The organism is Mucilaginibacter sp. CAU 1740 (genome assembly GCF_039839285.1).
In the GTDB taxonomy this organism is placed as follows: domain Bacteria; phylum Bacteroidota; class Bacteroidia; order Sphingobacteriales; family Sphingobacteriaceae; genus Mucilaginibacter.
Genome location: NZ_JBDOQS010000019.1, coordinates 1 through 57671, shown reverse-complemented (window position 1 = coordinate 57671; position 57671 = coordinate 1). Strand labels below are relative to the sequence as shown.

59 protein-coding genes (1 of these 59 running past the window's edge) are annotated in these 57671 nt (G+C 43.6%); 18 read left to right on the top strand and 41 right to left on the bottom strand.

Features of this window, described 5'->3' with window-relative positions:
* On the top strand, positions 1–1017 hold the 3' portion of the coding sequence (locus tag AAFN85_RS29940) for a DEAD/DEAH box helicase (RefSeq protein ID WP_347531647.1). The gene continues 393 nt to the left of window position 1, outside the view; the window shows 1017 of its 1410 coding nt (coding positions 394–1410); its start codon lies beyond the left edge, outside the window; its stop codon occupies positions 1015–1017.
* Positions 1018–1140: 123 nt separating this feature from the next.
* On the opposite strand, the gene AAFN85_RS29935 is transcribed toward AAFN85_RS29940, so the two are convergent.
* Together AAFN85_RS29935 and AAFN85_RS29930 are read right to left on the bottom strand one after the other, a co-directional pair.
* The gene (locus AAFN85_RS29935; RefSeq protein WP_347531646.1) at positions 1141–1872 is read right to left on the bottom strand and encodes a LytTR family DNA-binding domain-containing protein; all 732 of its coding nucleotides are present in this window, start codon (positions 1870–1872) and stop codon (positions 1141–1143) included.
* Complete coding sequence (locus tag AAFN85_RS29930; RefSeq protein ID WP_347531645.1) at positions 1869–2999, bottom strand: histidine kinase; 1131 nt, start codon at positions 2997–2999, stop codon at positions 1869–1871. Before AAFN85_RS29930 ends, AAFN85_RS29935 begins: the two co-directional genes overlap by 4 nt.
* 222 nt (positions 3000–3221) lie before the next feature.
* Here AAFN85_RS29930 and AAFN85_RS29925 point away from each other — a divergent pair, with 222 nt between their 5' ends.
* Positions 3222–3533: a hypothetical protein gene (locus AAFN85_RS29925; RefSeq protein WP_347531644.1), complete on the top strand. Its 312-nt coding sequence runs from the start codon at positions 3222–3224 to the stop codon at positions 3531–3533.
* A 68-nt stretch (positions 3534–3601) separates the two neighbouring features.
* Here the strand turns inward: AAFN85_RS29925 and AAFN85_RS29920 are convergent, their stop codons facing one another.
* The 4 genes from AAFN85_RS29920 to AAFN85_RS29905 form a co-directional block, all read right to left on the bottom strand.
* Positions 3602–4600, bottom strand: coding sequence for an ABC transporter ATP-binding protein (locus tag AAFN85_RS29920; RefSeq protein WP_347531643.1), 999 nt, complete (start codon positions 4598–4600; stop codon positions 3602–3604).
* Between the two features lie 270 nt (positions 4601–4870).
* Positions 4871–5692 (bottom strand): outer membrane beta-barrel protein, encoded by an 822-nt coding sequence (locus AAFN85_RS29915; protein WP_347531642.1) that lies wholly within the window; start codon positions 5690–5692, stop codon positions 4871–4873.
* A 30-nt stretch (positions 5693–5722) separates the two neighbouring features.
* Positions 5723–6529, bottom strand: a complete 807-nt coding sequence (locus AAFN85_RS29910) for a hypothetical protein (RefSeq protein ID WP_347531641.1) — start codon at positions 6527–6529, stop codon at positions 5723–5725.
* Positions 6513–7082 carry a sigma-70 family RNA polymerase sigma factor gene (locus AAFN85_RS29905; RefSeq protein ID WP_347531690.1) on the bottom strand — a complete coding sequence of 190 codons (570 nt, stop codon included), beginning with the start codon at positions 7080–7082 and terminating at the stop codon, positions 6513–6515. The genes AAFN85_RS29910 and AAFN85_RS29905 overlap by 17 nt, the downstream gene beginning before the upstream one ends.
* Positions 7083–7196: 114 nt before the next feature.
* Between AAFN85_RS29905 and AAFN85_RS29900 the strand changes: the two genes are divergently transcribed.
* Positions 7197–7358 (top strand): hypothetical protein, encoded by a 162-nt coding sequence (locus AAFN85_RS29900; RefSeq protein WP_347531640.1) that lies wholly within the window; start codon positions 7197–7199, stop codon positions 7356–7358.
* A 76-nt stretch (positions 7359–7434) separates the two neighbouring features.
* The gene (locus AAFN85_RS29895; RefSeq protein ID WP_347531639.1) at positions 7435–7734 is read left to right on the top strand and encodes a hypothetical protein; all 300 of its coding nucleotides are present in this window, start codon (positions 7435–7437) and stop codon (positions 7732–7734) included.
* 3 nt (positions 7735–7737) lie between these two features.
* On the opposite strand, the gene AAFN85_RS29890 is transcribed toward AAFN85_RS29895, so the two are convergent.
* The 8 genes from AAFN85_RS29890 to hemC all read right to left on the bottom strand — a co-directional run bounded on the left by AAFN85_RS29890 (position 7738) and on the right by hemC (position 16260).
* Complete coding sequence (locus tag AAFN85_RS29890) at positions 7738–8271, bottom strand: CopD family protein (RefSeq protein WP_347531638.1); 534 nt, start codon at positions 8269–8271, stop codon at positions 7738–7740.
* Positions 8272–8467: 196 nt separating this feature from the next.
* Positions 8468–9493, bottom strand: coding sequence for a uroporphyrinogen decarboxylase (gene hemE, locus AAFN85_RS29885; RefSeq protein WP_347531637.1), 1026 nt, complete (start codon positions 9491–9493; stop codon positions 8468–8470).
* Positions 9494–9674: 181 nt separating this feature from the next.
* Positions 9675–10205 (bottom strand): hypothetical protein, encoded by a 531-nt coding sequence (locus tag AAFN85_RS29880; RefSeq protein WP_347531636.1) that lies wholly within the window; start codon positions 10203–10205, stop codon positions 9675–9677.
* Complete coding sequence (locus AAFN85_RS29875) at positions 10205–10912, bottom strand: response regulator transcription factor (RefSeq protein ID WP_119411289.1); 708 nt, start codon at positions 10910–10912, stop codon at positions 10205–10207. Before AAFN85_RS29875 ends, AAFN85_RS29880 begins: the two co-directional genes overlap by 1 nt.
* A gap of 17 nt (positions 10913–10929) precedes the next feature.
* Positions 10930–11805, bottom strand: coding sequence for a HAMP domain-containing sensor histidine kinase (locus AAFN85_RS29870; RefSeq protein WP_347531635.1), 876 nt, complete (start codon positions 11803–11805; stop codon positions 10930–10932).
* A 100-nt stretch (positions 11806–11905) separates the two neighbouring features.
* On the bottom strand, positions 11906–13273 hold the full coding sequence (hemL, locus tag AAFN85_RS29865) for a glutamate-1-semialdehyde 2,1-aminomutase (RefSeq protein ID WP_347531634.1): 1368 nt from the start codon (positions 13271–13273) through the stop codon (positions 11906–11908).
* 285 nt (positions 13274–13558) lie between these two features.
* Positions 13559–14530, bottom strand: a complete 972-nt coding sequence (gene hemB, locus AAFN85_RS29860) for a porphobilinogen synthase (RefSeq protein WP_347531633.1) — start codon at positions 14528–14530, stop codon at positions 13559–13561.
* A gap of 155 nt (positions 14531–14685) precedes the next feature.
* Entirely contained in the window at positions 14686–16260 is a 1575-nt protein-coding gene (gene hemC, locus AAFN85_RS29855) for a hydroxymethylbilane synthase (protein WP_347531632.1), read from the bottom strand.
* Between the two features lie 275 nt (positions 16261–16535).
* On the opposite strand from hemC, the gene AAFN85_RS29850 reads away from it, so the two are divergent.
* Genes AAFN85_RS29850 through AAFN85_RS29840 form a run of 3 tightly spaced genes read left to right on the top strand, consistent with a single transcriptional unit; the run spans position 16536 to position 18665 of the window.
* A complete protein-coding gene (locus AAFN85_RS29850; protein ID WP_347531631.1) occupies positions 16536–17630 on the top strand; it encodes an acyltransferase in 1095 nt (364 codons plus the stop codon).
* A 9-nt stretch (positions 17631–17639) separates the two neighbouring features.
* On the top strand, positions 17640–18257 hold the full coding sequence (locus AAFN85_RS29845; RefSeq protein ID WP_347531630.1) for a hypothetical protein: 618 nt from the start codon (positions 17640–17642) through the stop codon (positions 18255–18257).
* A 15-nt stretch (positions 18258–18272) separates the two neighbouring features.
* Positions 18273–18665: a hypothetical protein gene (locus AAFN85_RS29840; protein WP_347531629.1), complete on the top strand. Its 393-nt coding sequence runs from the start codon at positions 18273–18275 to the stop codon at positions 18663–18665.
* A 104-nt stretch (positions 18666–18769) separates the two neighbouring features.
* Here AAFN85_RS29840 and AAFN85_RS29835 read toward each other — a convergent pair whose 3' ends face one another.
* Positions 18770–20641: a M1 family metallopeptidase gene (locus AAFN85_RS29835; RefSeq protein WP_347531628.1), complete on the bottom strand. Its 1872-nt coding sequence runs from the start codon at positions 20639–20641 to the stop codon at positions 18770–18772.
* A 473-nt stretch (positions 20642–21114) separates the two neighbouring features.
* Here AAFN85_RS29835 and AAFN85_RS29830 point away from each other — a divergent pair, with 473 nt between their 5' ends.
* Entirely contained in the window at positions 21115–21996 is an 882-nt protein-coding gene (locus AAFN85_RS29830; RefSeq protein WP_347531627.1) for a DMT family transporter, read from the top strand.
* A gap of 75 nt (positions 21997–22071) precedes the next feature.
* On the opposite strand, the gene AAFN85_RS29825 is transcribed toward AAFN85_RS29830, so the two are convergent.
* Positions 22072–22917 (bottom strand): hypothetical protein, encoded by an 846-nt coding sequence (locus tag AAFN85_RS29825; protein ID WP_347531626.1) that lies wholly within the window; start codon positions 22915–22917, stop codon positions 22072–22074.
* Entirely contained in the window at positions 22884–24056 is a 1173-nt protein-coding gene (locus AAFN85_RS29820) for a M64 family metallopeptidase (RefSeq protein WP_347531625.1), read from the bottom strand. The genes AAFN85_RS29825 and AAFN85_RS29820 overlap by 34 nt, the downstream gene beginning before the upstream one ends.
* A 213-nt stretch (positions 24057–24269) precedes the next feature.
* On the opposite strand from AAFN85_RS29820, the gene AAFN85_RS29815 reads away from it, so the two are divergent.
* A complete protein-coding gene (locus AAFN85_RS29815; RefSeq protein WP_347531624.1) occupies positions 24270–24776 on the top strand; it encodes a hypothetical protein in 507 nt (168 codons plus the stop codon).
* Between the two features lie 17 nt (positions 24777–24793).
* On the opposite strand, the gene hemA is transcribed toward AAFN85_RS29815, so the two are convergent.
* Positions 24794–26020: a glutamyl-tRNA reductase gene (hemA, locus tag AAFN85_RS29810; protein WP_347531623.1), complete on the bottom strand. Its 1227-nt coding sequence runs from the start codon at positions 26018–26020 to the stop codon at positions 24794–24796.
* A gap of 168 nt (positions 26021–26188) precedes the next feature.
* Here hemA and AAFN85_RS29805 point away from each other — a divergent pair, with 168 nt between their 5' ends.
* Both AAFN85_RS29805 and AAFN85_RS29800 read left to right on the top strand, forming a co-directional pair.
* A complete protein-coding gene (locus tag AAFN85_RS29805; RefSeq protein WP_347531622.1) occupies positions 26189–26578 on the top strand; it encodes a MauE/DoxX family redox-associated membrane protein in 390 nt (129 codons plus the stop codon).
* 195 nt (positions 26579–26773) lie between these two features.
* Positions 26774–28300, top strand: coding sequence for a bifunctional GNAT family N-acetyltransferase/carbon-nitrogen hydrolase family protein (locus AAFN85_RS29800; protein WP_347531621.1), 1527 nt, complete (start codon positions 26774–26776; stop codon positions 28298–28300).
* Between the two features lie 131 nt (positions 28301–28431).
* Here AAFN85_RS29800 and AAFN85_RS29795 read toward each other — a convergent pair whose 3' ends face one another.
* The 9 genes from AAFN85_RS29795 to AAFN85_RS29755 form a co-directional block, all read right to left on the bottom strand.
* Positions 28432–29232, bottom strand: a complete 801-nt coding sequence (locus tag AAFN85_RS29795; protein ID WP_347531620.1) for an SDR family oxidoreductase — start codon at positions 29230–29232, stop codon at positions 28432–28434.
* Between the two features lie 54 nt (positions 29233–29286).
* Complete coding sequence (locus tag AAFN85_RS29790; RefSeq protein ID WP_347531619.1) at positions 29287–29958, bottom strand: type 1 glutamine amidotransferase domain-containing protein; 672 nt, start codon at positions 29956–29958, stop codon at positions 29287–29289.
* A 97-nt stretch (positions 29959–30055) separates the two neighbouring features.
* Positions 30056–31189, bottom strand: a complete 1134-nt coding sequence (locus tag AAFN85_RS29785; RefSeq protein ID WP_347531618.1) for an L-dopachrome tautomerase-related protein — start codon at positions 31187–31189, stop codon at positions 30056–30058.
* 23 nt (positions 31190–31212) lie between these two features.
* Positions 31213–31935 carry a 3-ketoacyl-ACP reductase gene (locus AAFN85_RS29780; protein ID WP_347531617.1) on the bottom strand — a complete coding sequence of 241 codons (723 nt, stop codon included), beginning with the start codon at positions 31933–31935 and terminating at the stop codon, positions 31213–31215.
* Positions 31936–31971: 36 nt separating this feature from the next.
* Positions 31972–33018: an alpha/beta hydrolase gene (locus AAFN85_RS29775; RefSeq protein WP_347531616.1), complete on the bottom strand. Its 1047-nt coding sequence runs from the start codon at positions 33016–33018 to the stop codon at positions 31972–31974.
* Positions 33019–33060: 42 nt separating this feature from the next.
* The gene (locus AAFN85_RS29770) at positions 33061–33585 is read right to left on the bottom strand and encodes a hypothetical protein (RefSeq protein WP_347531615.1); all 525 of its coding nucleotides are present in this window, start codon (positions 33583–33585) and stop codon (positions 33061–33063) included.
* Between the two features lie 16 nt (positions 33586–33601).
* Positions 33602–34474, bottom strand: coding sequence for an enoyl-CoA hydratase/isomerase family protein (locus tag AAFN85_RS29765; RefSeq protein WP_347531614.1), 873 nt, complete (start codon positions 34472–34474; stop codon positions 33602–33604).
* A gap of 11 nt (positions 34475–34485) precedes the next feature.
* Positions 34486–35139: an isochorismatase family cysteine hydrolase gene (locus AAFN85_RS29760; protein ID WP_347531613.1), complete on the bottom strand. Its 654-nt coding sequence runs from the start codon at positions 35137–35139 to the stop codon at positions 34486–34488.
* A 56-nt stretch (positions 35140–35195) separates the two neighbouring features.
* Positions 35196–35804, bottom strand: coding sequence for a TetR/AcrR family transcriptional regulator (locus AAFN85_RS29755; RefSeq protein WP_347531612.1), 609 nt, complete (start codon positions 35802–35804; stop codon positions 35196–35198).
* 132 nt (positions 35805–35936) lie between these two features.
* Between AAFN85_RS29755 and AAFN85_RS29750 the strand changes: the two genes are divergently transcribed.
* The 5 genes from AAFN85_RS29750 to AAFN85_RS29730 all read left to right on the top strand — a co-directional run bounded on the left by AAFN85_RS29750 (position 35937) and on the right by AAFN85_RS29730 (position 38960).
* Positions 35937–36767, top strand: coding sequence for an alpha/beta fold hydrolase (locus AAFN85_RS29750; RefSeq protein WP_347531611.1), 831 nt, complete (start codon positions 35937–35939; stop codon positions 36765–36767).
* A 79-nt stretch (positions 36768–36846) separates the two neighbouring features.
* Positions 36847–37845, top strand: coding sequence for an MBL fold metallo-hydrolase (locus tag AAFN85_RS29745; RefSeq protein ID WP_347531610.1), 999 nt, complete (start codon positions 36847–36849; stop codon positions 37843–37845).
* 16 nt (positions 37846–37861) lie between these two features.
* Positions 37862–38473 carry an RDD family protein gene (locus tag AAFN85_RS29740; protein WP_347531609.1) on the top strand — a complete coding sequence of 204 codons (612 nt, stop codon included), beginning with the start codon at positions 37862–37864 and terminating at the stop codon, positions 38471–38473.
* A gap of 41 nt (positions 38474–38514) precedes the next feature.
* Complete coding sequence (locus tag AAFN85_RS29735) at positions 38515–38706, top strand: DUF2683 family protein (RefSeq protein ID WP_347531608.1); 192 nt, start codon at positions 38515–38517, stop codon at positions 38704–38706.
* Entirely contained in the window at positions 38703–38960 is a 258-nt protein-coding gene (locus AAFN85_RS29730) for a Txe/YoeB family addiction module toxin (protein ID WP_347531607.1), read from the top strand. Before AAFN85_RS29735 ends, AAFN85_RS29730 begins: the two co-directional genes overlap by 4 nt.
* Positions 38961–38972: 12 nt before the next feature.
* Here AAFN85_RS29730 and AAFN85_RS29725 read toward each other — a convergent pair whose 3' ends face one another.
* Complete coding sequence (locus tag AAFN85_RS29725; RefSeq protein ID WP_347531606.1) at positions 38973–39806, bottom strand: hypothetical protein; 834 nt, start codon at positions 39804–39806, stop codon at positions 38973–38975.
* Positions 39807–39951: 145 nt separating this feature from the next.
* Between AAFN85_RS29725 and ispG the strand changes: the two genes are divergently transcribed.
* The gene (gene ispG / locus AAFN85_RS29720; RefSeq protein ID WP_347531605.1) at positions 39952–42009 is read left to right on the top strand and encodes a (E)-4-hydroxy-3-methylbut-2-enyl-diphosphate synthase; all 2058 of its coding nucleotides are present in this window, start codon (positions 39952–39954) and stop codon (positions 42007–42009) included.
* 285 nt (positions 42010–42294) lie between these two features.
* Here ispG and ilvA read toward each other — a convergent pair whose 3' ends face one another.
* The 13 genes from ilvA to ilvD all read right to left on the bottom strand — a co-directional run bounded on the left by ilvA (position 42295) and on the right by ilvD (position 56212).
* A complete protein-coding gene (ilvA, locus tag AAFN85_RS29715; protein WP_347531604.1) occupies positions 42295–43545 on the bottom strand; it encodes a threonine ammonia-lyase IlvA in 1251 nt (416 codons plus the stop codon).
* Between the two features lie 2 nt (positions 43546–43547).
* Entirely contained in the window at positions 43548–44714 is a 1167-nt protein-coding gene (locus AAFN85_RS29710) for a 2-isopropylmalate synthase (protein WP_119410858.1), read from the bottom strand.
* A gap of 149 nt (positions 44715–44863) precedes the next feature.
* Positions 44864–45619, bottom strand: coding sequence for a methyltransferase domain-containing protein (locus tag AAFN85_RS29705; RefSeq protein WP_347531603.1), 756 nt, complete (start codon positions 45617–45619; stop codon positions 44864–44866).
* A gap of 136 nt (positions 45620–45755) precedes the next feature.
* A complete protein-coding gene (locus AAFN85_RS29700; RefSeq protein WP_347531602.1) occupies positions 45756–46169 on the bottom strand; it encodes a hypothetical protein in 414 nt (137 codons plus the stop codon).
* A 15-nt stretch (positions 46170–46184) separates the two neighbouring features.
* Positions 46185–47255 (bottom strand): 3-isopropylmalate dehydrogenase, encoded by a 1071-nt coding sequence (gene leuB / locus AAFN85_RS29695; protein ID WP_347531689.1) that lies wholly within the window; start codon positions 47253–47255, stop codon positions 46185–46187.
* Positions 47256–47313: 58 nt separating this feature from the next.
* Positions 47314–48114 carry a methyltransferase domain-containing protein gene (locus tag AAFN85_RS29690; RefSeq protein ID WP_347531601.1) on the bottom strand — a complete coding sequence of 267 codons (801 nt, stop codon included), beginning with the start codon at positions 48112–48114 and terminating at the stop codon, positions 47314–47316.
* A 70-nt stretch (positions 48115–48184) separates the two neighbouring features.
* On the bottom strand, positions 48185–48775 hold the full coding sequence (gene leuD, locus AAFN85_RS29685) for a 3-isopropylmalate dehydratase small subunit (RefSeq protein WP_347531600.1): 591 nt from the start codon (positions 48773–48775) through the stop codon (positions 48185–48187).
* A gap of 38 nt (positions 48776–48813) precedes the next feature.
* Positions 48814–49095 (bottom strand): antibiotic biosynthesis monooxygenase, encoded by a 282-nt coding sequence (locus tag AAFN85_RS29680; RefSeq protein ID WP_347531599.1) that lies wholly within the window; start codon positions 49093–49095, stop codon positions 48814–48816.
* A gap of 117 nt (positions 49096–49212) precedes the next feature.
* Positions 49213–50631: a 3-isopropylmalate dehydratase large subunit gene (gene leuC, locus AAFN85_RS29675; RefSeq protein ID WP_347531598.1), complete on the bottom strand. Its 1419-nt coding sequence runs from the start codon at positions 50629–50631 to the stop codon at positions 49213–49215.
* 117 nt (positions 50632–50748) lie between these two features.
* Complete coding sequence (gene ilvC, locus AAFN85_RS29670; RefSeq protein WP_347531597.1) at positions 50749–51807, bottom strand: ketol-acid reductoisomerase; 1059 nt, start codon at positions 51805–51807, stop codon at positions 50749–50751.
* Positions 51808–51995: 188 nt separating this feature from the next.
* Entirely contained in the window at positions 51996–52598 is a 603-nt protein-coding gene (gene ilvN / locus AAFN85_RS29665) for an acetolactate synthase small subunit (protein WP_119410850.1), read from the bottom strand.
* Positions 52599–52622: 24 nt separating this feature from the next.
* Positions 52623–54359, bottom strand: a complete 1737-nt coding sequence (gene ilvB / locus AAFN85_RS29660) for a biosynthetic-type acetolactate synthase large subunit (protein ID WP_347531596.1) — start codon at positions 54357–54359, stop codon at positions 52623–52625.
* A 146-nt stretch (positions 54360–54505) separates the two neighbouring features.
* Positions 54506–56212, bottom strand: a complete 1707-nt coding sequence (gene ilvD, locus AAFN85_RS29655; RefSeq protein WP_347531595.1) for a dihydroxy-acid dehydratase — start codon at positions 56210–56212, stop codon at positions 54506–54508.
* A 397-nt stretch (positions 56213–56609) separates the two neighbouring features.
* Here ilvD and AAFN85_RS29650 point away from each other — a divergent pair, with 397 nt between their 5' ends.
* Positions 56610–57488, top strand: a complete 879-nt coding sequence (locus tag AAFN85_RS29650) for a Fic family protein (RefSeq protein ID WP_347531594.1) — start codon at positions 56610–56612, stop codon at positions 57486–57488.
* Positions 57489–57671 lie beyond the last annotated feature (183 nt).

Genomic DNA, 57671 nt, shown 5'->3' with positions numbered 1-57671 from the left:
TCGATGCTCTCTGGTGAGGCATCCGAAAATAATGATTTCGCTGTATTTGGCTCGGGTATTTTGCTGAACGATTTTTTCCTGGTGGCGGGTAAAAGCAAAATTATTTTTGTGGGCGATCCGTGCCAATTGCCGCCAGTTGGGCAATCTTTTAGTCCGGCCTTGGATATTGAATGGATCTCGGCGCAGCAAAAAGTACCTGTCACCGTTCAATTATCAAAAATTGAGCGTACCAAGGGCGATAACGACATCCTTTTATTGGCCGCCGCCATCCGCGCGCTAAGCGAAAGCCGGGAGCGTGTTAGATTTCCTAAACTGCCTGCTGGAAATTTGAATAACGTAAAACTCCACCAGTCCGACGACGAAATGTTCAGATTGTATGCGACTAATTATAAAGCATTGGGCCCAACCCAATGCCTCGCGATAGCACGCAGCAACAAAACAGTACAGCAAATAAACCGGGATATGCGCCGCGAACTTTTTGGTTCGGGGTATGTACCCTTACAGGTAGGCGATGTTTTACTGGTAACGCAAAATAACTATTCCGTGCCGCTAACCAATGGCGATTTTGTGGTGGTTGATCAGTTGGAAGAAGTTACCGAAAAAGTAGGCATTAAATTTCAAAAGGTACAGGTAACAGCTATAGCCTCAGGAAAAGAGTTTAAATTATTCTTATCACTCAACGCGCTCGAAAGTTTGAAGGGAAGCCATGATCATGATGAATCTAAAGCATTGCTGGTAAGTTTCAATAACCGGATGAAAACTGAAGGGTTTGCTTCGGGTAGTGAAGAATATCTTACCGCCATGCGCGAAGACCCTTATCTCAACTGCCTAAAAGCATCTTACGGCTACGCCGTTACCTGCCACAAAGCCCAGGGTGGTGAATGGAACAAAGTTTACCTGTTTTTAGATAAAAGCATGTTTGGTGCGCCGTATTATGAACTTTGCAAATGGTGGTATACTGCGGTTACCCGTGCAAAAGATGAATTGAATTTGGTGAATGAGTGGTGGGTGGTGTAGAAGCACAGCAATTGCTGAATATAAAATCGTCATTTCGAGGTACGAAGCAATCGCGAACTATGCAGGGCGGACATGCTACCGTGCGATTGCTTCGTACCTCGAAATGACGATTTTTATGATATCTCACATCTGCAACCGCTCCGCTTTCAACTTCTTTTGCACATCCTGCTTATAATTTCTGCCAATAGGTAATTCATGCCCCGCAATATCAATGCTATAGGCATAGAAAGAATCTATTTTGTTCAGCGCAACTATAAAGGAACGATGGATGCGCACAAACCGGTTTTCAGGCAGCATCTCTTCCAGTAAACTTATTTTTTGCCGGGTGATGTAAACCTGGTTATTAAGGGCAACTACTTTAATATAATCGCGAAGGCTCTCTATCCATAAAATATCATTGATGTTTACTTTCACCGTTTTGCGGTCAACTTTCAGGTAAATAAAGGTATGGGTATCGCCAACAGGTTCTTCGTGGCTTATCAGCGGTTTATTTTTCTGTTCGTTAAGCTGGTAAATTTTATCAACCGCTCGTAAAAAGCGCTCGAACGAAATAGGTTTCAGCAAGTAATCAACCGCGTTCAGTTCAAAGGCATCTAATGCATATTCGCTGTAGGCAGTGGTGAAAATCACTTTGGGTGGATTTTTAAGATTTTTAAGCAGATCCGTACCCTTAATGCCTGGCATCTGAATATCCAGAAACATCAAATCGATAGGTTTTTGTTGCAATAGCTGAAATGCCTGGATCCCATCGGTGCAGGTAGCGGTAACCTCCATCTCGCTAAAACGCGAGAGGTAGTTTTTCAGTACCTCAATGGCATGCGGTTCATCATCAACTATCATTGTGCGGATCTTCATGCGTGGGCCGGTTGTTGGTTTAGGGAAGGTTGCGTTTGTCTGTTTATTTTCAGATCGAGATCAAGTACTACCAAAAAAGTATCCTCTTCATCCATGATCTTAAGTCGGGATGTATTTGGATAAAGCAAATTTAAACGGGTACTTACGTTTTTTAGGCCGATATGTCCCGGCGCATCGGCGCCTGCATTAACAGGGCGCTCTGGTTTGCTATTGGCTACTTTTAATTTAAAATGATTTAAGGTGATGCTAATATCAATATTTATCCAGGTGTCGCCTATCTTTTCGCTCGCCCCATGTTTAAAAGCGTTTTCAATAAAAGGGAGGATCAGTAGCGGAGCGATAGTTTTATCTTTCAGATCGCCGGTGATGGTGAAGTTGATATCGATGCGATCTTCATAACGCAGTTTTTCAAGCTTTACGTATTGCTGCATCATAAAGATCTCCTTCTCTAACGGCACCTCATTATCCGAGCACTCATAAAGCATATACCTCAAAATATCCGACAAGCCCATAATTGCCTGCGGAGATTTAGGCGAATTATTAAGACTAAGCGAATAAAGATTATTCAACGTGTTGAATAAAAAATGCGGATGCACCTGTGCTTTTAAAGCATTTAGCTCGGCTTCCAAAGCTGCCTGCTTGCGCTCGTACCACATTTTAAACAGTTTAATAGCCAGCACAAAACCGGTAACCAGATTATTGCCCTTAAAGGCGTTAACCATGCTTTGCCCATCCATCAACTGCTCAAAAAACGGGCGATGAGTTGAGGCGATGTATTCAGCATCGGTAATGTGCATAACTCTGATCAGGTAGGGGAATACAAACCAGATTCCAACAGTACGGCTGATAAATATAACCGCGAATACCAGCGGTATCAGCATCAGCATAAACATTACATATCGTTTTTGAAAAACATACTTAGGTACAAGCCAGTAAGCAATGGCATAGTAATACGCTATCTGGATAGGCATGTACAACAAATTGTTGCGTAACGATACCCAAAAATTGGTTTGCAGCGAGTAAAGACTGGTAATGAACAACGAAACAATGATCCAGAATATCAGGTGCTGCCAAAAACGTGGCAACCTGATGTTACTGAGCGGAAAACCGAAATCCTGTTTCATCATGCTAATTTACTGTAAAGCAATAATTAAAGCATTCAAGTGCGACGAAATACAACTGTTTAATGACGAACTGCATCAAAAACATCGTTTAAGGTATCGTTTGCGTGACGAACGTTTTTAATAGCATCTGTTTTGCAGTTTATCGATAGATAGCTGCGATATAGCGATACTATTTTATTGATAATTATAGCAGGGCTAACTTGGTTTCACAATAAAGATAAAGCCATGAAAAAAATTATCACAACCATCGTTATCCTCGTTGCCCTGATTACGGGTAGCCAGGCTCAAAATAAATTAAATGCAAACCAGGGTTTTTGGGTTATTGAAAGCAACGTAAACCTGCCCAAAGTACAAACCGTGAAATTTTACGATGCCAACAACAGGTTGATGTATGAAGAAACTGTTTATACCAAACTTAACACTAAAAAGAAGAAAACGCTAGTGGCACTAAACCAGATATTGGATAAGCTAAGTGAACGGACAGCCTACATTGAGAGCCGCAACCTGGTAACGCTTAGCCTTAACCTGAAGCATTAAGACCTTTTTTTAAATATACGTTTAAGGACCAGTTGCTGGCGCGAGGTGCGGCACTGGTCCAAATTTTTTTAGTACTCCAACCACTTATCAACCCGCACGGCCACATGCTCGCCCTCGGTATGTTTGCCGGGTTCTTCGCTTAATACGCGCATCTCGGTTTCGCCTTGCCTTAATATCAATTCCTCATAAAAACCTTTAAATAATACCTGTTTCACCGTCCAGTTTTTTGTTGGGGCGATGAGTTTTATTTTCACATGCTCCGGGTAGATCACCACATATTGCGCACCGGTATTGATGCCCGAAAAGTGGGCTTCGGCAGCATTGAAGATATTGCAGTTGGTTAAAAGCTTTGCTGTATAAAGATTTTGAGGGTGTTTATACATTGCCTTCGGGTTGCCTGTTTCTACTATTTCGCCTTTGTTTAAAACGATAAGTTCGTCGGCCATTGAAAGTACTTCGGCAGGATCATGAGATACCATGATCACCGTTATGCCGGTTTCTTTTACTATTTGCCTGATGTCATGCTGTAACCCTTCCCTGAATGAAGTATCTACCTGGTTAAATGGTTCATCTAAAAACAATACCTCGGGTTGGGTTACAATAGCCCTCGCAATGGCTACGCGTTGTTTTTCGCCGCCGCTTAGATCGGCCACGCGTTTATCGGCCATGCTGAACATGTTGAGTTGTTTCAGTACGCGTTCAGTTTTCTCTTGTTTGGCTTTCAGATCCGTAGCCGGGAGCATGGCTGCTATATTATCCCAAACTTTGGCAAACAGGTTCAGGTCGTCGGTATGCTGGGTTACCATTTTCATGGCATCATGACCGGGGATCAGTTTTTCTTCCGGCCCCCAAATGCGTTCGCCTTTAAAGTAAACAGTACCTTCATCAGGCGAGATTAGGCCGTAAAGCAGTTTTAACAAGGTGCTTTTGCCGCTGCCGCTTTCACCAATAATGGCTGTTATTTTACCCGACTCAATACTTAGATCCGTTTTTTTTAAGCCTGATTGCTGTTTACCGGGATATATTTTACTTACGGCAACCGCCTGGAAAAATGGTGTATCTGACATTGGGGGTAAAGATACACGTTTGAACCATGATTATTAGGATTTGAGGATTACCATGAGAAGAGTACCTGCTCAATCCATAGCTCAGAATCATTGTTTCTCTATTTAGAAGCTGTTTAAAAACATATTAAAGTCGTCATTGCGAGGTACGAAGCAATCCCCAAGAGGCAGAGCGACCAATCCGATCCGCCCTGTACAGTCGGGGATTGCTTCGTACCTCGCAATGACGCTCGGGGATGTAGCAGTTATTTTGAATCGTTTTTAAAAGAAATCTTAGAAGCCGAAGGTGAGTCCAAACGAAAAGTTTCTTAACCCTTTTTGTGCCGGGCTATCCTCAAACATATCGTTAAAGTAATATTTAGCATATAAACCCATGATGCCGTAACCCATGCGCACAAATACACCTTTACGTAGTTTGGCAAAATGATAATCGTCGTTGAATTTTTGTTTACCATTCTCATCGCTGATCTGTTTTACGCGGCCATTCAATAATATCCCAACTTCCGGACCGGCAACTAACCTGAAGTAGTTACCACGATCATCTTCATGGCTACGGTAATAAAACGATAGCGGGATCCGCAAATAGCTTGATGAAAAACGGTTTTTGCTGTAATGGATGCTGTCCTGTACATAGGTAAGTACCGGCGCGTTGCGTTGGATAGTAATATCATCACGCAGACGGATATGCGTCCAGTCGAAGCCTCCCGATACATAGATCTTGAAGGCACTATTAAAGCGATAGCCAAATTGTACTACATCAAAACCAAAATTGCTGGTTTTCCACTGGCGGTAGCTCAGGAATTTGTTGTTTTGAGATAGCGTGAAGCTGCCGTTATCAATCAGCGTAGCAAAACCAAGGTCGATCCTCGAAAACGTGATGCCGAAAGAAAAACCTGGCGCTTTATGTGCGTGGTAGGCTGTATCCGGGCCATTAACATTAACCTGTGCCACATCGTCGCCAAAGCCAAGTTTTACTTTGACGTGCTTTTTATGAGTAGTAGTGGTGTCGATTTGAGTTGAATCGGCAGGGCTGCTTTGGGCGTATGTAAAACCCGCTGCAAGGCATATCATGAGGGTAAAAATGAGGCGTTTCATATCTGTTGCAATATATCTTTTCTACAAATCTTATTTATCTTTTTCTTTCTTCACTTTGATGAAGCCGAGGTTTACGCCGGTAATGGTGGCATCGTCCTCATCGGTGTTGGTAAACTCAATTACCTTGTCTTTACGTTTATCCACAGCGGCTATCATCACATTAAATACATCACCAAGGCTGCGGATGCGATGATGTTTTTTTACCGGTTTAGTTGATACTGCCGGAACAGACGGAGTTTCCACTTGCGCTATTAGCGTTTGTTGCGGTTTTTCATTATTAAGTATAACGGGCTTTGGATTGATAGAGACTGCTGTATCCCGTCCACTGGTTTTTATAACATCATGATCAACAACAGGAGTTTGGGCAAGCAGGGGCTGATCTGCAGGGGTATCCGCAGGTTTTTTGTTTTCAATAACAGGTTGTTGTACAGGCTGTGCCAAATTGCTTTTTGTTTTGGGCTTGTTTGTTTGCGCTAACGTATTAACAGGTGCTATAACTGGATTAGCCATTGTTTTGTTTGGAACTGTGGTTGGAGGTGCCACAGCTTCGGCCTTAACAACGGTAGGTTGCTTTACAGGGTTAGTTGTTTTAGCTATCCGGTTTGAATGTTGGGCATCATCATTCTTAACATGATGTTTAGGAATAAACAGGATCCCGGCGGTAACAAGCAATATCACGCCGGCTGCCGCGCTAAGCAGGGGCAATAATATGCGTTTACGCCTGTGGCCATTTAGTTCGGAGCTGATGCCCTGCCACACCGCGGCCGACGGTTGTATTTCCAGGTCATCAAGCTGTTGCTTAAACAGCATGTCCAGTTCCTTATCCTGCATATCCATAACTTTTGCCCTCCATTTTAGCAATTTGTTCTTTCAGTATTGTGCGCGCCCTTGATAGCTGCGATTTGGAGGCACCCTCGGTAATGCCCACAATTTCGGCTATCTCTTTATGCGAATAGCCCTCCAGCGCGTAAAGGTTAAACACAATGCGGTATCCCGGTGCCAGTTGCTGGATCATGCCCATCAGCACCTTGGCATCCAAATTGGCCGATGCTATCGGGTTTACCGAAGGCTCATGCCCGGCTTCGTCAATATCAACAACCTGCATCATTTTATGGTGTTTGCGGTAATACTCGATAGAGCTATGAACCATAATGCGCCTAACCCAGCCCTCAAATGATCCCTCGCCCCGGTAATCAGCCATCTTTTGAAAAACCCTGATAAAACCATTCTGCAACATATCTTCGGCCTCCATGCGGTCGGTAGCGTAGCGCATGCATACCCCCAGCATTTTCCCGGCAAACTGTTTGTAAAGCAACTCCTGTGCTTTACGCTCGCCTGCCCGGCAGCGATCAATCAGTTGGTGAATGGTATAGTTAGGTTCCAAAAACATCATTTATAGGTAAGATGTTGGGTTGATGTAAATGGTTGCATGGGGATTGAAATATTTTTGATAAATAGTTTATCGGGTGAAATGTAATGCAAAATAGTAATCTCGCTTTAAAGTATGGCACAAGTAGGAGGCACCTACGGAGCCGGGCTGGGCATTTTGCCATTCTATAAACATGGTACTCCTACGGAGTTTATTATCGAATTTATACAACTCCGTAGGAGTAACATGTTTATAGCAGAAAATCAGAATGCGTTTGGCTCCGTAGGTGCCTCCTGATAAAGGCGATTTTTAGGACAATGATTTGTTATAAGCTTTCGTTTAAAGTAGTTTTGAGTAAAAGCCAAAATAAATTATGGAATTAATCCTCAAATCTGATAATGAAGAAAGCATCGCAAAAATAATTGCGTTGGCCAAAGAACTTAATGTTATTGTAGAGGAAAAATATGTCGTAGCTAAGACTCAAGGCATAAACCGTGAAGCGGTCAAAGACCGAATCTTAAATTTCAAGGCTACTTCGGAATCTTCGTTTGGGGATGCTCTGCAATGGCAAAGAGAAGAACGTGGAAATGATATCTCGACGATTTTAGAAAATCAAAAGAAACTGTTGGAACTGGCGGGGAAAATAGAGCTTGATGATGAAGCTTTCGAATAGAGTTTACTTCTTCTCCCTAAACCGTTTATAGATTTTAACCGCTATCATCAATATAACCCCTAACGATACAATCCCTACAACACCAAACACCCAACTCAAAGCATCTTTCTTCACCGCAAGGAAAACTATCGCAAATAAGAAAACTGTAGCCAGCTCATTCCAAAGACGTAATTGGTTGGATGTCCATTTGAAAACGCCATTGCGCATCTGTTTTATTTTAGATTGGCAAATGTGATGATATGCAACTAAACCCAATACAAAGGTTAGTTTAATATGCAGCCATGGCATTTTTAACCATGCTGGGGTTAAATACAGCATGGTGCAACCCGCCAAAATGGTAATAAGCATGGAGGGTTTTGCTATCACGTTCCATAACCTGCTTTCCATAATCTCGAACTGTTTGGAAAGGATAGTGCGCTCCGGTTCGGGCTTATCCTGCGCTTCGGTATGGTAGATAAACAAACGCACAATATAAAACAGCCCCGCCATCCAGCAGACTACAAAAATGATGTGTATAGCGAGAACGTATTGGTACATGTGCCCTAACCTCAAAAGAGGAGTATTAGTTATTGATACCCGGCGGTTAAATTCCCCTCTCGAGAGGGGGCGCGGTGGGAATGAGCGTTAGCAGGGGTGTGTTTAGTCCGCGTTTATTATCGCTTGGTTAACACACCCCTCCACCCCTCTCAAGAGGGGAATCGCACTTTCCAGCCCTCGCCGGATTTATAGTTTTTTAGTTCCTGTATTCTTTAATCACCTCAACCGCGTACTTCACATTATCAAACGGAATATCCGGCATAATGCCATGACCCAAATTGAAAATGAAGCCATTCTCACTCTTCATGCGGTCAAACAAACGATAGATGCGTTCTTTAATTACTTTTTTATCGGCATACAAAATATGCGGATCAAGGTTGCCTTGGACTGCTATGCCTGCGGGTAAACGTTTTTTAATATCCAGCAAATCAACATTCCAGTCGATAGAGATCACATCAGGTTTGGCCTCGGCCATTAACGGCGCGAAAACCGAGCTGCCTTTACAGAAAGAAATTACCGGGATATCCTTGCGGTTCAGTTTGCTGATGATCTCGGCAATGTAGCGGTGGCTAAATTCTTTATAATCATCCCAAGCCAAAGCCTGTGCCCAGCTATCGAAGATCTGTACGGCGTTTACACCGGCAGCAATCTGCATGTTCAGATAATCTGCCGTAACGGTAGCTATTTTTGATAACAGCTGATGAGCCATTTCCGGCTCATTGTGCAGCATCAGTTTGGTGCGTTTAAAATCTTTTGATGATCCGCCTTCAACTAAGTAGCTCATTACGGTAAAAGGAGCGCCCGCGAAACCGATCAAAGGGATGCGGCCATTGAGGCGTTGTTGAATTACTTTAATAGCGTCACCAACATATTGCAGTTTGTCCAACACGTCGGTTTGCAGGTTATCAACATCGGCCTGGGTACGTACCGGGTTTGCAAACAGTGGACCAACACCTGCGTTAAAACTCAAATCGCCACCCATGGCTTCGCCGGTTACCAGGATATCCGAAAAAAGGATAGCGCCATCGATGCCCAACAGATCAACCGGGAGCATGGTAACATCCGCAGCGATCTCTGGTGTTTTACACATTTCAAGGAACGAGTATTTGTTTTTGATATCCCAATACTCTTTCATAAAGCGGCCTGCCTGCCTCATCATCCATACCGGCGGGCGTTCTGTTGCCTCTGAAAATGCCGCTTTTATTAATAACGAATCTCTCATATTTTGTGGAGAGGCCGGAGGCCTCAGAGTCAAGAAATCAAGAGTCAAAATGCAAGAAAGAATTTTCTTACACTGATTATCTTTATCTCTCTGCTCTTAAAGTCCCGTCTCTTTTCTTATTTTCTTGTCTCTTGACTCTTGCCGTCTTGATTCTTATTTCTTCTGTCTTGACTCTTACTTCTTACAGTCTTGAATCTTTCTTAATCTCCTGGTGAAGGCGGTTTATCACCTCCTTCATTTTGGCTGTTATTGTTTCCTTGTGCTGCTCGGCCAGTTGCAGGTAGGCTTTGGCTTTTTCGTAATTGCCTCGCCTTATGCTGATGTTGGCTACACTTACTAAGGCGGCTACATGATCATTAACCGAGCGTAGCGGATATTGTGCGGCTATTTCGTAGTGCCTCTCTGCCGCTTCAAAATCCTGTTTTTGCAGGCATATACCACCGTATATAAACTCATAATACCCGCGGCGCTTTTTGCTAAGCCATTCGGGTTTCATGATCTGGTTTAGCGAAGCTGCCGTTTTATCATAATCCTTAACGTGGAAATGCTTTGCAGCTATTATCAATGTGCCTTGCCTGAAATAATCCCAGATCAGCAAAATGATCATCATGGCAGCCACTGCGGCCAGTTCATAAATGCGGAAATACGATAACAGCCCTAACGATAGCAGGAATACAAAAGCTATGAATATGCGTACCCTGTTACTGAACATTAATGCTGGGTATCGGTAAATTTATAGCCTACACCGCGGATAGAGTGAAAATAAACCGGGTTTTTAGGATCTGGTTCAAAATACTTACGGAAGGTTAGGATAAAGTTATCGATAGTACGGGTTGACGGGTAAACGTCATAGTTCCAAACAGTTTCCAAAATCTGCTCGCGCGATACTGCGTCATTACGGCGCTCAATCAGCAATTTCAGCAGCATGGTTTCTTTTTTGGTAAGTGCGGTGATAGAGCCATCTTCATTAACCAACTCAAACGAGTTGAAGTGGATGGTTTTATCACCAATTTTATAGCTGTTAAACTCTTTCAGGTCTTCACCTTTCAGGCTGCGTTTTACCAGGTTATTCACCCTTAAAATAAGCTCTTCCAGGTTAAACGGCTTGGTTAAATAATCATCCGCACCTTTTTTAAGGCCCGAGATCTTGTCTTCGTTGGTGTTTTTGGCCGTCAAAAACATGATAGGCACTTCGGTATTTTCAAGCCTGATGGTTTCGGCAACTACAAAGCCGTCAATTTCGGGCATCATTACGTCAAGTATCACCAGGTTAAAACGTTCTTCTTTAAAAAGCTGTAAGGCTTTTTTGCCGTTTTTAGCCGGAGAAACCTTGTAGCCCTCAAGCTCAAGGTTAAGTTTAATGGCTTCTAACAAATGTTCTTCGTCTTCGGCCAATAAAATTCTTTTTTTGTTGGGCATATTACTCATTTCTTAATTTAGGTTAGTCCAAATGTAACTTCAAAAACACTACCAGCAGGGCGGTTATCTTTAACCCTGATGCTGGCCTGGTGCTTATCCAGCACCTCCTTAACAATATAAAGGCCCAATCCGGTGCCTTTAGTGTTACGGGTTTCTTCACTGCCTACGCGGTAAAAACGATCAAATATGCGGGTTTTTTCCTCATCGGCAATACCTATGCCATGGTCGGCAACCTGTAGGTAAACTTTATCATCCTTCGAGAAAAGTTTAACACCAACAGATGAACATGGACTTGAATATTTTACAGCATTTTCAATAAGGTTGGTAACCACCGATGTAAGCGCGAACTTATCGCCGATGATTTCCACCTTAGGCTCAATCTCGGCCTCGATGATCTGCTGGTTGCAATCGCATTTAGAAATTTGCAGGCGGTTAACAATGCTATCCACCAAAACCGAAAGGTTAAAGCTGGCTTTAGGGAAACTGTATGATTGGTTTTCGATCTTCGATGCCAGCAGCATGTTCTCCACCATATCGTCCAAACGCTCCACATCGTTTAGTGATTTATCGATAAAATCAAGGATTTGCTCCCTGGTAAGCTGCCTTTTCTGAATCGTTTGCAGCAGAATTTTGATGGATGCCAACGGCGATTTTAACTCGTGCGTAACCGACATCAGGAAGTTCTTTTTCTGTTCCTGTAAACGGCGCTCCTTGTTAAAAGAACGGTGCAGGTTAATAGCGCCTATTAAAAATACGGCCACAAACATGGCACCCTCGCCCATGATCATGCCGGTACGGCGCGGTTGCAGCGTAACCAGCATGTAGCCCCACCATATCAACTCCGCGACAGCGTAGGTGATGAGGGCGTAGAAAATTACGAATGTCTTCTTCATATATCAGTTTGCAGTTATCGGTTTGCAGTTGGCAGTTTTTTTCGTTTACAGTGCGCATTCAGAAGCGTTCAACTGCAAACAGCCTACGGCAAACTGCTAACTATTTAGAATTGAATACTAAATCTAAACTATCAAATATAGCGCGTTTTGTTTTCTCCAGGTCGGTTTTGGTGTGGGCCGATGATATAAAACCAACCTCGTAGCCCGACGGACCTAAATAAATACCTCTATTCAGCAACTCGCGGTGGAACTTTTTGAATTTTTCCATGCTTGATGCATCAATATCTTCTGCTTTACGAATATACTCTTTATCTGTAAAAGCAAACCAAAATATAGAACCGATGCCAAACACCTTAAATTTATAGTTGCGGGCAGTAGCAAAACGCTGAATTGCTTCTACGAACTCTTCAGTTTTATTGTTCAGATCGCGGTAAAAGCCCATGCGTAAAAGCTCGCTCAGTTGGGCAATGCCGGCACCCATAGCAACCGGGTTGCCCGATAAAGTACCTGCCTGGTAAACCGAACCCTCCGGCGAAATATTACTCATAATAACCGCCGATGAGCCATAGGCTCCAACAGGCATACCACCACCGATAATTTTACCGTAAGTAATGATATCAGGTTTGATCTGGTAATAACCGGCAGCACCTTCAAAGCCAACACGGAAACCCGAGATCACCTCATCAAAAATCAACATGGTGCCGTTTTGGGTACAGATCTCCCGCAGGTATTGCAGGTATTCTTTTTCCTGTAACAACAAGCCGTTGTTGGCCGGAACCGGCTCGATAATTACCGCTGCTATCTGATCTTTAAAATCTTCAAAAGCTTTGGCTAAAGCTTCTTTATCGTTCAGGGCTACCACAATGGTTTCGTCGGCAACCGATTTTGGTACACCAGCCGATGATGTTTCGCCAAAAGTAACCAAACCCGAACCTGCTTTTACCAGCAAGGCATCAGCATGCCCGTGATAACATCCCTCAAATTTCAGGATCTTATCGCGCTTAGTATAACCCCTGGCTAACCTGATGGCCGACATAACAGCCTCGGTACCCGAGCTTACAAAGCGGATCTTTTCAATAAATTTATTGTTTTTGAGGATGAGCTCGGCCAGTTCATTTTCTAACGCGGTTGGCGCACCGAAGCTCATGCCGTTTTGCATTACCTCGATCACTTTTTCGCGCACTTTGGCGTTGTTGTGACCAAGGATAAGTGGTCCCCATGAGCAGCAGTAATCGATAAACTCGTTACCATCTGCATCCCAGATATGGGCACCATCGCCTTTTTGAATAAACAGCGGCGTACCGTAAACCGATTTAAAGGCCCTTACCGGAGAGTTTACCCCACCCGGAAAAAACGTTTGCGCCTTGGCATACAACTCCGCCGATTTTTCACGACTGATATCGGGCTTGCCCGTAGTATTTACCGGTTCATCCTCTGCTGAAAACATCTTTTTTATTGAATCGAACATATATTGTTGAAATTCTAAACTCTGATTTTAATTAACCCGTCATTGCGAGAAACGAAGCAATCGCGAACTATACAGGGTGGACCTGCCTGCGTGCGATTGCTTCGTTCCTCGCAATGACGTGGTGTAGATCCAGACTTACGAAGTTTTTAAAACTTCGTAAGTCTTCAACCGCTTCATACATCGCAATGACGGTTGTTTTATATTTAGGTTTCCCTAATCTCTTATCTCTAACCTCTGATCACCGGCCGTTTCCTAATCTCTAATCTCCAACCTCCAATCACTAACCTACAACCACTTATTCTCCAAAACCTCCTTAGCGTGGTAGGTTAAAATAGCGGTTGCACCTGCACGGCGGATGCTGGTAAGCACCTCGGTAATGGCGCGCTGCTCGTTGAGCCAGCCGCGTTGTACCGCTGCTTTGATCATGGCATATTCACCACTTACATTGTAGGCTGCCACCGGTAATTCGGTATTATCTTTTATTAGCTTGATCACATCCAGGTAAGAGAGAGCCGGTTTCACCATCAGGAAATCCGCGCCTTCAACCTCGTCCAGTTCGGCCTCTATCAGGGCTTCACGCTGGTTGGCCGGGTTCATCTGGTAAGTTTTTTTATCGCCAAATTTTGGTGCCGAGTTCAAAGCATCCCTAAACGGACCATAAAACGCACTGGCATACTTGGCCGAGTACGACATGATAGACACATTGGTAAAGCCATTATCATCCAATACATTGCGGATATAACCCACACGGCCATCCATCATATCTGATGGGGCGATGATATCAGCACCGCTTTGCGCATGTGCCAAAGCCATCTTACCCAAAATATCTAAAGTTTCATCATTCAGGATCACGCCGTTCTCCACAATGCCGTCGTGGCCATCGCTGCTGTATGGATCCATCGCAACGTCGGTAATTACGCAGGCTTCGGGGAAGTTTTTCTTTACCTCGCGGATTGCGCGCAGGTACAAGCTTTCGTCGCGGTAGCTTTCGGTAGCGAATTTATCTTTCAGCTCCTCGGCAATATTCGGGAACAGATCGAACGAGTTTAAGCCCAGTTTCATGCAGCTTTCAATCTCGCGCAGCAAATTATCGATAGAATAACGGAAGATGCCCGGCATTGATGCCACTTCACTTTTCTGGTTTACGCCATCAATAATAAACAGCGGGAAAATCAGGTTAGCAGCGCTAACATGCGTTTCCTGCACCATCTGGCGTATCACTTCACTTTTGCGGTTCCTTCTTGGTCGTTGTAACATATTTAGTCATTAGGTCATTGGGTCATTATGTCATTGCTTTTATAAGGAGAACAAGACTAATTTATCAATGACGTTTTATATTATCATTAGCCATCGGGTCAATACTTATCCGCCATCCAAAAAATGACTTAATGACCCAATGACTCAATGACGTTCTATAATCCGAACACTGCCTCTGCCAGTCCAACTTCGTCGGGCGAGTAGGGGAGCGTGTATTTTACACCCATTTCGTCAAATTTTTTGCCGGTTGATTTACCTATCGCCACTACCTTTTGGTATGGATCGAGCAAGTTATCGGCAAAATAGGCCTCTACGTTTGATGGACTGGTAAACACCATCACATCGGCGCCACTGGCTTCAACATCTTCTTCCAGCACGGTTTCGTAAACCGGCAGGTCGATGATCTTGGTATCAGCCGAAAGGCCTTGCTGGATGCTCCTCATCGGGTTTTCGGCACCCGGGAACAGCACAATTTTTCCGTTGGCCAGTTTAGCAAACTCTTCAGCTACTTCGGCGGTATCGGTGCCTTCGCCCACATAATCGGTAAAGTGGCCTTTGCGGCGCAGCATTTCTTCGCTGCCGCTGCCCATTACGCCAAATTTTACTTTTTTAGGGAATTGTGGGTTCAGCTGGAAAAAGTATTCAACGGCATTTTTGCTCGAGAAGAATACCCAATCCACATTTTTTAATATATACGAGTCGAAGCGGGTCATCACTGGTACAGTGCGGATGAGTGAACGGGCTTCTATTTTAATACCATGTTTTTCAATCGCTTTGCGGAAATAGCTTTGCTCTCCCAACTCGCGCGAAATGAATACGCTTGTTGGGCGTTTGCGATCTTTAGCAAATTTGGCTACTACCTTTTCGGCAAGGCCTTCGGTGGTTGGCGCTTCTAAAAACAACCTGTCCGGGAATTGGTCGCCTTCTTCAGCCTTTGAAGTAAATACCTGGAACTGGCCATCCTCTTTACGGCAATAGCAGCCTAAAGGCAAATGGCAACCGCCTCCAAATAATTTCAAAACGCCGCGCTCTACAGATAACTCTTCGGCTACATCGGCATGGTGTAAAGCTTGCAGGGCTTCAAAAAGCTCATGGTCTGTTTCGCGGATCTGGATGGCCAGTGCGCCTTGCGCGGGAGCAGGCACCAGTTCAACAGGGGTGATCTCTTCCACATGAAACTCGGCCAGATCGATACCTAAACGGGCAACGCCGGCTTTGGCTATCATAATGGCATCGTATTTTTCATCGCGCAGTTTACCTATGCGGGTAGGCACGTTGCCGCGCAGATCTGTAATTTCCAGATCTGGACGGTGGGCCAGCAACTGGGCTTTACGACGGTTTGATGAGGTACCCACCATGCCGCCATATTTAAGCGACAGTTTTTGGTGTACATCAACACAATCTTTCAGTATCAACAACAGTTCAGACGGATCTTCCCGTTCTGAAACTGCCGCGATAATGAGTCCCGGAGGGTTTTCGGTCGGCAAATCTTTATGCGAGTGAACGGCAAGATCGATAGTGCCGGCTAATAGTTCTTCTTCTAATTCTTTGGTAAAGAAACCTTTGCCTTCCAGCTTATCAAAGCTAAGGTTCAGGATACGGTCGCCCTGGGTTTTAATGATCTTTAACTCGGCGGTAATGTTGATGGCAGCAAGGCTGTCTTTAACAAAATTGGCCTGCCATAAAGCCAATTCACTGCCACGGGTTCCTATAATCAGTTTTCTGTCCAAAAGAATGAATGTTTTACGGGTGCAAATTTAATTTTTTATGCCGATGATACGGTACAACAATGGCATGAATTATTGTTAATTGCAACTAAATGACCATGGAAGGGGGGAGGAGGTTAAAGGGGAAAGATAAAAGGCGAAAGGTTTTTCTATTGCGCTCATTTGCAATGAGTGCTTAATATGGTTTAGCGTTTGTAAGGCGACGGTAATTAGATTGAAAAATCCGATAATTAGATTGACTGGCAACGGGATTAAGTTTGCTCCCGTACTTGTAAGTAATGGCATCACAAGTACAACAATTGGTAAGTAATAAGCCGTTACAGTTTAATTCCATCCAGGTATTCCGCTTCATCGCGGCACTGATGGTGATCATTTGCCATTCATCGTTTTATACCAGCGAGCGTTTGGCGAAAGGATCATACATTTATGGGCAGGGCGCTAATGGTGTAGAGCTGTTTTTTGTGATCAGCGGTTTTGTGATGATCATCTCATCGCAAAATCTCATCAACCTAAAAAATGGATGGAAAACGTTTGCTGTAAAACGCGTCATCAGAATAGTGCCCATCTACTGGATCATTACCACGATCAAATTACTTTTACTGCTTAAAACTTCGGGCGTGGTTTTGCATTCGCAGCTTAATTTTTGGCTGGCCATAAAATCGTACTTCTTTATCCCCGCTTTAAATATAGATGGCGAGTACCGCCCGCTTTACGGCGTAGGCTGGACATTGAATATGGAGATGTTTTTTTACTTATTGTTCACTATTGCTTTAGCTTTTAAATGGAGACCAATTACATTCCTGGCTTTATTCTTTATCCCACTGGCTGTTCTTTCGTACTATAAACAACCCGGCTGGCCTGCCGTAGCTTTTTATGCGGATCCAATTGTGCTCGATTTTCTTTATGGAATGATTGCCGCTAAGTTGATATTACAAGGTTATAAAATACCAGGGGGCATCGCTATTGCCTGTATTATTGGGGGACTGCTTTATATGTTTGTACCGGTTGATGTTTTGCCGGTAAAGTATCCGGTTAATGAATTTACTACGGGGCTGGCAGCCTTTGTGATAATTTACAGTGGGGCATCAATAGATGGGGGCGAAAGAGAATTATGGCGATGGCCTGTTTATTTAGGTACGGCGTCATACTCGCTTTACCTTATCCACCCCACTGTTGCGCCGCTTATCCCAACTGTTTTAAGCAAGTTTAATTATAAAATGCCTTTGTTATCTGTAGCATTAAGCGTTTTATCGGCTAATGTTGCTGGTGCGCTTTTTTTTAGGTTTTGTGAAGTGCCGGTTACAGAATTTTTTAAAAGATTGCTGAAAAAGAAGACACGCCCGGCTATTGTAGCAACCGATCAGACTGGTTAACCACTGCATTTGCCATTTTTCTTTTATTGGGGTCAGCTGGAAAATTGTAGCTTTAACACAGTAAATACGAAATTCATAATGGGGCAAAGGGCCAATTATATAATTACAGAGAACAATACCCGTACAATTTACTACAATCATTGGCGGGCAAATTGTATCACATCTGATTTATACCTGGGCAAGGCGCGTTTTATCGAATTTGCAAAGTCTTGTCGACAAGTTGAGGTAATGCTTGATGAGGTTTGGATAGAGGGTTGTGTACTTGTTAATATCGATAAAAAAATAGTACATTTCTGGAGCTTTGAATATGCGGTAACATCAGTTACAGGTTTTTATTTAAAGAAGCTTAGGGATAGATGGAAGGGCTGGGAGGTTAATTTTCTTTACAATCAGATGTACGATGTAGAGCGCATATTGAATATCGATTACCTTTCGAAGCAAGAATTAATAGGTATTACAGCTTGTACAAGTGAAGAAATCCTTAACGATGAATTTAATGAATGGGCTGGTACGCTTATACTTCTGAAAGAGACAGATCAAATTTATATAAGCCATAGTGATGGTTGGTTGTTAGAGGGCATTTTGGCGTTCGGGGAGCCTGTAGTGGATGTTTTGCGCAAAAAGTAGAATTTTGAATTACAGATGGAAAGCGATACGAATCCTGAATGTATATTTATAGATGTTAACAATAAAGAGATTTTAATTGATAAAAGCGAATTTGGACTGTGGGAACAAACCGCGGCTAAATGGCCTGGATATAGCTTTAAAATGGGTGATTATGGTTATATCGGCTTTTTGAAACTTGTTGGCATTGATACAGGTAAATTAATGATGTCATCCGAAAAAGCACAAACGGAATTTGAGGAAGCGACTAAACATTCGCCAACCTTTAACGCTTTAGCTTTTGCGGATAATTTATTAATGGTTGAGAAAGATGTACAATTCAGCGCTGATTTTTTCGATACTATGAGTCCTAAGCAAACATTGTCAGAAAAGGTGAAAAGGTTTATCAAGCGTTTTAAACCGGTTAAGTAGTAAAAGCAATATTGAGAGCAGGTTTGTGTTTTTGACACAGGTGTGCAGTGTTTAGCCAAAAATATCGAATATTTGCGGCGATAGAACCCTTTGATACTCACACTCTATTTACCCGTATTTTTCCAAACATTATTACTCAAGTCAATTTCAACATCATAAGGTTTACCCAAAACAATTTTATCAATAGGTTTATCGGCCTTAAATGACAGGGTTGTTGTTTTGTTGCCCTTTTCCCAGCATGCTATACTGCGGCCAAAAGTTTGCTTGCTGCCATCTTTGTAATAAACTGAAAGGTGTACCGGAACCACCTCGGTACCTACATTGGCAACTACCACATTGCATTGCTGCTTTGCAAAACTCACTTTGCTGATTGCCAGATCCGGAACATTTTTTTCAAAGAACCAGTTTTGCCAAAACCAGTTTAGGTTTTTACCAGTACCGGTGTTGATGCAATTAAACATATCAAATGGCGATGGGTGCTTACCGTTCCATTGGCTGATGTAATACCTCAAACCTTTTAAAAATAAGCTATCGCCCAACATTTCCTGCAGATAATGGAAGCCGAGCGCGGGTTTCAAATCTTTATTGCTAAAACGGGCCTTGCCGTAAAGCTGTGGCGTGAGGGTCATGATGGGGACATCCTGGTCCGATCCGGCGCTGCTGTTTACATCGCTCATATCATAAGTGTCGGCCAGTTTTGGATCAACCATCGGCGCAAGGGTTAATTCCGAAAATGTAGCCCAGCCCTCGTCCATAAAGGAGTATTTGGTTTCGTTATTGCCCACATAAAATGGGAACAACGAATGGAAAACTTCATGAACGGTGAACTCCACCGCAGCTTCTTCAAACGGGAGATTGTTAACCATCATGGGGTATTCAGTAGCATCCAATCCCTCAAAAATGGTTTCATGCGGATACGGAAAAGGTATGCCGGGGATTTTGTAACTGATCAGTTCCACAGTTTTGCGTGCGTAGTTAATTACAGGTTGATAGGCTTTGTGTTTAGGATTGTAAACCGCATCAACGCGGGTGCGCCTGCCTGTTTTGGGATCAACCTTAACACTTGATGCCTGCCAAACATAATGGTTGCTTACCGCGAATACAAAATCGGTAACATTGCGGGCTTCAAATTTCCAGGTGTTGGTCGCGTTTGCTTTGGTGATGTTGCCTTTGTCGAGATCTGCCTGGGTAATGATATTGGTAACCGAATCGTTCTGAGTAGCCTCGCTAATCCTTCGGGCAAATTCAGGGTTGTAAACTTCATCTGTATTTACCAGGTTCCCGGTAGCCCAGCACTGGTAATTGCCCGGAATGGTAACCTCTGCCTTGAAATTACAGTAGTCGTTATAAAATTCCTCTTTGCCAATGTAAGGGTATTCATTCCAGCCATCCAGGTCATCATAAACAGCTACCCGCGGAAAAAAATACGCTATCATATAAGCCCCGCTATCTACCTCGCCGGTACGGGTGAACGAACCTTTGTTTAGCGTATAATTATAATCAACATCAAAATGCGCTTTAGCGCCTGGCAATATTTCAGTGCCTTTAATGTACATATTGGTACCCCTGATAAATTGCTTTTTAACCTCACCATTAACTTTAAGGTTGGTGATGTTTACGCCCGTGGTCAGGTCGGCAGGAGCTATCTGCACATTGCGCATAGCCTGCTGCTGGTATATATTGGGGTAGAGTTTAAATACAACCTGTTTAAGTGTATCCGGGCTATTGTTTTGATAATCGATACCAACTTTGCCGGTAATGAGCCTTGTTTCGGGAGCAAAGTTTACCACTATTTGATAATCGGCGTTGTTTTGCCAGTAGGCTTTTCCGGGCCGGCCGCTTAAATCGCGGGTATGGTTTTTATATGCTTTGCGGATATTGGTGGAGACAGGCAATGGAGCCTGTGCCTTGAGTTGATCCGTAAAAAGTGTAAGTAATAAAATTGTGCTGAGGAATGAAGTTGTTTTGAACTGCATAGGGGCTATAAGTATCAGGTTGATTTTTGCTAAAAGACATGGCCGCTGCAAACCTGTTGCAAGTTGTTTTGTCCTTTTCCAATCAATAACGTGTTGAATATCAATTTTGCATATTGGGTTAAAATTAAACATGATGGGAATAACAAGAGGCGAAAATCAACCGGTAAAAACAAGATTTTCTTTTTGTAGAAGCCTGCCACACCAATGTGTGGCAGCTTTGCTTTTTTAGCCCTTACATCAAATTATATTTCTATCTTGCAATTAAGATCAATATTCTAAAATGTACCAACGTTTTTCTTCAAATACTCCCCCGCCGGTAGCCTAAAGGCTAAATAACCGGTATCGCTTCGGCCGTTTTGCTGTGCTGCAAAAAGGGTTTCTGTCGCATGCTTTAATGTAGATTTTTAGGGTTGTTTGGCCACAGTTTTTTATCAGTGGTTTTTAACATTTTATTATCTGTAACAATCCTTATTTTGAAAAATTTCAAATATATACTGATGGTCCTTGTTGGAGGGGCCATGTACGGAACGATGTCTTCGTTCGTTAAACTTTCTTATTCGTGGGGGTACAATGCCGCCGAACTCGCTTTTTTTCAGGCCCTGCTTGCCGCTGTATTGTTGGGCTTATGCTCGTGGTTGATAAATAAGCAAAAGAAAAAGCCGAAGTTTAAAAGTGTTGCCGCCCTTTTAATAACAGGCGGTGTTATCGGGCTTACTAATTACCTGTACTATCAATCCGTTAGTTTTATCTCGGCCTCACTGGCCATTGTTATCCTGATGCAGTTTACCTGGTTTTGTCTGTTGATAGAGTGGGCGTTATTCAAGAAAAAGCCTTCGGGGGTAGAGGTTTTAACGGTATTCTGCATTATAGCAGGCACGGTTATGGCCGGAGATCTTTTACACACCGGCGCGACGGCGTTTTCGTGGAAAGGCTTTTTGTTTGCATTAGCCTCATCATTAACCTACTCAATTTACATTGTGGCCAATAGTCGCGCGGGCAAAAATGTAAACTGGTTGCCTAAAAGTACCCTGATCATGACAGGTTCGGCAATGGCTATTTTTATAGTGAACGCGCATACTATAATTATTACGGTACATTTCAGCTACCAGTTTGCATTCATAGCTGTTTTCCTCGCTGTAGCAGGCACCGCTATACCCACCGCACTTTTTTCTGCGGCTATCCCAAAAGTAGGAGCGGGGATCAGCTCTATTTTAATGACTATAGAATTGCCCGTAGCTATTATCTGCGCCGGGTTGATATTGAAGGAGCATATCAATAATGTACAGATAGCCGGAATATTGGTCATGCTGGTAGCTATATCAGTAATGAATTACTATAAGGCATTAAAAACTTAAACAGTTGGTAAAGCAAAGCGGCTGTACTCATCGTACAGCCGCTTTGCTTTAAAAGTTTTAATCAGATACCCGTATTTAGGATGAGATGCTTTGCCTACCTGTAATTGAATGCTGGTTCCTATCCCTAAAAACCCGAAGCAATTTTTGAAGTTCTTCTTTGCTGATATCGTATTCGTCGATCTCTATTGTTGCCGAGCCAGTGGGGTGGTTGTAAATTAATTCGGTAGTGCTGTTACGGCCGGGTTTAACTATTACGTCTTCTCCATCAATATCATCCCATGGGTAAAATTGTACCGATGCCGTTTTGATACCGCGGTTATTCAATACTATTTGCGGTTTTTTGTTCCGCATTCTCAAAAATTCAGTAACTCCCATTATTAAACCAACCACTGCCAGGAATCCGCCAAAGGCCATGCTTTTGCCAAGGCATAAAAAATAACCACCCAAAACGGACATGCCTCCCGCTAACATTAGTTGAACAAATGTTTTCGATTTTGAAAAATAGATGAGCACTTCGTTCGGTACTGAAAAGTCGTCTATAAAAACATCTTCAGTTTTAAATTTAACTTGCAGGCTGTTCCATTTCTCTTTATCTACAGCCCGCCAAATTTCGGTTTTGTTCCAGATGCTGCCATCCGGCCAAATCAGTTTTTCGCTGATAGCCCTTTTCTTTAACTGGTGAACGTTCCGCACGTTATCAAAAGCCCAAACCTTCCAACGGGTAATGGCGAAACTCCAGTAAAGCCAACTGGCCACAAAGCCACCAATAGCAATTGCGCCACCAAGTATCTCGTAGCCGTTTTTAAGGATAAATAAAGTAATGCCGGTAGCTAAGCACCCGATAAGTATGCAGCTTACCGGAACGTTTACCATGCGCTGCCCTCTTTTTAAGGCTTGTTCGGTGCTAACAGTTTCAAACATTTTTGTGAAGGTTTTAAGTTTGGTAACAATGATATGGGTTTAGAGATAATTTGACACGGATTGTTACAATGAAAACTCACTGGTTTGAAAATGCGGCGAGAACTAAGAACAGATAGATTTTGCTTTTGCTGAAGCTTGATTTTTTCAATGCCGATAAAGTCATTTATCGCGGTGGGTTTATAATTTAAAGGGGGTAATAATGTAAGTGGGATCAACTCGGCATCATTTTCTAAAAAATTATCCATGTTAAATGGGGTGCCCGTTATTTCATCAATCTTTTTCACAATAGCTAACCTGCTGGGGGCATTATAATGCAGCGTTATGCCGGTACCTTGCATTACGCTAACCTCCTCGGGACGATAAATACCCGTTGCCCTATAATAACCTCCCTGGTAAATGCCTATCACACTTCTATATGCGTTCCGGTTTAAAAAGTCGGCCCATTTTACTTTTTTAGGATCATTGGTGGTATCAAGATTTGGTAAATACGGAACCATATCCAATGGGTAATTATCAGCAATTTCAGGAAAAACATATTCATCGCCCAATGAAGCGAAAGCGTGGCCAAGCTCGTGGATCATAGCATATTTTGCCAACGGACCAACGGTTATTTCGGCAAAGCCATCGTAGCTACCCGTTGCGGCATCGATAGTATCGGTATTTACCATCAATATAATGATATTTGCTTTGGCACGCGGCACAGCTTTACTTACATATTCGTTAATAGCCTGATAATTGCCGGCTAAAAGTAAGCCTGTGCTGCCTCCCGAAAAATAGGCGTTGAATTTGGTATCGGTATTAGCCGGATCGAATGAAGCGTTTAACCCGCTTTTTTTCGACTCGGCATAAACTACATAAGTATTGAAAAAACTTTTGTACTGCTTATATGGAGGGATGGTGAATAAAAAATCGGCAAATTCCCTGGCATGGGTTTCATAAGCACCTCCCTTTTTCAGGTCTTCTTTAGTAAAACCATCTCCTATAAATATAATATTTACGCCGTTTTGCCGGTTATAATTCAGCTTGCTCACCTCGCCATCGGTGTAATAGGGCGATGTGGGTACTGGTTTATCTTTTTTACAGGATATTAAGAAGATAAAGATCAATAAAAGAAAAGATAAGGCGGTTTTTGATGTCATGATAAAATTTAGTTTAATGTACACGTAAATCGCCGTTTTTTATTGCCTATGAATGATAATTTGTAGTGGCCGAAAATGTTTGCGTTAGGGATTGGAGCGCATACCTGACTTGTGGCTAATGTCCTGTGTAGTATGAGCGTATAGCCCGGGCCGCAGGTAACGCTATTGTTGATTGAGTTCTTTAAAAAAAGGATTTTTGATTAATATTATAACATGAAATTTTATTACAAGAAGAACAAAGAAAATATATGGTTTGCAGTAGCTGTTTTGGTTTCTATAATATCATATAGGGTTTTTTGTATAACTGATACTGTTTTGATAGGGATTATAGGATCTATTGCTACTATTTACTTGAGTGTAATCAAGCTTAAGGTAGATGGCGACAACCTATTTAATGAATTATTTAAAACTTTTAATGAAAGATATGACCAACGCTTTAATGACCTTATTAATAAACAAAGAATAGAGTCCAAAGCATTGGAGAAAGAAGATAAAATAGTGATTATTGATTATTTTAACTTGTGTGCTGAGGAATATCTTTGGTTTACAAAAAAACGTATTCCTGAAGACGTGTGGTATGCTTGGAAAATCGGAATCGACAGAAATCTCGAAATTTTAGAAATAAATAAATTATGGCACCAAGAAATGAAAGGTGATGGGGCAAAATCTTATTACAGAATAACAGATGCAATAAAAGCTCAAGAAATGGATACTTTATAAAACAAACTATCGAATGATCAATTTTCATTGATCAATATATCCTTCGCCATGATCATGGGTACGCTGATATATTTTTTCTCCATGTAGTTGATCACTTTCTCAAGGATCTCACGCGATTGTTCGTCGAGGCCCTGAACTTCATCGGCAAAAACTGAATTGATAGCCGTGTTGCGGATCTCTTTGATCTTTTCGGGTACCTGGCGCATGGCCAGTTCAATGCGGCGTTGTTTTAGCTGCATAATAAACTCGGCAATGTTTTGCTCAATGATGGCTTCGGCGTGTACCAGTTCCTGATAGCGTTCCTGCAGGTTTTTCTTGGCAACTTCGTTTAATGAATGTACCTCAATAAAGTTAACCGGGAATTGCTCCAATACCTCAGGAGCGGTATCGTTAGGGATTGCCAAATCTACAATGGTTTTCCTGCCTTCTTCGCCGTTTAAAAGCGATTTGTAAATTTCGGGAGTGATGATAGGCTCAACTGCCGATGTGCAGGTGATAATGGCATCAAAACCTTTATTGTATGTTTTCAAAGCTTCCAGATCGAATGCTTCACCACCTAAATCGGCAGCTAACTTTTCGGCATTAGCTACGGTACGGTTAAATACCGAGAAGTTTGAAAATTTATGCTTTTGAAGATATTTAGAGAGGTTGCGGTTGGTTTCGCCTGCACCGATGATCAGTACACGAGCGTTTGAGCAAAGGTTGAGATCTTTTAATTTGCGGTAGGCAAGAGATACAACCGAAATTGGGTTTTTAGAGATGTTGGTATGTGTGTACACCTCTTTGGCTGTTTTTACCACGCAGTTCATGATCATTCGCATGGCATCGCCGGTAAGGCCGGCATCTTTACAATGTTCGTAGGCTTTGCGTAACTGGGCCAGAATTTCCTTTTCGCCAACTACCAAACTCTCTAAGCTACATGAAGTGCGTAACAGGTGTACCATAGCTTCCTGATCTTCATAGATAGACGCGCTATCCATAAAAGTGCTCAGTGAGTCATGGCAAAGCTCTGTATTAAAGGCTTCTATGAATTTTTTGGCGAAGTCTTTATCAACTGTTTGTGGGGTGGTCATTACAAACTCAACGCGGTTACAGGTAGCCAGGTAGAAGATCTCGGGGATGTTGAACTGGGCTTTTACCTGTGCAAGTTTTTGCGACAGATTTTCCTGACAAACCACTAATCTACCCAATTCCTTCAGTTCAATCTGTTTGTGCGTAAAAGCTATAACCTTTAGATACTTCAAAGCAGTTTTAAAATTTGACCGAACAAAAGTATCACTATTCGGCACATACTATGTCAACACTTTGTCAGAACGGCTTATTTGGAATGGTTATAAATTGTGAAAATGGCTTGTTTTGCCGTATTAAAACTGTTTTATGAACTATATACCAAAATATTCGTAAATTAAATTATGAATACGTTTAAAAAAATAAGCCTGATAATACTCATCGCGTTTTACGTGCTGGCAGGCTGCAACCACTTCCGCGATCCGGGCTTTTATTTAGCCGTAATGCCCCATAATTTACTGTATCCTGAGGCTGTAAATATTGTAGCCGGAATAGTTGAAATATTGCTTGGTTTGCTGCTTGTTTCATCGAAAACAAGGTACTGGGCCGGCTGGGGGATTGTGCTAATGTTGGTTGCTTTTTTAACGGTGCATGTAGGCATGGTGTTCGACGCGCCGTTTAAAGTTAACGGTATGACCATAACACCGCTTTTTGCCTGGTTACGGCTTGCCATGCAATTTGTATTGATAGCGTGGGCTTACTGGCACACCAACGATAAGGAGAAATTAGTTTAAACCAATTGAGATTTTGGATGTTGGATGAATTGACTCACCCGGCCTACGCTTCGCTGGGCCACCCTCTCTATCCTGCGGATAAAGAGGGTAGGAGAAACAGGAGAAAAGATCCCCTCTCTACGGCAAGCCGTACAGAGGGGTGACAAGCGCAGCGACGTCGGGGTGAGTAACGAAACTGACATCTAAAAACAATATATGGATCTGCAAAGTGTTGAATTGCGCGGCCTGGAGGTACAGGACTACCAGGAGTTAAAAAAATCAATGAAATCGGCCTATATGGATATGGACGAGGATTATTGGGACGCCAACTCCATTAAAAGGCTCATCAAATTATTCCCCGAAGGGCAGATCTGTGTAACCGTTAACGATGTTGTGGTTGGCTGCGCGTTAGCAATTATTGTTGATTATCAAAAATTTGGTGATAACCATACTTACAAACAAATAACCGGCGACAGCACCTTTAAAACTCATAACGACAAGGGTGATGTGCTTTACGGAATAGATGTTTTTATTCACCCCAATTACCGCGGTTTACGGCTTGCCCGAAGGCTGTACGAAGCCCGCAAGGCCTTGTGCGAAAAGCTGAATTTAAAAAGCATTATAGCGGGCGGCCGCATCCCAAATTATCAAAAATACCAGAACGACCTTACCCCGCGCCAGTACATCGATAAGGTGAAGTATAAGGAGATCTACGATCCCACGCTTTCGTTCCAGCTCTCCAATGATTTTCACGTGCGCAAGGTGTTGAAAAATTACCTGCCGGAAGATAGCCGCTCGAAAGGATTTGCTACGCTTATTGAGTGGAATAACGTGTACTATGAGGAGGTGAGCAGTGTGATCAATCACAAAACTGTAGTACGTATTGGATTGGTACAGTGGCAAATGCGCTCATTTAATAACATTAGCGAATTGCTTAAGCACGCCGAGTATTTTGTTGACGCGGTAAGTGATTACCAGGCCGATTTTATCCTGTTTCCCGAGCTGTTTAATACGCCACTGATGGCCGATTATAACCACATGGATACCGCCAAGGCTATGCGCGAACTGGCTAAATATACCCAGCAAATAGTAGAAGAATTTGGCAAGCTGTCGGTATCATACAACGTGAATATCATTGCCGGTAGCATGCCAAAAATTGAAGAGGAATCGCTATACAATGTATCATACCTGTTGCGCCGGAATGGTAGCATGGAAGAGATTTTCAAGATCCATCCAACCCCATCCGAAATTAGTTCGTGGGGCATTCGTGGAGGCGATGAGGTAAAGGTTTTTGATACAGATTGCGGCAAAATTGGCGTCCTGATCTGTTACGATGTGGAGTTCCCGGAGCTATCGCGGATCCTGGCCGGTCAGGATATGCAGATCCTGTTTGTGCCCTTCCTTACCGATACTCAAAACGGCTTTAACCGGGTTAAGTTTTGTGCCCAGGCCCGCGCGGTAGAGAACGAATGCTACGTAGCTATCGCGGGTTGCGTAGGTAACCTGCCCAATGTAAATAACATGGGTATCAGCTATGCCCAATCGGCCGTGTTTACACCATCTGATTTTGGGTTCCCTACCAACGGTATCCAATCTGAAGCTACGCCGAATACCGAGATGATCGTTATTGCAGATGTGGATCTTTCATTACTGGATGAACTGCATGAATATGGCAGCGTGCAGAATATTAAGGATAGGCGGACTGATCTGTATAATATTACTTTTAATGGGAAGCGGGTGTAGGAAGCGACCTCCAGCATCTCAATAATCACTTTTTTTATCATTTGTTGTAATCTGGTTTTAAATAAAAGTCCCCTCAGCATATGTTCGGGGACTTAATATTAAACTGCTAACAGAAATCAAAATCGATATTTTTAATTTTCAAGATAGCGTTCGGCAACCTGGCCATTTTGCGATCCTTTGAACAGCCTGATACGGGCATCTTCGTAAGTATCTATCAATGTTTGATCATTTATTGATGGATAGGTAGCCAGTTCTCCACGGTCCAATCCGGAAAGGGCAGCATCTACGCAATCTTCAACTGTCATAATCGTAGCCTGATTTAAAGCTGATAAGGGGATACCGGCAACATCCCATAATTCGGTAGCGGTAGTAGCCGGACTTACTAATTGCACCCTGATATTGGTTCCTTTAAATTCTTCCTGTAATCCGCGGGTATATTGGATCACGAAACCTTTGGTACCGCTGTAAACCGCGCTGATAGGTAACGAATGAAAGCCCAATACCGAGGCTATGTTGATTAAAGTTCCTTCGTTCTTCTCTGCAAAATTTGGCAAAACCGCATCAGACAAGAGCATCAGGGCGGTAATATTCACATCCACCATTGCTTTTTGTTTATCAACACTCGTTTTTATAATTGGAGAGACCGTAGATGTGCCGGCATTGTTAATAAGCAGGGTAATGCTTTTATCAGCTCTTAAATCGTTAACTACATTTTCCAGGTCCGCCGCTGCTCCAAGGTCTGCAACAAGGTTGGTAACTTTTATTCCGTATTTGCTTTGCAGTTTGGTTGCAAGTGCGTTCAACCTGTCTTTACGGCGTGCCACCAGTTTTAAGTTGTAACCGCGTTTGGCCAGCCTATCAGCAAATATTTCGCCCAAGCCCGAAGATGCACCCGTTACTACGGCGGTCCCCATATTTTTATTTTCTAACATTTTGAATATTTAATTACGGTATCGATTTAGTTTTTGTCGAAACTATTTACCTGTTTATTTAAGCAAATTGACAATTTCATCAGATACACCTTTTGCCGAAGCCGGGTTTTGGCCGGTTACAAAATTGCCGTCGGCAATAACGTTTGCTTCCCACAAATCGGCATGTGATATGATACCGCCATGGGCTGCCAACTCATCCGCTACAAAAAACGGAACAACGCCAACGCCACCTTCGGCAGCTTCTTCTGCATTACTGAATGAAGCTATCTTTTTACCATCTACCAGGTATTTACCGTTAGATAATTTTACATTGATGAGGCCGATAGGACCATGGCATACGCCGGCTACAACACCGTTGTTTTCCCAAATTTTCCTGGTGATATCCTGCAATTCGGCATTATCTTTAAAATCCCATACCGTACCATGGCCGCCTATATAGTAAATGGCGCTGTATTGATTTGCATCAACTTCGGCTGGTTTAAGCGTATGGTTTACTTTGTGCTGGATCTCACTATCATTCAGAAACCACTCATCAGCCGGGTCGGCTTCATTACCGGTTACAAAAGGAGCTGGCCCGCCTTGCGGACTAACAAAATCTATCTCATAGCCTGCATCGCTGATAATTTTTGCAGAAACAGATGCTTCGGGTAAATAATAACCGGTTGGTTTTCCGGTGTTTCCAAATTGGGCGTGGCTGGTTAATACCAGCAGAATTTTCTTTGACATTTTACTGAGTTTTAAAAAGATGGATTAATTATAATAGGCTTACTTAAGCCGTTGATACAGACAGTTTGGCCTAACCGGCGCCGGTTAGCTTTACCTGCTATTTTATTTTTAACCTGAATACCTTGTAAGGCAATTGGGTTAAGTTTTTATTGTTATTAAAAAAAGGCATTTGGTGTATTTGTGAACAGGTGATATAGAGGTAACCATCCCGGGTAATACTATAACTATCGGGCCAGCTAAGCTTAGCTGTATCCTGCACAAGGGTTGTCATTTTTTTATCCGGACTTATCTTTACGATACTGGAATGTTCAAGATCTCCCATGTATAGATTGCCATTCTGATCAAACTCCATTCCGTCGGTAGCTACAAATTTGCCCAGGTCTTCAATTGCTCCTTCAATGGCTTTTTCAGAACTTTTAAAGTCTCGTAAAATGGCGGTGTTTATCCGGTATAGTTTATTATCTGTAAGCGATTTATAATAAAGCCAGGCCTTATCAGGAGTTAATGCTATACCATCCGAATTAATCTTCGCTACTCCCTTTGCATTCATCATTTCCCTGCCGTTCATTTTAAAATGATAGGTAGGGTCTGATAGTGTTGAGTAATGGTTGTGAAGTACTAACCGGGAAGCACCGGTTTTAATATTGACGATAACTATACCCCCATTTGCTGAACTGGTCATGTAAGCGAAGCCGTTTTTATTATCAATCCTAATTTCGTTGATGTAACTTTTGATACCGGCAACGTTTTCAGGAAACCTGTATATCTGTTTTATCTGGTTTGTTTTCAGGTCGATTTGGATAAGCTTGTTGCTTTTCTGATATACATCTGATAGGCCAATACCGGCGGGATCTACAATCCATAAATACCCCTCCTCGTCGGCAAATACAGCCTGAACGCACACAAATTTATTTAGCCCGTTTTCGCCTTTTTTAAATCTGTTCCAGGCCTCATCCGGGTATGGCTTCGCTTTGCCATCTTTTCCAACCTCCACAACCGAATAGGTATGTTTATCCAACCAGTAAGGATAATTTACAAACATCCTTCCATCTGCCGATACGGCTACCCCGGTTAATTGGTAAGTACTATCAGCAAACACCTGTTCTAATTTATTATCAGCGTGTGTTGCAGCTACCTCTTTTTTTTGATGATTGCCGCTATTACCTGGCTGCGAGCAGGAAGCTAACCCCATCGCAAGGGGTAATAGCCATGTTAAAATATACTTGTTCATATAAATTTTTGATTGATGATGATTTATGGATTGGTTGACCAGATACTTACATCTTTAATTAGCGCCCTGCGTGGCAGCTTAAGATGGGCAATCAGAACTTCTGCCAGATCTTCAGGTTGCAAGGTAGTTTCGGGGTTACCGTCGGTAAGTTTGTTATTAATGGAAAGCTCGGTTCCAACTGTGCTCGGCATTAAGGTAAAAACACGAATATTAGATTTCCTTACCTCCAGCATTAGCGATTCTGATAAGCCGATCAATCCGAATTTGGACGCGCTATAGGCACTGGTTACCGGTGCACCTTTAAGGCCTGCTGTAGAGGCGATATTGATAATATCGCCTTCCTGGCGCTCCAGCATTTGAGGTAGTATTTGACGGATAACGTAGTAGGTGCCGAAAAGATTGGTACGTACAATGTTTTCCCATGCCTCAACTTCCAGATCAAGAAATTTGGCCAGTTGCGCCGTTCCTGCATTGTTTACAAGGATATCCACTTTCCCTATTTCCTGCCGGATTGTTTGCGCAGCCGATACAACATCGTTGAGATTGGAGATATCTGCCCTCACGATGCAAATTTTAATTGCGGGGTTTAAAGCCCGTACTTCTTCAGCTACGTTTTGAAGATTGGCTAACGTGCGCCCAACCAGTGCCAGGTTAACGCTTTCTGCGGCTAAAGCTAATGCTATTGCACGTCCTATCCCTTTGCCCGCTCCTGTAATTAATGCGGTTTTACCTTTTAAATTGTTCATTTTTTTGAAGTTTAAGTTTGCCTGATAAGGCGTTATTTATTTTTTGTTTTTAATGAGTTCCATAACTGCGTCGGCAAAGGCCTGTGGTTTTTCCTGCGGAAGATTGTGCCCGGAGCCGGGAATAATCCGGTGTGTTCTTGGTCCGGTAAATTTGTCGGCGTAGGCTGTGCCGTCATTTGGTGGCCTTACACCATCATCCTGGCCATCAAGTGTAATGATTGGCACAGTTATAGGCAGTTGTTTTGCAAACACACTTTCTATAGCTGCATAAGCTGGGTCGCCCTGTGTTATACCGTAGCGGTGCCGATAGGAGTGTATCACTACATCAACATGATCGGGGTTGTTAAATGCCGCAGCTGTGAGATTGAATGTGGTATCATCAAATGCCCATTTAGGCGAGAAGGTTTGCCATAGCATTTTATTGATTTCGAGGCGGTTTTTACGGTAACCTGCTTCACCTCTTTGGGATAGAAAATAATACATAAACCAAATGGATTGCTCCTGTTTAGGCGAAGCCGGGATATTGAAATGCGGAAGATCGAGGATGGCATATCCGTTTACCGATACCAGGCCAGAGCAGCGTTCGGGCCAGATCAGGGCAACACCTGCGGCAGCCCGACCACCCCAATCATAGCCGCCCAAAATAGCAGTGGGTATTGAAAGCGCATCCATCAAGTTACGCAGGTCTGTAACCAGCGCTCCCTGCTGTCCTGATCGAATTGTTTCAGCCTGCAAAAAACGCGTCGGCCCAAAACCGCGCAAGTAAGGCACAATAATCCGGCAGCCTTGCGCCGCCAAAATAGGCGCAACCTGACTGTAAGCATGCACATCAAACGGAAATCCATGCATCAAAATCACCGGCTGCCCATCTGAAGGCCCCGATTCATGATAACCTACATTCAGTACACCGGCTTTAATTTGCTTTAATGGACCCAGATCTGCAAGCAGGTTTGTCGTCTTAGATCCGGCAGAATATTTGTTTTTCTCTTCGCTTTTTGCAGCAGTTAAAACGGTACTTCCTAAAGCACCTGCAGCCAGCGAAAAGGCCGTTGATGCGATAAATTTGCGTCGGTTTAAACTCATCGTGTTTTAAAATGATTTAGTTGATTTAAAATGAGATTGCTATTACCGCAACGCGTACCGCTCAATGCTTGCAGCAAAAAATGGCGTTTCTGTTTTATTATGATCTATTGATAATGGCTGGCGCATAGCTTTAAATAACTCAAACGGGATTCCCTGCTTTTGAAGTCCGGCCAGTAATTCATCTGTAGCATGTGTTACTACGCGGTTGGTAAATTCACACTGGTTTTCGCTAATGGGGCGTACACTAAGTTCCCAGGTAACATAAATGCTTACGCGGCCGGTAGGCGTAAAAACGTCTGACAGGGATATCAGTACCAGGTGATGTGGCTCGGATACTGTTTCTGTATAATGCTGCACCATCGGGTTGCCGCCTATAACTTCAACATTTATAGACATTCTTTTGCCATCTGGTCCGATTGTTTTACCAACAGCAACATGTGCCGGCGAACATCCCTGGTATTCAGCTTCGGAAAGATTAAAAGCCCAGTCGGGCAGGTTGATTTTTTCGATAGGGGCGTTGATCAACGCGCTAAAGCTCGATTCAACAATTTGATTTTCAGTTTTCATAAGTCAGTTATTAATTTTATTTGCTGATATCGTCTCCTATTTTAGCCAGGTAGCTGCCCAGGTTGCGTTCAAAATCGCCATCCTGCTGTATTCCCCAGGCCAATAGTTTTTGCGAAACGGGTTTGCGCTCAGGCCTTAAATTACTGGCGATAAATACCGAGCGGGATTCGTTCATATCTGCCATGTTAGGCGCAGGGGTACGGGCGTTGATCATTGTTTTAGCCTTGCCTGTTATGGAGCGGTCAAACCGGCTGATACGAAGGGCTAATTTGTAAACGAAAACGTTTAGTTCAGCATCAGGTAAAGTGCGGTTAACCAATCCGTAACGTTCTGCGGTATCGGCATCAAAATCATCAGCGCCTATAATTATTTCCAAGGCTCGTGACCGGCCAACCAATAAGGGGAGAAATTCCATGCTACCACCACCGGGAATGGTACTTACACCTACTTCAAACTGACCGAATATTGCTTTCTCCCTGCTTGCGAAACGCATATCACAGGCCGCCGCGAACTCGATGCCTACTCCCCTGGTTCGGCCCCGGATCAAAGCGATACTGATCACGGGCGAATCGAATAAAGCCTTAGCCACGTCAAACCATGGGGCTAATCCCGATTTTGTTTTTTTGCCAAGGATCTCAGCACCCCTGAAAATATCGAAATGAGCAATGAAGTAATCTTTGATAGCGCTGTCAAATACTATAACCCTTAAATCGGGGTTGTTTTGCATTTCGGCTACTATCAGTTCCAGGCCGCTGAGCATCTCGGGGTTGAAAAGATTAAGCGGCGCGTTATCAAACGTAACCTGCCAAAAGCCTTTGTTATGTTTTGTTAAAATAAGCGGTGTCCCTCCCAGCGACTCCTGGGAAAATGACGCAGTTAAATTTTCCATTGGTGCTATGTTTAGTTTTTCTTCAATTGTTTTATGAGTTCATCTGTGGTTAGTATAGCATGGGCATAGGTGGGGCCATTGATGTTATGAGCAGCATGCATGTTTTCCCAGGCGTAAGCAGCGGTAGCATCTTTTACCAGGGTTACATGGTAGCCAAGCTCCATCCCGAAACGACCGGTAGATTCGATACAGGAATTAGCCAGCATACCGATCAAAATAATTTGATCGATATCGTGCTGCTTCAACTGCTGATCGAGATCGGTATTTGCGAATCCGCTTTGCGCCCAATGCTCCTTGATCACAATATCACCGGGCTGTGGGGTAAAATCATCATGAAACTGCCCTCCCCAACTCCCTTTGGCAAACAGCTGGCGGTTATGTGAGGCTTTTTGTGTGGCAGTAGGGTACTTCCAATCAGCATAATCGGTCGGCTCTGCCCGGTGATGGGGTACGTAGAATATCTTTATCAATAACTCACGAGCAACCCTAACCACTTCGGCCAGGTGCTTTACCAGTTGCACACCTTCGGCTACTTCTTTTGCCTTTGGCCAGGCTTTGCCATCATGGTGCAGAAAATCATTGTAAGGATCAACCAGGAGTATCCCGGTACGCTCTGGCAGGTAAGTGTTTATTTTATCCTGTAAGATGAAGTCATTATTTTCCATTTTGTATTAATTTTTCCAGATACCTATAGGTATCTGGAAGGTTAAAAAAAAAGCCCTTATACAGAGCCGGTAGCCATATTATCAATAAGGTCTTTAACAGATTCGAGAACCAGGTCGCGATCTTCATTACTTTTAAGTGCCCGGCCCAGTAATACACTGCCTTCAATTATGGCGATAATTGTAAGTGCTATTTTTACCGCATTTGTATCTTTTTTAAATTCAGCTGCCTGGATCCCATCATTAATAATGGCAACCAAGCCATTTTTCCATCGTGCCATTTCAACAGAAACCGGCTCCATTAATTCGGGATTAGTATCATCAGCTTCACAGGCCGTATTCATTAAAGGGCAACCGCCAGGTGCAAACACCTTGTTCTCCCTGCTGCTAAAAAGATCTGCGTAGGCTATCAGTTTTTCCCGGTAGCTTGAAGCCGTATTTATTTTTCTGTCGATAATAGCCGCGCGCCTTTTTATATTAAAATCAAGCGTTGCTGAAGCAACATCATCTTTATTTTTAAAATTACCGTAAATACCACCCTTGGTTAATCCTGTAGCGGCAGTAATGTCTGAAATGAAAGTACCTGCAAATCCCTTTTTATTAAACAGGTCGGCTGTGCTTTCTATGATAGCCTGGCGCGTAGTTTCCGAATCAGGAGTAAATTTCATGCCCAAAGATACCGATAGGTATCTTTGGGCATGAAATTTTTATTTTATGTGGTTTTCATCTGACAATTGTAAATTGGGAGGTGATGTTTTACAATATATATATTCTCCCCCAATAACACTAAATTAGCCGCCATGATCAGGCAAGAAAACTTCACCCTTCCCGGCGCTAAAGGCCGACCTATGCTTATCGATGTTACTTTTGATGATGCTTTTAAAAACGCGCCACTGGTAATTTTCGCGCATGGTTTTAAAGGGTTCAAAGATTGGGGAACGCATGATCTGCTGGCACGTTATTTTGTTCAGAACGGCTTTCGCTTCCTGAAATTCAACTTTTCGCATAATGGTACTACGCCTGCTAATCCCCACGATTTTGCTGACCTGACTGCCTTTGCCGATAACACCATCAGCATTGAACTGGAAGACTTGGATACCATAATTGATTTTGCCTGCAGCGGGGCCAGTATGCCCGTTGCCGATAGTGTTTACCTTATCGGGCATAGCATGGGCGGCGGCGTTAGTATTATTAAAACTGCCGAAGATCCACGAATCAAAAAGCTGGTAACCATGGCATCTATCTCAGGTTTCCGTAGCCTTTGGCCACAGCAAATAGAACAGCAATGGCGTTTACAGAGCGTGTTTTATTTTGAGAATAAACGTACCGGTCAGCAAATGCCTATCAAATCAACCTTGCTGGATGATCTGGACGCCCACCCGCTCAGGTTGGATATCATCCGGCAGGCCACGAAAATAACCCGGCCATGGCTTATTGTTCACGGTGATGCCGACCCTACAATACCGGTAGAACGCTCCTTGTTACTGCATGAAGCAAACCCAGTTGCGGAATACATAGTACAAAAAGGTGCTGATCATACTTTCGGCGGCTCGCACCCGTTTGCGGGCGATACCTTGCCAGTTCAGCTGAAAGAATTTGCGGATACGGCATTATCATTTTTAAGTAAATAAAAGTGGAAGGCTTTCAACCAATCGTAACTTTTTTGCGTTAGTTATATCATAGCCTATATAAGTGCTATAATTGCTTACTATGAGTTTACCTGCATCGCGCAAAAAAGGACGAAAATACCAAAATACCATACCCACTGATGAAGCCGGCTTTGGCAAAATGATCCCGATTTTAAGGGAATATATCAACAATAAAGCCGAGAATACACCTAAAAAAACTTTAGGCCCTTTCAAAACAGATTCATCAGTTTACGATGCTCCGCCTGCATCGGGTTTGCGCATTACCTGGATAGGCCATTCAAGCATCCTGATAGAAATTGATGGCAAGCGTATTCTGACCGACCCGGTTTGGAGCGATAGGGTATCGTTTTCACAATCGTTCGGTCCCAAGCGTTTCTTTCAACCGCCAATAGCTTTGGCCGATCTGCCGCCGCTGGATGCTGTTATCCAATCGCATGATCATTATGACCATTTAGATAAAGCAACCATTCAGTTTTTTGCTGATAAAAATATCCCCTTCTTTTGTTCGGTAGGGGTAGCGCAGTACCTCAAAAAATGGGGCATGGCTCCCAACTTTATTACCGAAATGGATTGGGGCGATAGCGCGCTCATCAGTAACGAAATCGTTTTAACCTCAACACCATCCCGCCATTTTTCGGGCAGAGGGATCATCGGTCGTAACGAAACGCTTTGGGCATCATTTGTAATTAAAGGCCCGGAACATAATATTTATTTCGGTGCCGATTCTGGTTATTCACCCCAGTTTAAGGAAATAGGTGATACTTTTGGTCCGTTTGATTTGACCATGCTGGAGATTGGTGCCTACGGCAAATTTTGGCCGGATATCCACATGGGGCCGGATCATGCCTCCAATGCACATCTCGATTTGAAAGGTAAGTTGATGATGCCTATCCATTACGGTACTTTTAACCTGGCCCCGCATGCATGGTACGAACCTGTTGAATGGTTGGTGCCCATGGCTAAACAAAAACACATCGACTTATTTGTACCCAAACCCGGTGAGCCAACCGAGGTAAAAGGCGCATATAATTCTGAATGGTGGAAGGAATATTTATCTTAGGGTTGAAATCACAACCATGTCTCAACCTTATATCTTAGTCATTAACGGCAAACCCGAAGGCCCTTTCACAATCGAAGAGCTTAAAGCCCGCAACATCAAACCTGTTGATTTTGTTAAAACCGATGAGATGGATGATTATAAAGAGGCGCATGAAGTACCGGAATTGAGAGAACTGTTCGGCTTTAAAAAGCCGCCGTTACTTGTGCAGTATTTCGGTGGTTTTGATCAGCGATTGCTGGCTGTAGCTCTGGATTGGTTTTTTGTTTTCGGCATCTTTATCATCATCGCATTTGTTATAGTGTTGGGCATTATGCACGATAAGGAAAGTCGCGTAGCAACAAGCTTAGCCATTTTAGGTGTGGCTCCGTTTGCCCGTTTTATTTATGGTGTAGTTATGGAAAGCTCGGCCAGGCAGGCCACCTGGGGCAAGCAGATCATGGGCATAAAAGTAGTTGATATGTATGGCAACCGCATCACCTTTGGTAAATCGCTGTTGCGGAGCGTTTGTAAATCGTTATCTACAGCCATTTTTTACTTCGGCTATTTCATGATGTTTTTTAATAATAAAAAACAGTGCTTACATGATACGATTGCCAAAACCATGGTGATTAAGGATAGGTTGGTATAGATGAGGTTTTGCGCATCAGTGTTAATTGATTAAATTTGAATATGGAATCATTAATTGTACATCCGAAAAATAAAGAGCAATTAAATGCCTTAAAGGCATTTATGAAGGCATTTAAGATTTCTTTTGATGAAGATAAATCGGGTTATGATCCTGAGTTTGTTGCAAAAATTGAGAATAGCAGGAAGCAAGTAAAAAACGGAGAAACACGTGTTGTAAATATTGATGAGCTGTGATTGTTCGATTTACGAAACAGGCCGATGCTGATCTTGAATATTTTAATAAAAGCGGAAATGTTCAAGCTATAAAGAAAATAAAAGAACTGTTAAAAGCTATTGTTGAAGATCCATATAGTGGGATAGGACAGCCAGAGCAGTTGAAACACAATTTATCAGGTGCTTGGTCTCGACGAATTAACAGAGAACATCGTTTAGTTTATGAAATTGAAGATGATACTATTTTCATACTTTCTTTAAAAGGCCATTATTAAAAATTGTCTTTGCTACTTCGCCTTCACCAATTTATACTTCATTTTATCCAATACCAATAAAGTTGAATCTTCATTTGGCTTGGTTTCATATAATTTCAGCGTATCGACATCGAACTTAAAAGAATATGATTGATATTTTTTCTCCCCGGCTTTAAAGCTTATCTCATCAAGGTTATCCATCGCGTCCGAATTAAGGTCGATATTTATATCATAGGTATTAAAATTGAAAAATCCGGTCACTTTCCCGTGAGCTTCAAAATTGATTTTTGACGTTTTGCCTAAGCTATCAGTTATTATATAATCGCCGGCGATGAGCCCTTTGTTAACAAGGTAGTAAGTATCATAAGCCAATTGGTTTGTTTGGCCGGAGGATGGCGCCTTAACAAATTTAGTTGCGATTATTTTTTTGCTTTTTTCATCAGGATGGTAGTATGTTAAAATTGTAGCACCATCTTCAGATGTTAAACTTAATTCACCTGCTCCAAAAATAACTGACGACGGGTGTTTACCTGCCTGAAATTTAAGCGTCATTTCGCTGCTGTCATGATTTCCCCAACCAACAAGTACCTTGATGCTATCTTCTTTTATATCATTGGTATTTACAGTAAAGGCCGTCATGTCTTCTGCTTCATCTACAGCAGCCAATGGTGATTTTGTTGCGATAACTTTGTCGATATAAGCCTTCTTAACCCAAGTGCCTTCCAGTAACGGTTTGAATTTTTCTATCAAAGGATTTGATTTCTCGTGGGTGTTTGAAGCAGCAAGGGTATCTGTTGATGCTTGTTTAGTGTTGCTTTTGCACGAAAAGATCAGGCAAAGTATGGCGATTAGAAAGTAATTTTTCATTGTGAATAGATCAAGGTTTTATTACTGCTAAAATAGAAAATTTCCCAGCCGGAAAAACTGATGTCACAATTATTTATCATTTAAACACTCTCAGCCTAATCCCAACATATTCATTAAATTTGCATTATATTAATTTCCATCACTGATGAATACTGATGCTGTTAAAGTGCTGCCCGGTCGTTATTGTAACTCCTTAACCGAATATTCGCGTTTTATTACCCGCGAGGTTAATATTGGCGATGTGCCCATGGGTGGGAATAATCCAATCCGCATACAAAGCATGACCACCACCGATACCATGGATACCATTGGTACGGTTGAGCAAACCATCCGCATGGTTGATGCCGGCTGCGAGTATGTGCGTATCACTGCACCCAGTATCAAAGAGGCCCAAAACCTGGCCGAAATTAAAAAACAACTCCGTGCCCGCGGTTATACCGTACCGCTGGTTGCCGATATCCACTTTACCCCAAACGCTGCCGAAGTAGCTGCCCGCATAGTTGAAAAAGTGCGCGTAAACCCCGGTAACTACGCCGATAAAAAGAAATTCGACCAGATAGATTATACCGACGTGGAATACCAGGGCGAACTGGATCGCATCTTCCAAAAATTCACTCCGCTGGTAAAAGTTTGTAAAGAGTATGGTACCGCCATGCGCATCGGTACAAACCACGGTTCGTTAAGCGACAGGATCATGAGCCGTTATGGCGATACTCCGCAAGGTATGGTTGAGTCGGCGATGGAATTTATGCGGATGTGCGAGCAGTTGAATTACTATAACCTCGTGATCTCTATGAAATCGAGCAACCCGCAGGTAATGGTGCAAGCTTACCGCTTGCTGGTTGAAACCATGGTTGCAGAGGGCATGAACTACCCGCTGCACCTGGGCGTAACTGAGGCCGGCGATGGCGAGGATGGCCGTATCAAATCTGCCGTAGGTATAGGTACTTTGTTGGAGGACGGCCTCGGCGATACCGTACGTGTATCCCTAACCGAAGAACCCGAGGCAGAAGCACCCGTGGCGATTGAATTAGTTCGCCGTTACACGGAGCGGAAAGCAGAAAGCGAAAAGCAGAAAGCAGAAGAAAAAGAGCTTTTAGCCTTCAGCGTTCAGCCTTCGGCTTCCCACAGCCCTTACGAATATAAAAAACGCGAAACTTACGAGGCCAACGCGTTTATAGGCGGGCATTTGGTGCCGCGTGTGGTTATCGATCTATCTAAAAAGAACCTGAAAGATCCGGCTGTTTTGAACGAGGCAGGCTACCTCTACTCGCCGCTGCTGGATAAATATAATATGGCCGAGGCTTCGGTTGATTTTGTTTATTTGGCTGATGAATTGCCTTCGTTCGTACTGCCGGGCAACTTAAAGCAATTATATAACTACAACACCTGGCTTAAATTGGCCGATAAAACTAATTGCCACCCGGTATTTACTTTGCAGGAATATATTGCAGATGTTGACCGTTCATCAAAACTGAACTTAGTGAGGCTGCAACCTGCCGATATCGATTCGGAAGCTTTTGGTTCGATCCCATTGGATAACTCATTGGTGTTAGTATTGGAAACAGAAGCCCTGCACGGTATGGCCGAACAACGCGCCTTCTTCTTCAAAATGGAAGAATTAGGTTTAGATGTGCCGGTGATTGTGAAGAGAAGCTATGTGTTTGATTCTGAAACTGAAGCTGATCCGAAGTATTCAATCGCAGACCTCACATCTAAACTGCAATTATACGCCTCAACAGACCTCGGCGCTTTATTAGTTGATGGCTTTGGTGATGGTATTTGGATCGATGCGCCTGAATTGCCTACGGGTGTAATTACCTCTACCGCTTTTGGTATTTTGCAGGCTACCCGCTCACGTATCTCCAAAACAGAATACATCTCCTGCCCAAGCTGCGGGCGTACCCTGTTCGATCTGATGATCACTACCCAGATGATCCGCAGCCGCACCAGTCACCTGAAAGGATTGAAGATTGGTATTATGGGCTGCATTGTAAATGGTCCCGGCGAAATGGCCGATGCCGATTATGGTTATGTAGGTTCGGGTACGGATAAGATCACCCTTTACCGCGGTAAGGAAGCTGTGAAAAAGAATATCAGTTCGGCCAACGCGCTTGATGAGTTGATCAACATCATCAAAGCGGATGGGAATTGGATTGATTTAGAAACGCCTGAATCAGAATTTTCAGGATTAAAGAATTAGCAGAATATGTCGGAAAGGAAACTTACGAAGTTTTTAAAACTTCGTAAGTTTTAGCGGCGATGCTCTCCTACATGTCATTGCGAGATACGATGGTAGTTTTCAGAATAAAAAAGCGGCCTAAAACTTTCAAAGTTTTAGGCCGCTTTCATTTCCCCCACGTCATTGCGAGGCACGAAGCAATCGCGAACTGTACAGGGCGAATTTGCAATAGTTACTCTGCCTCCGTGCGATTGCTTCGTACCTCGCAATGACGGGGGCGGGAGGGCTGGTGACGAGCCTATAGCATCACACCAAATACTCAAACAAAGTCTGATCCTTATTCAATTCAATAACATTAAACCTGTGCGCATGCATCCGTTGTAACAAAGAAGGATAATCCTCCGCGTTCTTCAACTCAATACCTACCAACGCAGGCCCATTCTCCTTCTCATTCTTTTTAATGAACTCAAAACGGGTAATATCATCGCCAGGGCCCAACACACTGCTCACAAATAATTTCAAAGCACCCGGACGTTGGGGGAACCTTACAATGAAGTAGTGTTTCAAACCCTCGTACAGCAGTGATTTTTCTTTGATCTCCTGCATACGGGCGATATCATTATTACCGCCGCTGATTACACAAACTACTTTTTTGCCTTTGATCTTGTCTTTGCAGGCGTCAAGCGCGGCTACAGATAACGCGCCGGCCGGCTCAACTACAATGGCATCCTCGTTGTAAAGTTTGAGGATGGTGGTGCAGATCTTTCCTTCGGGCACCAGCAGCATATCGTTCAGGATCTCTTTACAGATACCGTAGGTTAACAGGCCTACGCGTTTTACCGCGGCACCATCAACAAAGCGGTCTATTTCATCCAGGGTGATAGGCTTGCCGTGGTTGATAGCGCCCAGCATTGAAGGGGCACCTTCGGGTTCAACGCCTATCAGGTGGATGTTAGGGTTGTTGTTTTTAAGATAAGTGCCTGTTCCTGATGCAAAGCCGCCGCCGCCGATGGGCATAATGGCTACTTCAACATCGGGTAGGTCTTGCAGTATTTCAACGCCTACGGTTCCCTGGCCTTCAATAACGCGGTAGTCATCGAAAGGAGGGATGAAGGTCATCTGGTTTTTTTCGGTGTAGGCGAGGGCTTCGGCCAGGCAATCGTCAAACGTATCGCCGGTAAGCACGATCTCGATATTACCGTTGCCAAACATGGCGGTTTGTTTAACCTTTTGTTTGGGAGTAATTTCGGGCATAAAAATTACGCCTTTAATGTTTTTTCTGTTGCATGAAAAAGCTACGCCTTGTGCATGGTTACCCGCGCTGGCGCAAACCACACCGCGGCTCAACTCATCATCATTCAGTTGACTGATCATGTTGTAAGCACCGCGCAATTTGTATGAACGTACGATCTGCAGGTCTTCGCGTTTTAAATAAACCTCACATTCGTATTTAGCCGAAAGTCCGGCGTTATATTCCAGCGGCGTACGTTTCACAACGTCTTTTATCCGCTGGTATGCCGCTTCAAAATCAAGCTGGCTTTTTGTATCAGTTTCCATTGTTAGTTTTTTACCAGGCGGTGCACCATAAGGCTTTGCAAGTCCTGGTCGTTGATGTCAAGCTTGCTATCGGCAAGCGTTAAAAAGTTATTGTAAACAAAAGCAAGTTCTTCCTTATCCAGCGTATATCCTAAACGCTCCAGATGGAATTTCAGAGCATGCCTGCCGCTGCGCGCGGTTAGCACTATTGTGGCGCTCGGAAAGCCTACATCTTCAGGGCGAATTATCTCATAGTTTTCGCGCATTTTCAGGAAGCCGTCCTGGTGAATGCCCGAGCTGTGGGCGAAAGCATTTGCTCCTACAATAGCTTTATTTGGCTGTACCGGCATACGCATCTGCGTGCGGATCATCTGGCTCAACTCATAAAACCTTTTGGAATCTATCTGGGTATGTAAGCCCAAAGTTTGGTGTGTTTTCAGGATCATCACCACCTCTTCGATAGAAGTGTTACCTGCACGCTCACCAATACCGTTAATGGTACCTTCAATTTGGCGGGCACCGTTTTGTAAGCCGGCAATAGAGTTGGCGGTAGCCAAACCCAAGTCATTATGGCAATGCACCGAGATAATGGCTTGATCAATATTTTTAACGTTCTCTTTCAAGAATTTGATCTTGGCACCGTATTGATCGGGCAGGCAGTAACCGTTAGTATCCGGAATGTTCACCACGGTAGCACCGGCGGCGATAACGGCCTCAACCATTTGGGCAAGGTAAACCACATCCGCACGACCAGCATCTTCGGCATAAAACTCGATATCTTCAACCGATTTTTTGGCGTATTTAACAGCTTCAACAGCGCGCTCCAAAATTTCTTCGCGGGTGCTGTTGAATTTGTGTTTGATGTGCATGTCCGACGAGCCGATACCCGTATGAATCCTCGGACGTTTGGCATATTGCAGCGATGCTACAGCGGCATCGATATCGCCTTTGTTGGCGCGGGTTAAGGCGCAAACAGTAGGTTCTTTTACGGCTTTTGAAATTTCAACAACGCTCTGGAAGTCGCCCGGACTTGAAACCGGGAAACCTGCTTCAATGATGTCCACGCCCAGCAGTTCCAGTTCCTTAGCTATCTCAATCTTTTCGGGGGTTGTTAACTGGCAACCCGGTACCTGCTCGCCATCGCGAAGCGTGGTATCAAAAACATAAACGCGGTTGGGATCGTGTAACATATCGTTTTATTTAAATTTGAGATGTTAGACAAGGGGGAAGCCTATATCTACATCTATATTGTTATTTTTTAGTTCTTTACGCTTTTAATTAAGAAGCGAATATTCAAGTTAGAGAAAATTTCTCATATCTCAAATCCCGCGTCTCTTATCTATTCTTTCACTGCAATGAAACGCAACCTTTTATAATCGGCGTACCATTGGCCGTTCTCATTATAAAAAGGTTCGAGTTTTTTGGTGATCTCGGCCAGGATCTGTTCTTTTTCCTCTGCCGGGATCCCATCTAAAAATTGTGCGCCAAACATGGTGATCCATTTGGCTACACCCTGGTCGCCATCCTGAAGTGGGGTTTTACGGTCGTAGTGAATTACGTAAGTAACCCTGAAACCGTGTTCTTCAAGCTTGGTAGTATATTCGCCTACAGATGGAAAGTACCAAACTTTGGTATCGGCCTTTTCATTGTAGCCATGATTGTGCAGTACTTGTTTAGTAGCTTCAATCAAACGCTCAACATTGCCTTTGCCACCCATCTCTGCAACAAAACGACCGCCTTTTTTCAGGCTGTTGAATACGCTGCGGATAGCGCCATTGGCATCAAGCACCCAATGCAGGGCCGCGTTCGAGAATACGGCATCGTATTTCTCGTCGGTATAAAAATCGGCTGCATTCTCTACCGCGAAATCAACTTCCGGGTAAAGCTGTTTAGCCTGCGCTATCATTTCGGGCGAATAGTCGGTACCTTTTACAATGGCACCTTTATCCTGGATTTGTTTAGTTAAATGGCCTGTGCCGCAACCCAGGTCGAGGATGCGCTCTCCAGGTTTCACATCCAAAAACTCAAGCACATCTTCTCCGTATTTAAATACGAAGGCATGCTTTTGGTCGTATAAATCAGCGTTCCATTTCATGTTATTTCTTTTTTGTGATTTCACTGATTGGGGTGATTTCACAGATGTTATCTTCTTCTGTTTTCTCCCTCGGGAGGGGTGCGGCTGATTGCGTAGTGGCAGGGAGGGGTTTCTGCTACATGCATATTCGCTATGCTTATCTAACCCCTTCCTCCTCCTTCCCCAAGGAAGGAATCGCACTTGCCCGCACTTTTGTCTTATTCTTAAAATGCAATGCAGTATAAACCACCGCACTCACCACAAACAGACTATTCACCCAAATCACCTTTCCAATCACATCTGCCGAAGCAGCGGTTACTACGATCACAACCAGGCTTAGTGCTATCACCACTCCAAACATCAATTTGCTGTTTGAGCGAATAATGGCGTAAACTCCGGCTATCTGACTGGCTATCGCCAATATCAGCACCAGGTTTTCGAGCTTTTCATTATCGTCCATGCTGGTTGCCATCAGCACCTCGATAAAGGCGAATGTTCCTCCTCCGCCGTTAGCTCCGTAGCTGCAGAAGAGGAACAAGATCATCATGAAGATGCTGAACTTCGTCATCATGACAATCAATAGCTACTATAAATATTCAAGCACTTTTTGGCCCATTGCTGTGGTGCCTAAAATTTTGGCTTTATCGGTATTGGCATCTGCGATGTCGCCGGTGCGATAGCCGTCTTTCAGCGCTTTATCAATAGCATCAGTTATCTTTTTGGCTTCCTCTTTCAGGCCGAAGCTTATTTCGAGCATTAGGGCAACTGATAGGATGGAGGCCAGCGGGTTAGCTTTGTCCTGCCCGGCAATATCATGTGCCGAACCGTGGATAGGCTCAAAAAATCCTGTACCATCACCTATCGAAGCCGAAGCCAGCATACCCATCGAACCTGCAATTTGTGATGCTTCGTCGGTCAGGATATCGCCGAAAAGGTTGGCTGTTAATACCACATCAAACTTTTTAGGGTTTTTAACCAGCTGCATGGCCGCGTTATCGATAAACATGTGCTCGGTTTCAACATCAGGATATTGTTTGGCAATTTCCTGCACTACCTCGCGCCACAGGCGTGAAGCCTCCAGTACGTTGGCTTTATCAACCGAACATAACCTTTTGCCGCGTACACGTGCTGCCTCGTAAGCTTTGATAGCGATACGCTCAACTTCGTAACGTGAGTAGATCATCAGATCGGAAGCGGTATTGCGGTCTTCACTGCGTTTTTTCTCGCCGAAGTAAACGTCGCCGGTTAACTCGCGGAAGAAAAGGATATCGGTACCTTTCAAGATCTCCGGCTTCAGGCTTGATGCATCCAAAAGCTCATCAAACAACATAATAGGGCGCAGGTTAGCATATAAACCAAGCTCTTTACGGATTTTTAACAATCCCTGCTCCGGGCGTACTTTAGCCGACGGATCGTTATCATATTTAATGTGACCGATAGCGCCAAACAGGATAGCATCGCTTGCTTTAGCTTTTTCAAGCGTTTCATCAGGCAGCGGGTTGCCGGTTGCCTCGATACCCGCGTGGCCCATCAGGGCTTCATCGAAAGTAAATTCGTGGCCATGATCCTGACCGATCTTTTCTAAAACTGCTTTACCCCAGGTGGTAACCTCGGGGCCTATCCCGTCGCCGGGTATTACTAAAATGTGTTTTTTAATTCCCATAACCCTTATCGCTGCCATAGGCAGCGGTGTTTTTGTTTTATAGATGTTTTATTTATTCGGGTTTTACGCCGCGTACTTCTTTTAGTTTCATCACCATCTGCTCGGCATCGGTTTCTACCCATTGGGTGTACTCATCAATAGCCAGCAAGCGAGATTCATTGTCAATATAGCCTTCCTCAACCATTTGTTTTGATTGGGCTACCTTGGCCCAGATGCCAGCTTTGTTTACAAAGTTAGCTTCGCCCTTTTGGTAAACCTCATCGGCATCAAACGCTTCAATGTTGGTAAAACCTGCTTCCTGCAAATAGTCAGGCAGATCTTCGGCAATGTGGTTGTTCATGCCTGCATCGCCCCGCCACCTTAAAAAGGTAGCATAAAAGCGCTGCATGCTAACCGGTGGCTGTGGCTGCCATTGCAAGGCCTCGTGGTTGTAATCTAAAATAGATACTGTACCACCGGGTTTGAGCAATGAATACATTTTCTTCAAAGCCTCAACCGGATTGCTGAGCCATTGCAGCACCCTCGCCGAGACGATCAGGTCATACTGCTCACCCAGCTCAAAGCCGAACAGATCGCTATATATCAACTCCAGGTTTTTCACCGAAGCATAAGTTTCCTTACCGCTCTCAATAAAATACTCGGTATTATCAATGCCCGTAACATGACCGCTTTCGCCAACCAATGCAGCGATATCCTTAGATATCGCACCAGTACCACAACCCACATCCAGCACCTTCAGGCCAGGCTTAAGCAGGGTAGCGAGGGTAGCATAATCATTCGCTAAACTCCGTTCGTCGAATAATTTGGCGGTACCTTTACCTTCTCTTTGGATGTATTTGTTTGTTGTTGTCATTTTGCTTCGCGTCATTAGGTCATTGAGTCATTTTTTCTGACCTTTTATCTTTCGCCTTTATCCTTTCGTCTCAACGGGCTGCTTCAAATTCTCCTATTTCATCCTTTTTGCTTAGGATGTAGTCGATATCATCGTAGCCGTTGGTCATGCTGGCTTTTTTGTAGGGGTTAACCTCAAAGCTTTCCTGCTCGCCGGTTGCTACAATTTTGATAAACTGATCAACCAGGTCAATCTCTACTACAGCGTGTTCATCGGCATAAACAGCATCGAAAATTTTCTTTAAAAAATCTTCGCTTACTTGTACCGGCAACAATCCGTTGTTAAGCGCATTGCCTTTAAAAATATCGGCAAAAAAGCTGCTTACTACTGCATCAAAGCCATAATCGGCAATGGCCCAGGCGGCGTGCTCACGACTACTGCCGCAACCGAAATTTTTACCAGCTACCAGGATCTTACCGCTGTAGTTTGGGTTATTAAGCACGAAATCCTGTTTAGGATTATCATCGCCATCAAAACGCCAATCGCGGAATAAGTTATTACCAAAACCATCGCGGGTAGTGGCTTTCAAAAACCTTGCAGGGATGATCTGGTCCGTATCGATGTTTTCGATAGGCAAAGGCACCACGCTGGTTTGAATGTGTTTAAATATTTTAGTTGCCATAATATTTTCCTCGCAATGACGCGTTTAATATTTAGTCTCTACTCGTAATGTTCAACAGTAGGGAAAGGATCATAAAAATGATGTAATAAACCTTTCCACTCCTGGTATTCTTTTGATCCTCTGAACCCCTCTGTATGGTCGGTGAGTTTTTCCCACTCAACCAGCAAAATAAACCGGCTTGTATTTTCCACACATCTTTTTAATTGATGTGAGATGTAGCCTGCCATTTTTGATATGATGCCCTGGGCTTTTGAGAATGCTTCGATAAAAGCATCTTCCTGTCCGGGAATCACGTTGAGTATCGCTACTTCGAGTATCATTTTTTTACTTATATCATTGCGGAGAACGAAGCAATCCCCGATTAGCAAACCGCCCTGTAAAGTTTGGGATTGCTTCGTACCTCGCAATGACGTGGTGGGTGTTTTTTATTCCTCTTATTAACCTACCAACTCCTCCTCAGAGAAAAACTGACGGATATCCGTAACCTTACCCGTAATAGCACTTGCAGCCGCTGTTAACGGACTTGCAAGGAATGTACGGCTGTTAGGCCCTTGTCTTCCCTCAAAGTTTCTGTTTGAGGTTGATACGCAGTATTTGCCTGCAGGGATCTTGTCCTCGTTCATGCCAAGGCATGCGCTGCAGCCTGGTTCTCTTAGCGGGAAACCTGCGGCGTCAAATATTTTGTCCAACCCTTCGGCTATGGCTTGTTGTTGTACTTGTTTTGAGCCGGGAACTACCCATACGGTAACATTATCGGCTTTATGTTTGCCTTTTACAAACTCTGCTACCTGACGCAGGTCTTCAATGCGCGAGTTGGTGCAGCTGCCGATGAATACGTAATCAATTGGTTTGCCCAATAGTGTTTCGTCATCGTGCAGGCCCATGTAATCGAGGGCTTTTTTGTATGATCCCTGTTCTTTAGCCTCAAAAGAAGCTGTTTCAGGAACATGTTGTGTTACGCCGATACCCATACCCGGATTGGTTCCGTAGGTGATCATCGGCTCAATATCTTCTGCTTTGAATGAAAGTACCGCGTCAAACTGGGCGTCCTCATCAGAATACAGCGTTTGCCAGTAGGCAACTGCTTTATCCCATTCTTCGCCTTTAGGAGCAAATTCGCGACCTTTTACATAGTTAATGGTGGTTTCGTCGGGAGCGATCAGTCCGCAACGGGCACCCATTTCGATGCTCATGTTACAGATGGTCATGCGGCCTTCCATGCTCAACGAGCGGATAGTATCGCCTGCATATTCTACAGCATAACCGGTACCACCGGCAGCCGAGATCTGCGCGATGATGTAAAGGATAATATCCTTTGCGCCAACGCCTTTTTGTAATTTACCGTTCACCTCAATTTTCATGCGTTTTGGGCGCGACTGAAGTAAACACTGTGTAGCCAGCACCTGCTCAACCTGCGATGTACCAATGCCAAAGGCAATAGCACCAAAAGCGCCATGGGTTGAAGTGTGACTGTCGCCGCAAACATAAGTACCACCCGGACGGGTGATGCCCAGCTCGGGGCCTATAACGTGAACGATACCCTGGTACGGGTGGCCTAAGCCATATAGCTCAATACCAAACTCTTTACAGTTTTTGGTAAGCATATCTACCTGGTAGCGTGAAAGTTCTTCTTTAATGGGTAAGTGCTGATCGATAGTAGGAACGTTGTGATCGGCAGTGGCCACAGTTTGTTTTGGCCTGAAAACGGGTAAACCTCTTGTACGCAAACCATCAAATGCCTGCGGACTGGTTACCTCGTGAATGAAATGTGTATCGATATACAAAATATCCGGGAACCCCTCGCTGCTGCTGACGACGTGCGCATCCCAGATCTTATCAAATAATGTTTGTCCCATTTTATTATTTTTCTTTAGTAACGTCATTGCGAGAAACAACCTGTTTCTCGCAATGACGTGTTGGTGAGTTTTATTTTAAGGCTTTCGCCTTTAACCTTTCGGCTTTCACCTAAAATATTAAGCTTCTACAACCTGGTTTTCAGGGCGTAGGCTGCGTACAGTTTTACCTGCTTGCCATAATTCGCTTTCGCGTAATTCTTTCAATTCTGCATCCAGTTTTTCGCGGTAATCTGGTTGGCTGTTCAAATCGATAGAACGTTGAGATTCTTTACCTGTAGCAACGCTTTCGTAAAGTTCTTCAAATACTGGTTTAGTAGCGTCACGGAATTTTTTCCACCAGTCAAGCGCGCCGCGTTGAGCAGTAGTTGAGCAGTTTGCATACATCCAATCCATACCGTTTTCAGCAACAAGCGGCATTAATGATTGGGTAAGCTCTTCAACTGTTTCGTTAAACGCCTCAGATGGAGAGTGACCTTTGCTACGTAATACATCGTATTGTGCAGCAAAGATACCTTGAACGCAACCCATTAAAGTACCACGTTCGCCGGTTAAATCGCTAAATACTTCTTTTTTGAAGTTGGTTTCGAATAAGTAACCGCTACCAACAGCGATACCTAAAGCGATAACACGATCAAATGCTTTACCAGTAGCGTCCTGGAAGATAGCGTAGCTTGAGTTTAAGCCACGACCTTGCAAGAACATACGACGTAATGAAGTACCTGAACCTTTAGGAGCAACCAGGAACACGTCAACATCAGCAGGAGGAACGATGCCTGTTTGCTCGTTGAAAGTGATACCAAAGCCGTGAGAGAAATAAAGGGCTTTACCTGGAGTTAAGTGTTTTTGAACAGTTGGCCATAACGCGATTTGGGCTGCATCGCTCAATAGGTAGCAGATCACAGTTCCTCTTTGCAGAGCTTCTTCAATTTCAAAAAGTGTTTCACCTGGTACAAAACCATCGCTGATAGCTTTATCCCATGTTTTGGTGCCTTTACGCTGACCAACAATTACGTTGATACCATTGTCTTTCTGGTTCAGAGCCTGACCAGGACCTTGTACGCCATAGCCAATTACCGCTACAACTTCGTCTTTTAATACTTCCTGAGCTTTTGATAAAGGGAACTCTTCGCGGGTTACTACGTTTTCTTCAGTGCCGCCGAAATTTAGTTTTGCCATTGTTTTATTGTTTGATTTTTGGTGATCTCAATGATTTTATTGATCCCACCGATTTTATTTTATGAGTAATTTAAGTTTTGTTTTTTGGGATTACACCGATTATTTGATGTTATTGATTGATGATTTTGATTGTTTTTTCTAACCTAATCTCTATTCTCCAATCACTAATCTCTCCGCCTTCGGCGGGCTTACATCGTAAACACCTTCTGCCCTTGGTTTAGGTATTCGTTTTCTATTACCTCTTCACCTGGTTCAAGCCTTTCAAATTCGCGGAGCTTGCTGTTAAAGCCTTCGCTGTCTTTGATAATGGCTACACGGGCGCTGCGTACAAACTCGATCAGGCCGTAAGGTTGTAATATGTTGATCAGGTTATCGGTTTCCTCGCGGTGACCGGTGGTTTCAAACACGGTGTAATCTTTACGGATCACTACCGCGCGGGCACCATTTTCGCGCAGTAAACGCTCAACGCTAACCTTTTCGGCAATTACATCGGTTGATACTTTGTATAACGCTAATTCCTGCCAAATCACATCTTCGTTGGTGTGATAGTATGCTTTCAATACCTCAACCTGTTTTTCAATTTGGCGGGTAAGCTTGCGTACTACTTCTTCATACTCGTTGATCACGATATTAAAGCGGTGAATACTGTCAATCTCCGACGGAGAAGTATTCAGGCTATCAATATTGATTTTACGGCGTGTAAATATAATAGCTATCCTGCTTAATAAACCAATTTGGTTTTCGGTATATATGGTGATGTTAAATTCCTTTTTTTCTTCTGCTTCGCTCATGACTTTGTTTTTGTAGAGGGCGTTTTACTTTAACCTGATCTCGCTTACACTGCATCCTTGTGGTACCATCGGGAACACGTTGTTCTCTTTAGTAACCATTATTTCTAAAAGGAATGATCCCGGTGCGCTCAGCATTTCGTTCAATGCAGGTACTAAATCTGCACGGTCATCAACCAGTTTGCCAGGGATACGGTATGCGGCAGCAAGCGCCACAAAATCGGGACTTTGAATATCAACAAATGAATAACGGCGTTGGTTAAACAACTCCTGCCATTGCCTTACCATGCCCAGGAAACGGTTGTTCAGGATAACGATCTTTACATCGATGCCGCTTTGCATAATGGTACCAAGCTCCTGGCAGGTCATCTGGAAACCGCCATCTCCAATAATAGCAACTACGGTACGATCCTGAGCGCCAAATTTGGCACCTATAGCAGCCGGAAGCGCGAAGCCCATGGTACCCAAACCACCGCTGGTTACGTTGCTGCGGGTATTGTTGAATTTAGCATAACGGCAGGCCACCATTTGGTGCTGACCTACGTCGGTCACAATAACAGCTTCACCTTTGGTGATCTCGTTCAATTGTTTGATCACCTCGCCCATGGTCATTTCTTCGGTAGTTGGGTTAAGCTCGTTATGGATAACGGCTTCAACTTCCTGGCGGGTGTAATCGTTAAATTTTGCTAACCATTCGGTGTGTTGTTTTTGTTCGATGGCTTTGGTAAGCAACGGAAGTGTTTCCTTGCAATCGCCCCAAACCGGTACGGTCGATTTTACGTTTTTGTCGATCTCGGCCGGGTCGATATCCAAATGCACCACTTTAGCCTGTTTCGCATATTTATCAAGGCGACCGGTTACGCGATCGTCAAAACGCATACCTATCGCGATCAATACATCGCACTCGTTGGTTAAAACGTTAGGGCCGTAGTTGCCGTGCATACCCAGCATACCTACGTTAAGCGGGTGATCTGTTGGGATAGCGCCTGCACCTAAAACTGTCCAGGCAGCAGGGATGCCGCTTTTTTCAACAAAAGCTTTAAACTCCTGCTCTGCGCTGCCCAAAATAACACCCTGACCAAACAGGATGAATGGTTTTTTTGCGCTGTTGATCAGCTCGGCAGCAGCATGGATGTATTGCGGACGAACAATTGGTTTCGGCCTGTAGCTACGGATGTGATCGCATGGTTTGTAACCTGCAAAGTCAAATAGCTGGATCTGGGCGTTTTTGGTAATGTCGATCAATACCGGGCCTGGCCTGCCGCTGCGGGCAATATAAAAAGCCTTGGCAATAACTTCAGGAATTTCGGTAGCATCGGTTACCTGGTAGTTCCATTTGGTAACCGGGGTGGTGATGTTGATCACGTCTGTTTCCTGGAAGGCATCGGTACCCAAAAGGTGTGCGAATACCTGGCCAGTGATACAAACAAGTGGGGTGCTGTCAATCTGGGCATCGGCCAAACCTGTTACCAGGTTGGTTGCACCCGGACCGCTGGTGGCAAATACCACACCCACTTTGCCCGAAGTACGCGCATAGCCCTGGCCGGCATGAATGCCGCCCTGCTCGTGGCGTACCAGTATATGGTTCAGTTTATCATTATAATCAAACAAAGCATCATAAATAGGCATGATAGCGCCGCCCGGGTAACCAAAAATAGTGTCGGTACCTTCGGCTATCAATGCTTCCAATAATGCTACCGATCCCGAAACGTTTACAGTTTCGGTGGCGGCTGGTGCGGTTAAGGTTTCTTGTGCAGTTTCCATACCTGTTAGTTTTTTATGTTTATAGCACTTTTTGGTGTGCTAAACTGATTTTACTCTCTGTGTCTCTAATTTGCTAAAATGAACGCGCTTAATTTGCATTCACTTTATTCATGGCTTTTTTGATAAGCCATTTTGTTCATTATCTACTATTCGTCGGTTACGCAACCCTCAGCAGCGGTAGTAACGCTTTTGGCGTAGCGGTATAACACACCCTTGGTAACCTTTAGCGCCGGTTGTTGCCATGCGGCACGGCGTGTGGCTATTTCTTCTTCCGATAGTAATACGTTTATGGTGTTGGCTACTGCATCAATTTCAATTACGTCATCATCATTCACCATCGCTATAAACCCGCCATCGTAAGCCTCGGGTGTGATGTGACCGACGACGAAGCCGTGAGTACCGCCACTAAAGCGTCCATCAGTAATTAATGCTACCGAACTACCCAAACCGGCACCAAATATGGCCGAAGTTGGTTTCAGCATTTCTGGCATGCCCGGCGCGCCTTTAGGGCCCACATTGCGGATAACCACAACATCACCTTTTTTAACACGACCGCTCTGGATACCAGCAATCAGTTCAAACTCGCCATCAAATACACGGGCTGGTCCGGTGAAACGTTCACCTTCTTTACCGCTGATTTTGGCAACACTACCGCCTTCGGCAAGGTTTCCGTAAAGGATCTGTAAATGGCCGGTTGCTTTGATAGGGTTTTCAACAGGTTTAATGATTTTTTGAGTTTCAAATTCCAGTGCAGGTACATCGGCAAGGTTTTCGGCAATGGTTTTACCGGTAACGGTAAGGCAATCGCCATGTAACCAGCCTTGCTCCAAACAGTATTTCATTACAGCCGGAACGCCGCCAATGTTGTGGAGGTCTTCCATCATGTATTTACCGCTTGGTTTCATATCGGCCAGTACCGGGATGCGGTTACTTACCGTTTGGAAATCATCCTGGGTTAATTTAACATCAACGCTTTTGGCCATTGCAATCAGGTGCAATACCGCGTTGGTTGATCCACCTAATACCATGATCACTACAATAGCATTTTCAAATGCCTCGCGGGTCATGATATCTGATGGTTTAATATCTTTTTCTAACAGTATCTTGATGGCTTTACCGGCCGCAAGACATTCTGCTTTTTTATCTTCACTTAGTGCAGGGTTTGATGATGAGTATGGCAAGCTCATACCCAATGCCTCGATAGCGGCAGCCATGGTATTAGCAGTATATACTCCACCGCAGGCACCCGCGCTTGGGCAGGCGTTTTTAATTACACCCATAAAATCGATATCATCAATCTGGCCGGCAATCTTTTTGCCTAAAGCTTCGAAAGCTGATACAATGTTCAGGTCTTCACCTTTCCAGTGGCCAGGTTTAATTGTACCACCATACACCATGATTGACGGACGGTTTAAACGACCCATAGCCATTACCGACCCAGGCATGTTTTTATCGCAGCCAGGCAGGGTAATTAAACCATCATAATATTGTGCGCCGGTTACCGCTTCGATAGAATCGGCAATGATATCACGGCTTACCAACGAGTAACGCATACCTTCGGTACCGTTGCTCATACCATCGCTTACGCCAATGGTGTGGAAAATGAGGCCCACCATATCTTCATCCCAGATACCTTGTTTCACCAGTTTAGCCAGATCATTCAAGTGCATGTTGCAGGTATTACCATCGTAACCCATGCTGGCCACGCCGACCTGCGCTTTGCGCATATCATCGTCGGTTAAGCCGATCCCGTAAAGCATGGCCTGAGCTGCAGGCTGCGTTGGATCCTGGGTAAAGGTTTTGCTATACTTGTTCAATTCTATAGCCTTGGTGGTATCTGATGATGAACTCATTTTTATATTATATATAAACAGTTTTAGTACTCGGATTTTGTTGTTGATACAGGTTTATCGGGTATCGAAAATCAATATATGTAAGGTAGCCATCGCATTATGCAATAACAATAGACCGCGTTGATTTTTTGAAATAAGTATTTTATTTTAATTTATTTTATTTGACAGAATTTAATTCTGTAATTTTTATTTATAAAGATATAAAATATTTTACAAAATAGACCAAAGTTTAAAACGGTATTCGGTATGTTTTTTATGCATGCATAGTAAGTTGCCGATTTTCTGCCTGAAATGGGAGGAATGGGGTGGGAGGTTGGAGAAAATGGGGGATTTGCATCGCACGTTTAAGCGTCCACGCTTGAACGATTGGAGGGGGGAGCGTCCACGCTCCAGTGCAATGGTTAGCAAGGATGTAAGCGTGGACGCTTACATCCCGGAGGGTTCGAGCGAGGACGCTCAAACCTGCGGAAAAACTGTAACTTTACATTCTGCGATGAAGGATTTGCCATTCGAAATATTACCTGTTAATTTGCTGGACGAATACCTGCAGAAGGTACCCGCTGTGCTTTCGCAAAACTTCGATCAATTAAAAGATAGTACGCTCTCAACTGGCACATTCAGTTTTTATACTTCAGTCTCTGCTGTTTTTTCCTCTAAAATAGAAGGCGAGAACATTGAGCTCGATTCATTCATGAAGCATAAAATGCTTGGCGCTCACTTTCTGCCAGATTACACGCAAAAGATAGATGATCTTTACGAAACTTACCAATTCGCCCAAAACGAAAAGCTAAGCTATAAAGCAGTTCAGGAAGCACACCAATTACTCACCAAACATATCCTGCAAAAAGAACGCCGTGGTCAACTCCGTATGGGGAACATGTTTGTAATAACACCGGATGGTAAAATTGAATATGTAGCCTGTTCGCCCGATTTGGTGGCACATAAGATGGAGCTGCTTTTTAACGATATCGGTCTGTTATCGAAAGCTAAGTTAACGGCTTCCGAAGTTTTCTTCTGTGCTTCGATGATCCACCTGGCATTTGTGAAGATTCATCCGTTTGAAGATGGTAATGGCCGTACCGCACGCCTGCTCGAAAAATGGTTCATTGCTGAGAAGCTTGGGCCTAAAGCCTGGTTCATGCAATCAGAAAAGTTATATTATGACCAGCATCAAACCTACTATCATAATATAAGGTTGCTGGGCTTGGAGTATGAGTTATTGGATTATTCTAAAGCTTTGCCTTTTTTATTGATGTTGGCGCAATCGTTAAAATAAACTATCGTCATTGCGAGGAACGAAACAATCGCTAACTATACAGGGCGGATCTGCTTCCGTGCGATTGCTTCGTACCTCGCAATTGTAAAGGTTAGATAATTCGGTAACAGAATTAACAAGCAATAAAAAACGTTAATTCAATTATGCGGAACATCAATAATGATCTAACCTTAAAGCGGAATT

Excerpts from the sequence above, each read along its gene's own strand:
- AAFN85_RS29935 (WP_347531646.1), bottom strand. The coding sequence starts at position 1,872 with ATGAAGATCCGCACAATGATAGTTGATGATGAACCGCATGCCATTGAG.
- AAFN85_RS29930 (WP_347531645.1), bottom strand. The coding sequence starts at position 2,999 with ATGATGAAACAGGATTTCGGTTTTCCGCTCAGTAACATCAGGTTGCCA.
- AAFN85_RS29925 (WP_347531644.1), top strand. The coding sequence starts at position 3,222 with ATGAAAAAAATTATCACAACCATCGTTATCCTCGTTGCCCTGATTACG.
- AAFN85_RS29920 (WP_347531643.1), bottom strand. The coding sequence starts at position 4,600 with ATGTCAGATACACCATTTTTCCAGGCGGTTGCCGTAAGTAAAATATAT.
- AAFN85_RS29915 (WP_347531642.1), bottom strand. The coding sequence starts at position 5,692 with ATGAAACGCCTCATTTTTACCCTCATGATATGCCTTGCAGCGGGTTTT.
- AAFN85_RS29910 (WP_347531641.1), bottom strand. The coding sequence starts at position 6,529 with ATGGATATGCAGGATAAGGAACTGGACATGCTGTTTAAGCAACAGCTT.
- AAFN85_RS29905 (WP_347531690.1), bottom strand. The coding sequence starts at position 7,082 with ATGTTTTTGGAACCTAACTATACCATTCACCAACTGATTGATCGCTGC.
- AAFN85_RS29900 (WP_347531640.1), top strand. The coding sequence starts at position 7,197 with ATGGCACAAGTAGGAGGCACCTACGGAGCCGGGCTGGGCATTTTGCCA.
- AAFN85_RS29895 (WP_347531639.1), top strand. The coding sequence starts at position 7,435 with ATGGAATTAATCCTCAAATCTGATAATGAAGAAAGCATCGCAAAAATA.
- AAFN85_RS29890 (WP_347531638.1), bottom strand. The coding sequence starts at position 8,271 with ATGTACCAATACGTTCTCGCTATACACATCATTTTTGTAGTCTGCTGG.
- hemE (WP_347531637.1), bottom strand. The coding sequence starts at position 9,493 with ATGAGAGATTCGTTATTAATAAAAGCGGCATTTTCAGAGGCAACAGAA.
- AAFN85_RS29880 (WP_347531636.1), bottom strand. The coding sequence starts at position 10,205 with ATGTTCAGTAACAGGGTACGCATATTCATAGCTTTTGTATTCCTGCTA.
- AAFN85_RS29875 (WP_119411289.1), bottom strand. The coding sequence starts at position 10,912 with ATGCCCAACAAAAAAAGAATTTTATTGGCCGAAGACGAAGAACATTTG.
- AAFN85_RS29870 (WP_347531635.1), bottom strand. The coding sequence starts at position 11,805 with ATGAAGAAGACATTCGTAATTTTCTACGCCCTCATCACCTACGCTGTC.
- hemL (WP_347531634.1), bottom strand. The coding sequence starts at position 13,273 with ATGTTCGATTCAATAAAAAAGATGTTTTCAGCAGAGGATGAACCGGTA.
- hemB (WP_347531633.1), bottom strand. The coding sequence starts at position 14,530 with ATGTTACAACGACCAAGAAGGAACCGCAAAAGTGAAGTGATACGCCAG.
- AAFN85_RS29850 (WP_347531631.1), top strand. The coding sequence starts at position 16,536 with ATGGCATCACAAGTACAACAATTGGTAAGTAATAAGCCGTTACAGTTT.
- AAFN85_RS29840 (WP_347531629.1), top strand. The coding sequence starts at position 18,273 with ATGGAAAGCGATACGAATCCTGAATGTATATTTATAGATGTTAACAAT.
- AAFN85_RS29835 (WP_347531628.1), bottom strand. The coding sequence starts at position 20,641 with ATGCAGTTCAAAACAACTTCATTCCTCAGCACAATTTTATTACTTACA.
- AAFN85_RS29825 (WP_347531626.1), bottom strand. The coding sequence starts at position 22,917 with ATGTTTGAAACTGTTAGCACCGAACAAGCCTTAAAAAGAGGGCAGCGC.
- AAFN85_RS29820 (WP_347531625.1), bottom strand. The coding sequence starts at position 24,056 with ATGACATCAAAAACCGCCTTATCTTTTCTTTTATTGATCTTTATCTTC.
- AAFN85_RS29815 (WP_347531624.1), top strand. The coding sequence starts at position 24,270 with ATGAAATTTTATTACAAGAAGAACAAAGAAAATATATGGTTTGCAGTA.
- AAFN85_RS29805 (WP_347531622.1), top strand. The coding sequence starts at position 26,189 with ATGAATACGTTTAAAAAAATAAGCCTGATAATACTCATCGCGTTTTAC.
- AAFN85_RS29800 (WP_347531621.1), top strand. The coding sequence starts at position 26,774 with ATGGATCTGCAAAGTGTTGAATTGCGCGGCCTGGAGGTACAGGACTAC.
- AAFN85_RS29795 (WP_347531620.1), bottom strand. The coding sequence starts at position 29,232 with ATGTTAGAAAATAAAAATATGGGGACCGCCGTAGTAACGGGTGCATCT.
- AAFN85_RS29790 (WP_347531619.1), bottom strand. The coding sequence starts at position 29,958 with ATGTCAAAGAAAATTCTGCTGGTATTAACCAGCCACGCCCAATTTGGA.
- AAFN85_RS29785 (WP_347531618.1), bottom strand. The coding sequence starts at position 31,189 with ATGAACAAGTATATTTTAACATGGCTATTACCCCTTGCGATGGGGTTA.
- AAFN85_RS29780 (WP_347531617.1), bottom strand. The coding sequence starts at position 31,935 with ATGAACAATTTAAAAGGTAAAACCGCATTAATTACAGGAGCGGGCAAA.
- AAFN85_RS29775 (WP_347531616.1), bottom strand. The coding sequence starts at position 33,018 with ATGAGTTTAAACCGACGCAAATTTATCGCATCAACGGCCTTTTCGCTG.
- AAFN85_RS29770 (WP_347531615.1), bottom strand. The coding sequence starts at position 33,585 with ATGAAAACTGAAAATCAAATTGTTGAATCGAGCTTTAGCGCGTTGATC.
- AAFN85_RS29765 (WP_347531614.1), bottom strand. The coding sequence starts at position 34,474 with ATGGAAAATTTAACTGCGTCATTTTCCCAGGAGTCGCTGGGAGGGACA.
- AAFN85_RS29760 (WP_347531613.1), bottom strand. The coding sequence starts at position 35,139 with ATGGAAAATAATGACTTCATCTTACAGGATAAAATAAACACTTACCTG.
- AAFN85_RS29755 (WP_347531612.1), bottom strand. The coding sequence starts at position 35,804 with ATGAAATTTACTCCTGATTCGGAAACTACGCGCCAGGCTATCATAGAA.
- AAFN85_RS29750 (WP_347531611.1), top strand. The coding sequence starts at position 35,937 with ATGATCAGGCAAGAAAACTTCACCCTTCCCGGCGCTAAAGGCCGACCT.
- AAFN85_RS29745 (WP_347531610.1), top strand. The coding sequence starts at position 36,847 with ATGAGTTTACCTGCATCGCGCAAAAAAGGACGAAAATACCAAAATACC.
- AAFN85_RS29740 (WP_347531609.1), top strand. The coding sequence starts at position 37,862 with ATGTCTCAACCTTATATCTTAGTCATTAACGGCAAACCCGAAGGCCCT.
- AAFN85_RS29735 (WP_347531608.1), top strand. The coding sequence starts at position 38,515 with ATGGAATCATTAATTGTACATCCGAAAAATAAAGAGCAATTAAATGCC.
- AAFN85_RS29725 (WP_347531606.1), bottom strand. The coding sequence starts at position 39,806 with ATGAAAAATTACTTTCTAATCGCCATACTTTGCCTGATCTTTTCGTGC.
- ispG (WP_347531605.1), top strand. The coding sequence starts at position 39,952 with ATGAATACTGATGCTGTTAAAGTGCTGCCCGGTCGTTATTGTAACTCC.
- ilvA (WP_347531604.1), bottom strand. The coding sequence starts at position 43,545 with ATGGAAACTGATACAAAAAGCCAGCTTGATTTTGAAGCGGCATACCAG.
- AAFN85_RS29710 (WP_119410858.1), bottom strand. The coding sequence starts at position 44,714 with ATGTTACACGATCCCAACCGCGTTTATGTTTTTGATACCACGCTTCGC.
- AAFN85_RS29705 (WP_347531603.1), bottom strand. The coding sequence starts at position 45,619 with ATGAAATGGAACGCTGATTTATACGACCAAAAGCATGCCTTCGTATTT.
- AAFN85_RS29700 (WP_347531602.1), bottom strand. The coding sequence starts at position 46,169 with ATGATGACGAAGTTCAGCATCTTCATGATGATCTTGTTCCTCTTCTGC.
- AAFN85_RS29690 (WP_347531601.1), bottom strand. The coding sequence starts at position 48,114 with ATGACAACAACAAACAAATACATCCAAAGAGAAGGTAAAGGTACCGCC.
- leuD (WP_347531600.1), bottom strand. The coding sequence starts at position 48,775 with ATGGCAACTAAAATATTTAAACACATTCAAACCAGCGTGGTGCCTTTG.
- AAFN85_RS29680 (WP_347531599.1), bottom strand. The coding sequence starts at position 49,095 with ATGATACTCGAAGTAGCGATACTCAACGTGATTCCCGGACAGGAAGAT.
- leuC (WP_347531598.1), bottom strand. The coding sequence starts at position 50,631 with ATGGGACAAACATTATTTGATAAGATCTGGGATGCGCACGTCGTCAGC.
- ilvC (WP_347531597.1), bottom strand. The coding sequence starts at position 51,807 with ATGGCAAAACTAAATTTCGGCGGCACTGAAGAAAACGTAGTAACCCGC.
- ilvN (WP_119410850.1), bottom strand. The coding sequence starts at position 52,598 with ATGAGCGAAGCAGAAGAAAAAAAGGAATTTAACATCACCATATATACC.
- ilvB (WP_347531596.1), bottom strand. The coding sequence starts at position 54,359 with ATGGAAACTGCACAAGAAACCTTAACCGCACCAGCCGCCACCGAAACT.
- ilvD (WP_347531595.1), bottom strand. The coding sequence starts at position 56,212 with ATGAGTTCATCATCAGATACCACCAAGGCTATAGAATTGAACAAGTAT.
- AAFN85_RS29650 (WP_347531594.1), top strand. The coding sequence starts at position 56,610 with ATGGTTAGCAAGGATGTAAGCGTGGACGCTTACATCCCGGAGGGTTCG.